This window comes from Pseudolactococcus yaeyamensis, assembly GCF_054658615.1.
Window position 1 is genome coordinate 1 of record NZ_BAAGGP010000015.1, and the last position, 43,250, is coordinate 43,250.

Genomic DNA, 43,250 nt, shown 5'->3' on the forward strand with positions numbered 1-43,250 from the left:
CGCAAGAAATGAGTTATTATATCTCAAGTCTTGAGGCGACACCTGAAAAATTATTAATGATTGTCCGTGAGCACTGGAAAATTGAGAGTTTACATTGGGTGCTGGATGTTGTATTTTCTGAGGATGAATGCCAAGTTGAGTCAGAAAATGCTCAAAAAACTTTAAATGTTTTTAGAAAACTCGCTATTTTGGCTCATCGTACTTATTTGAAACAAGTAAATAAAAGGGTTAGTGTCAAGCAGAATCTATTGAAATGCTTGGTGAATGAGAAGATATTGACTGACGTAATAAAAAGTTTATGAAACGACCGTGGGCTTGTGTATCAGAGACAAGGGCAATATCTGTGCCTAATACTTCTGCTTTGCCGACACCGATTAGCAACACGTTTGCGGCTTTAATCGCTGCGATACCAGAATAAGCATCTTCTATTCCAATGGCTTGGCTCACATCGACATCGACGCCGTCAGCTGCTGCGATAAAAATATCCGGTGCTGGTTTGCTTGCGGCTACTTTTGCTGGATCGGCAATTGCATCAAAATAATCTGTTAATTGCATCTGATTCAGTAAGAAAGGCCCATTTTTTGACGCAGATGCTAGGGCAATTTTAATGCCAGTTGCTCGCAAATCTTGGAGTAATTGGAGAATACCCGGATAGACATCTTTTGGCGATACCGCTTGTATCATCTCGACATAGTTGTCATTTTTACGTTTGGCCATGTCTGCAAATGCTTCTGCTGTATAGTCATTTTCCTTGCCACCATGTGCTAAAATACGACGTAAGGATTCCTCACGTGACACGCCTTTTAGATTTTCGTTGAACTCACGGTCAATCTTAATCCCGATTTCCTTGGCCAATTTTTCCCAGGCTAGAAAATGATATTCTGCAGTATCTGTAATCACACCGTCAAGGTCAAATAAAACTGCTTGAAACATCTTAACCACCTACTTTCACTGTATAGTTAGCCGTCAAGTCGACTGATTGACCGTAAACTTCTAGGTTCAAATCTTCTCCTGATAACCTTACCATTGACAACTATGTTTCCCTCATCAAAAATGCAAATGGTGTCTTCCCATTTGTCAACTGGTTGATTAATACCTTAATCGTCTCTGTCCTCTCAATGGTCATCTCAACGCTCATTATCATCATGATGAGTTACGTCCTCTCACGTTTGAAATTTGCCTTCCGCAAACCTTTCCTACAAATCGCCTTAGTCTTGGGGATGTTTCCCGGCTTCATGTCAATGATTGCCTTGTACTACATCTTGAAATCATTTGATATGCTCAGTCTTGGCGGTCTGGTGATGGTTTATGCAGGTGGTGCAGGCCTTGGCTTCTACATTGCTAAAGGATTCTTTGATACCATTCCAGCATCAATCGACGAGGCAGCAAAAATCGACGGCGCCAACAAATGGCAAGTCTTTACCAATATTACCTTGCCACTTTCAAATCCAATTATCGTCTATACAGCGCTGATGGCTTTCATCGCCCCGTGGACAGACTTCATCTTCTCAGGCATTATCTTAGGTAACAATGATTCAAAATCATTTACCATTGCCTACGGTCTTTACAGCATGGTCTTTAACTCAAAAGGCTCGGCGGCCACTTACTTCACACAGTTTATCGCAGGTTGTGTGATTATCGCCATTCCGATTACCTTGCTCTTCATCTTCATGCAAAAATTCTATGTCAATGGGATTACTGCTGGTGCTGATAAAGGCTAATTTTTCAAAGCTTGTCATATTAGTGACAGGCTTTTTGATTTGTGTGATAATCAAAAAAGCCTTGCTAATCAGCTAGACTTTTGATTTATTATTATGTTTAACCCAGCAAAGTTTTCAACTTAGCTTGGTATTTATCAAAATCAATCAGTAAACCAGAACCACCGTATTGATCGAGGGCATCAGTCCAGTCACCATTTTCAGGAACAGTATAGCTTTCAATCCCCTTGGCAGCGTCTAGCGCCAGACTCGGTGCATGGGTTAGCATAAAGAAATCACTGACATTAGTTGACGTTACGCCTTTGATTGTACCTAAGGCTGAACTGCCTGTAAAGAGGGTCATTGGGTTTTTAACGCCTGACATGATTGCCTGCATGACTTGTTGCTGGCGCTTGGTTCGACCGAAGTCGCCCTCATCATCCTTACGGAAACGCGCATAATTCAGCAAGGTTCGACCATCCATCCGCTGTGGCCCGACTTTAATCGTTTGAATCGGGTCTTGATGTTCAGGTGTCCAATTCAGGTCATCTGGCACTTCGACTGACTTGACAGTTTCCCCACCAATCGTGGCAAACTTGGCATCAATCTTGACCCCCATCGGAAAGAGAGAATCAATGACTGTCGCAAAACTATTGAAATTAACCAAGGCATAGTACTGAATATCAATATCAAAGTTCTTCTTTAGAACTTCACGCATATACTCAGCACCTTGATAGTCATTTTGTTCCCCAATGTTATAGGCGACGTTGATTTTAGTGTCAGCGCCATATTGGCTAACACCCGGCTGATAAACCAAGGTATCCCGCATAAAGCTCACAAGCTTGACTTTCTTATCTTTAGCCCCTATCTGCATGACCATGATTGAGTCACTTCGCGCATCACCAGTCGTTTGAAAATCACGCTGGTCAGTCCCTAATATCAAGATATTAGTCGCACCAGATGGTGCTTTTTGACCAGAAAATTTCTCAGTTTTCAAGCCTTCTGGCGCTCGACTTTTACCACGCTGATAGCCGTAGATAAAGAACCCAATCATCAAAATCAGGATAAGCAAAAGAAAACGTCGTAATTTCTTCCAGAAACTCACTTTTTTGCGTTTTTTCTTATTTTTATTTTTAGGCTTTTTGACTGGTCGCTGATGATGTTTATTAAAACCATCCGAGCTAGGCTGCGGTTCAAACCTTGGGGCTTGCTGATAAGCCTGCGAAGACTGATTCACTTGATAGGTTTGTTGCGCCTGATAAGGATCTTGCGCCTGCTGATGTGTTTGTTGTTGTTGGTGGTGCTGGTGCGTCAAATGCTGACCAGTCAATCGATTATATTCTGCTAACTCAGTATCGTTAAGATATCTGAGATTAGCACGTAAATATTCTATTCTTAATTTTATTCGTTGATCCATGCCCTTATTTTATCAAATTACTAGCTAAATGTATACTCACTCGAAAATAAAAGCAACACAAATTTCGACTAGTTTCAGACTTTTTTGTCAACCACACTTGGCTTTTAAATTTGTCAGAAAATATCGTTTTTGTGCTGTTTTATTCTTGAGCAAGCCTAAAAGCTGAAATCAATCAGATTTTTTCAACAAGACTTTCAATTTTAGAAACTACTGCTGCAATGCCCATTCCTGTCGTATCAATTAAAATCGCATCATCTGCTTGTTTGAGCGGGCTGACCTCACGCGTGGAATCTTTCCGGTCACGCTCAGCGATTTCAAACTTCAATTGCTCGTAATCCGTTTCAATCCCTTTTGCCAAATTCTCCTTATAACGGCGTTCTGCACGTTCTTCGACGGAGGCGACCAAAAAGATTTTTAGCTCAGCATCAGGCAAGACGACTGTTCCAATGTCGCGACCGTCCATAACGATACCACCATGACTTGCAATGTCACGCTGTGCCTCAACGAGATACTCACGAATTTCAGGAATGGCTGAGATTTTAGAGACAGCATTGGTCACATCATTTTGGCGAATAGCATGGGTTACATCCACTTCGCCGACATAGACCAACTGACCTTCTGAAGATGTCCCAAAAGAAATTGGATTTTCTTTTAAGATGGTAATAATTTTTTCAAAATCGTCATCTAAATCGTTAGATAGGGCAACGTAAGTAGCTGCACGGTACATAGCACCAGTGTCTAGATAGATAATATCAAAATCTTTAGCAATAATCTTAGCTACTGTTGATTTTCCACTAGAAGCTGGGCCGTCAATGGCAATTCTAATCTCTTTTAAATTCATTTTAACTTGATAACATCTCCTGGGTTTGCATACCAATTTTCAACGGTCATTCCGTTAGCCTTGGCAATCGTTTGCGCATCGCCACCAGTTCGGGCAGCTATTTGATACAGACCTTCACCTGCTTCAACAGTCGTCGTCTCGCCAGTCACAGCTGAACTTGACTCAGACGTTTCAGACACCGAAGATTGCTCCTCTGACACATCGCTTGACTGACTAACTGATGCTAGTGTTGAAGTGGATAGACTAGACTTACTGGTATAAAAGCTTGAAGAAATTTTGGTATTATCCACTAACCGATTGTTCCAGACAATAATGACAATAATCCCACCAATAATCATAAATAAAAGCACAACTAAAAAAGTTAAAAAATTAGTAGAGGCTTCCGTTTTTTTAGATGACCGTTTAGGTGGCAATTCACCACGCGATTCTTGCATGGCACCATAAACTTCATTATTCCATGGTTCGTTTTTCTTAGTCATAATGTCCTTTCCTTGTTATAGACTCTATTCGGTAAATAAAGCGACTGAAACTTTTAAACGATTTTTTACCACACCTAAGCGGTTGTCTAGCGACTAAAATTTTTTTCAAAAATCAAGTCTACCATAACATAACACTTCGTATGCTAAAGTGCTAAATGACAATGCCAAACGGGAAGTAAAGAGAAATCGTCTCATGTATTTGCTTTAGTTGCCGAAATGAGTATACTAGTAGTATGACCATTCAAATAATTCCTGAGCAATGTATTGCTTGTGGCCTCTGCCACACTTATAATCCGATTTTCAACTATAATGTTGATGGCCTAGTTCACTTTGATACGAGCGATACTGAACTTGTTCTCACACCCGATGCAAGTCTTGTCCAAGCCGCCAAAGAATGTCCAACTAGCGCCATCATCATCAAAACATACTGATGTCATAGCACAAGCTAATCTGTCTTAAATCTGACTGAGTTTACTTTTTTTGTCACTGGAGTAGCTATCAAAATAATGGTCAATGTGACCAATTAACTCAACTTCTCCTTGAAAATAAGGGTTTGTTGTCAAGGTATCTACAAAATATTTTTTTGGCCATTTTCTCATATAGAAAATCTTACCCTTGCCATTATGATTGGTATAAATAATCATGGCACGTTTGCTGATTGCTATTTTAGAAATACTTGAGATGACTGTCTTGCCAGCATAACCGGGTACTAGCCCACGTGATAGCAATAAATCTTTATCATCCGAAATTTCAAAATAGCGTTGGAAACCAATCCAGACTAAAACAATAAAGAGAATGAAAAGAATAAATGAGGATTTTGAAATCTTGGTATTTTCATATAATAGCGCCAAGCTAATGAAAATAGGTGCGATTGACAAACACCAATAAGTTATCGTGATAGACAACTCGGGTTGCCAATGATAACGTAATTTACCAAATATTTTAATCATACATCTAACGCCCTTTCTACAACTTTTACTTCGTAAAATCTTGAAACCTGACCCTCGCTTGTGCGCCATTTAAGCGGGGTATTTGCGAACTACATTCGCCAAAAATCTTTCTCTATCAAAATCCTTACATTAAGTTTATCATATTTTCTAGAATAAAACATAAAAAATAGCGTAGGAATAGGACGTTTTCTTTTTATAGGCGATTGTATTTTTAAATATTACTTATTTTTAATTTTTTCAATTCGCTTATCTGGCACGACCCAGAGAAGAAAAGAGAGAACATTGATTATCAACCCGCCGATTGGGATAAAGAAAGCCACCACTAAAGCTAAAACATTTAACAGCAAGGTTCGGTAAGACTTACGATAATCTCCCAAAATTTTCGTCACACACGCATTATGGGCATTGACTTTGACTAAATTTTTAATCATGCACAACCAAGTCAAATTGGCCAATAAAAATAAGGTAGCATAAAGAATTTCTGGATCATGCGCCCAGATATTATCGCCTAGCCAACTGGTCGTAAAGGGCAAAAGAGTGATTAAAAAGATAAAAGCATTATTCCACCAAAGCGTTTGCCCACTCACTTTGTCAATCATTTGAAAAATATGGTGATGATTACTCCAATAAATCACCAAAAAGATAAAACTGATGACATAAGCTGGAAAAATATCTTTCAACACAATCAAATCCGCAAAGGTAGAACCGTGAATATGTGGAAATTCCAAAACTAATATCGTCATCACAATGGCAATGACGGCGTCTGTAAAGGCTTCTGTTCTACTTTTTTTCATTATAATATTATTCCTACTTTCCTTGTTAATTTTTATTTCTAAAATATAAGATTGCTACTTTCTTGACAACATCCGATTATAGCGGTCTATCTCAGTTGCAATCATTTTTTCAATTTCAGGTGTTTGATAGGTCTCCGACTCAAACCAAATCTTATTGATTTGCAAAGTAACCTTTCGCGTTTTGCTCCGATCTGGTTCAAATCTGCCAATCAATCGGTCCCCTAAAAGAATAGGGATGACATAATAACCATATTGCCGTAAATTTTCAGGTTTATAAACTTCCCAAACATACTCGAAATCAAAAATTGCCTTGACAAATTTTCGATCCCAAATAAAGTTGTCCAGAGGTGCAATAAATCTAATCTGATTTGCCTTAATCGACAGATTTTTGACTGCCAATAACTGTTGATAATTGTCTTGCGTTAGATACAAAGGTTCTTTCATATCCATCACTTGAATTTTGATGACTTTTTCCTGTGCTATGAAACGCGCAATAACAGCTTTGCGTTCCTTCATATAACGCCCTAGCCACCCTGCACCAGATTTTAACCAATAAACGCCTAGACCAGATAATCTTCGATAAACATACCAGTCTAAAAAGTCTGTTTCCAACTCAAATGTTGGCAAATTTGCCAATCCCTTAAGTTACATGTAGTGCTTATAAAGTTTACGCCGTTCTTTTCGCTCGGCAATTACTGCTATACCTTGACACCAAAGATGATAGAGAACAGAGTTAGCGACATTTGAACTTCCCCAGCTACTATCAGCAAACTTGCCAAGTTTCAAATCTTGAGGAGAAATCGGAACAGGACTATTCTTTAAAATATCTGTTACCTCGTTCAAGTAGTCCAGTGCCGTCTCCTGATTTTGATAACTTAAAGTCTTGAGACTGCCTTCTCCCCTTTTTTCACGAACAAAAGAAAACTTTCCCCACTCACTTCTTAAAAAAAGACAGGCCTCCTTATCAAAACCCTCTATTAATAATTCGTCCTGATAGAGCAATTCAGCCAACATCTCAGACGAATAATCTGAAAAACGGATCGCTAAAATAATATCAAGGTTTGTGCCGATGATATTGATCGGGTCTTGCTGCAAGCTTGTGACTTGCCTGATATAAGATAAAATACCTGATTTTCCTTGACCATAAGCATCTAGCTGATTCAGCCCAAAATGATAAATCAAATAGCGCCTAATATCCTGTTTTGAAAAAGTCGTCTCAGGCATTTTCTCGTCTCCCTAACTTATTATACCTTAGCTTTAAGTTCCTTCAAAAAGCGTTGACCGAGTTCTGATAACAGACCTTTTTTGTGGCAAATATAGCCAATCTCAATCTTCTCATCTACCTGCAGCGGTACGCTGACAATGTCGTCGCCATTCAAATCGCTGTTTAAAATCCCCGTGGAAATGGTGTAGCCGTCAAGACCGATGAGTAAATTGAATAAAGTCGCACGGTCGGAGACAACGATAGATTTGTCATGTCTAGCTGTCGACAAAATCTCCTCAGAAAAGTAAAAGGAATTGCGCTCACCCTGCTCATAGCTCAGATACGGAAACTCAGCCATTTCGTCTAGTGTGACTGATGTTTTATTGGCGAGTGGATGGTGCTTAGAGATGAAAACATGCGGTACTGCCTGAAATAGCGGTGTGAACTCAAGATTGTTATCCAAGAAAAGTTTGCTCAAGACATCACGATTAAAATCATTGAGATATAAAACTCCGATTTCTGAGCGGAAATCACGTACATCATCAATCACTTCATGTGTCCGCGTCTCACGCAAAATCAACTCATAATTACGCATATCGTTTTCACGCAAAATGCTGGCAAAACTTTCAACAACAAAAGCATAATGTTGCGCAGAAACAGCAAATAATTCTTTTTTCTCTTGATTATATTTATAGCGTTCCTCCAGAAGTTCTGTCTGCTCTACAATTTGTCTGGCATAAGATAAAAACTCCATCCCATCAGAAGTCAAGGTAATCCCTCGTGTCGACCGAGTGAAAATTTTAATTTCCATCTCCTCTTCTAACTCTCTCACTGCATTTGAAAGCGAGGGCTGTGTCACGAATAAATGTTTTGATGCCTCATTCATTGAGCCTGTTTCAACGATTTTGATGATGTATTTTAGTTGCTGGATACGCATGGTGATTTCCTATTTTCCGATTCTAGTTTTATTTATAGTTATAGTTTATAACATTTTTATCAATATACCTAGAGAAAACAGTTTAATTTTTAGCATAATAATTTTTTAAATTAATCAAACCGTCTGTAAAAGTACAATTTAATGACAAGGAAAACGTTTGCACTTTTTAACTTGACAAACTGTTCATATGTAGCGCATAATAGAAGTGTAATAATTTTTTTATTTACAATTTCTTATAAGGAGGAACTCAAATTTGAGTATCGGAATCGTAATTGCGAGCCACGGCGAATTCGCCGAAGGTATCCATCAATCAGGCTCAATGATTTTCGGTGAGCAAGAAAAAGTCCAAACGGTCACTTTCATGCCTAGCGAAGGTCCTGATGACTTACGTGCTAAAATCGACACGGCCATCGCGACATTTGATGCTGATGATGAGATTTTGGTCCTTGCGGATTTATGGAGTGGTTCTCCATTTAACCAAGCAAGTGCTGTTCTGGCTGAAAATCCAGATCGCAACATCGCTATTATCACAGGTTTGAATTTACCTATGTTGATTCAAGCCTATACTGAACGGATGATGGATGCTGAAGCTGGCTTAGAAAAAGTCGTTGCTAACATCCTCAAGGAAGCAAAAGACGGGATTAGAATCTTACCTGAAACGCTTCAACCTGAAGAAACAGCATCTGCTGCACCAGCTGAAACAGCATCTGCAACTGCTATCCCTGAAGGTACTGTCATCGGTGATGGTAAGATTAAAATTAATCTTGTCCGCATCGATACACGTTTACTACATGGTCAGGTTGCAACTGCTTGGACACCAGATTCTAAAGCAGACCGTATCATTGTTGTTTCTGACGCTGTTGCCAAAGATGACTTGCGTAAACAATTGATTGGTCAAGCTGCGCCAAATGGCGTGAAAGCCAATGTTATCCCAATCGCAAAAATGATTGAAATTGCCAAAGACCCACGTTTTGGTAATACACATGCTTTCTTACTATTTGAAAATCCACAAGATGTTTTAGCTGCTGTTGAAGGTGGCGTGCCAATTGATTCAATCAATGTTGGCTCAATGGCGCATTCAACCGGTAAAACAATGGTCAACAAAGTGTTATCAATGGACAAAAAAGACGTTGAAACCTTTGAAAAATTACGTGATTTGGGAGTCAAATTTGATGTCCGTAAAGTACCAAATGACTCTAGAGCTGACTTGTTCGATTTGATCAAAAAAGCTAACGTACAGTAAAACGAAAGGAACTAAACATGTCTATTATCTCTATTATTTTAGTTCTCATCATTGCTTTCTTCGCTGGTCTTGAAGGCATCCTTGATGAGTTCCAATTTCATCAACCTATTATTTCATGTACATTGATTGGTCTTGTGACTGGTCATTTGACAGCTGGTATTATCCTTGGTGGTACAATTCAAATGATGGCACTTGGTTGGGCTAATATCGGTGCTGCAGTTGCACCCGATGCAGCCCTTGCCGGTGTTGCTGCTGCCATTATCATGGTACAATCTGGTAACTTCTCTGTTGATAAGGGTATCCCAGTTGCCTTCGCAACAGCTATCCCACTTTCAGTTGCTGGTCTTTTCTTGACAATGATCGTTCGGACGATTTCTGTCGGTTTGGTTCATGGTGCTGATGCCGAAGCTAAAAAAGGTAACTTTGCGGGTCTTGAACGTTTCCATTTCGTCGCACTTTTATTACAAGGTATTCGTATTGTTGTCCCTGCTTTGGCTCTTATCTTAGTCCCAACTCAAGCCGTACAAGAGGCACTTGAAGCAATGCCAGCTTGGTTGACTGACGGTATGGCGATCGGTGGTGGGATGGTTGTTGCCGTAGGTTATGCCTTGGTTATCAACATGATGGCGTCACGTGAAGTTTGGCCTTTCTTTGCCATTGGTTTTGCGCTTGCTGCAGTTAGTGATTTAACACTTATCGCCCTTGGTGCGATTGGTGTCGCCCTAGCTCTCATCTATATCAACCTTTCTAAAATGGGTGGTAATGGTAACAGCGCTGGTGGCGGTTCTGGTAGTACAGATCCTATCGGCGACATCTTGAATGACTATTAGAAAGGACGACAAGATTATTATGAGTGAAAAAATTAAACTTTCAAAAAATGACCGTTTAGCCGTTGCTTGGCGTTCTACTTTCCTTCAAGGTTCTTGGAACTACGAACGGATGCAAAACTTAGGTTGGGCTTTCTCTTTAATCCCAGCGATTAAAAAGCTCTACATGACTAAAGAAGACCGTGCTGCTGCTTTGACACGTCACATGGAATTCTTCAATACGCACCCTTACGTGGCTAGCCCAATTATCGGTGTAACGCTTGCCCTCGAAGAAGAACGTGCCAATGGTGCACCTATTGATGATGTTGCCATCCAAGGGGTTAAAGTTGGTATGATGGGGCCTCTTGCCGGTATCGGTGACCCTGTCTTCTGGTTTACTGTTCGTCCTATCTTGGGTGCGATTGGTGCCTCACTTGCTTTGAGCGGTAACATCCTTGGACCAATTTTGTTCTTTGTCCTTTGGAACGTCATTCGTTGGGCATTTATCTGGTACACACAAGAGTTCGGTTATAAAGCGGGTTCTTCAATTACCTCTGACTTGTCTGGTGGTTTGTTGCAAGACATCACCAAAGGTGCCTCAATCTTGGGTATGTTTATCCTTGCCGTTCTCGTAGAACGTTGGGTATCTATCAAATTTGCTCTTCAAGTTTCTAAAGTTAAACTCTCTGAGGGAGCGTTCATCGAATGGGATAAACTCCCTAAAGGTAACAAAGGTATCCAAGAAGCCTTCCAAAAAGTTGGCGAAGGTCTTTCTCAAACACCTAATAAAGTCACAACTTTACAAGAAAACTTGGATGGTTTGATTCCAGGTCTTGCTGGTTTACTCTTGACTTTCCTATGTATGTGGTTACTTAAGAAAAAAGTTTCTCCAATTGCAATCATCATCGGTCTATTTATCTTTGGTGTTGTGATGCACGTCCTACACGTGATGTAAAAACTTTTGAAAAGCTTGTCAACTCTGGCAGGCTTTTTTATTAAAAAATTGGTATACTATAACTATGATACAATCACTAAATACAAAAACTTCCTCTCCTTTTCAAGCTATTGCTTATGTTGGCTTAGGTAGCGTTTATGGTAAGCTACTTATTGGCGATAAAGCATTTGAATTCTTTAACGATGCCAATATTGCTGATGCGATTCAAATTCCTTGGGATACAATTGACCATGTCGAAGGTGTCGTGACCCGTCAGCATAAAATCAGACGCCAATTCGTCATTGTTTTGAAAAAACAAGGCAATAGCAAGCGACAAAACCATTTGCGTTTTTCTTCAAAAGATGCAGGTAAAGTCCTGAAACTGATTCGTGAACATATTGGTAATGACAAGGTAGTTAAAGCACCGACATTAGTTAGCAAACTCAAAAAATTATTGACTAAAAGAAAAAGTTGATTATTATAGACTATCTTGCTATAATAAATTTAGCGAATAAGTAAGACGAATCATTGGTTTAGAAAGGTTGCGGTTGTTGCAAGCAACTCCTTGATTGGTCTGAAATTCTACCGCCCTTAAACAGCTTAAAATAAAAAACGAGATGCTTTCAAAGCAAGACAGGTGGAACCGTGTTGAAAAACGCCCTGTTCATTTTGAAGGCATCTTTTTCATTTCTTGGAGGATAACTATGTTAGACATTAAACAAATTCGTAACCAATTTGACGAGGTAGAAGCCAAACTCAAAACACGCGGTGTGACATCCGAAAAACTCTATGAATTACATGATCTTGATGCTAAAAGACGTGAGTTAATCATCAAAACGGAAGACCTCAAAAAACAACGTAACGAGGCGTCTGAAGCCATTGGCCTTGCCAAACGCAACAAGGAAGATGCGAGTGCTGCCATCACACAAATGCAGGAAGTGTCAAGCAAGATTAAAGCTCTTGACTCAGAGCTTGCTTGCTTCGATGAAAAAGTCGCAAGTATTTTAGACGTCCTGCCTAATCTTCCAGCTAACGACGTTCCTGTCGGCGCTGACGAGGATGATAATGTCGAAGTCAAACGTGTCGGCGATGTGCCTAACTTTGACTTTGAACCACAAGCTCACTGGGATTTAGGGGAAAAACTAGGCATTTTGGACTGGGAACGTGGCGCAAAAGTCACTGGCTCACGCTTCTTGTTCTACAAAGGCTTGGGCGCACGTCTGGAGCGTGCCCTCTACAACTTTATGCTGGATGAACATGCCAAAGAAGGCTATACTGAAATGATTACGCCTTACATGGTCAATCACGACTCAATGTATGGTACTGGTCAATATCCAAAATTTAAAGAAGATACTTTTGAATTAGCAGATAGTGATTTCGTTTTGATTCCGACTGCGGAAGTCCCTTTAACTAACTACTATCGTAATGAAATCATTGATGGTAACGAATTGCCAATTTATTTCACTGCCATGAGTCCATCATTTCGATCTGAGGCTGGTTCTGCTGGCCGTGACACACGTGGTCTCATTCGTTTGCATCAATTCCACAAAGTTGAGATGGTTAAGTTTTCTAAGCCAGAAACCTCGTATCAAGAGCTCGAAAAAATGGTCGAAAATGCCGGTAATATCCTTGAAAAATTAGGTTTAGCTTATCGTGTTGTCGCTTTATCTACTGGCGACATGGGATTCTCTGCAGCTAAAACTTATGACTTGGAAGTTTGGATTCCGTCACAACATACTTACCGTGAAATTTCTTCTTGTTCGAATACGGAAGATTTCCAAGCACGTCGTGCCCAAATCCGTTACCGTGATGAAGCAGGGAAAACGCAACTCCTTCACACGCTAAACGGTTCTGGTTTAGCGGTTGGTCGTACTGTTGCAGCTCTTCTTGAAAACTACCAAAATGCTGATGGGTCTGTTACTATTCCTGAAGCTCTCCGCCCTTATCTTGGCGGACTTGATGTGATTAAATGATGACAGCAAATTTTGAAGACAGTCGTTTATTACTCGATTTTCCAAATGATTTAGGTCAGCTTGAAATCTTAAATTTAACTGCTTTCGTTGCTGATAAATCTAAAGCTACTTTCTACTTTAAGGGGCCAAATCTAGTGTCTCAAAAATCGCAAGCCGACCGTGCACTTGTCTTTAGTTTACCTTTGGACATTGAGCCTATTTATTTCCAAAAGTATCTCACAGCTCAAAAAGTCCCGAGTCATCAAACACAAATATTAAAAAATTATCTGGAGCAACTTTTGCCTTATCTAGATAAACTTGGTTATCAATTCAAAATGACTCAAGACACATCGGCTACTTCTCCCACAAAAAGCGTAGCTAAAGTGCAACACCGCTTTTCAAAAGCAATTGCTGACATCCCTTTTTATGTTGATTATGAAGGCGCTAAAGCTGAGGTTTATTGGCTAAAAAGAACTGATTTATGCATCCAAAAAGTCGCTGTCCTCAAACAAGACATGCCCCTTAATCAAGATGGGGCAGTCGGCTTTTCACAAAAATTTGCCATGACACTACGTCAAGAACACGCTGATGCCATCGGTGCAGATTTTGTGACAACAGCAGATATCCATCTGAAATCGGTTAATGAAGTTGGCCACTTACTTTACTTCGCAGGGACAAACTCTTGGCTGGTGCTCAAAGATCAAGCAGGTCAAAGCCTTTCCAGTCATACGATTGTTAAGTAAAGAAAAAAACTGTCAATTTCGGCAGTTTTTTCATATGCTATTCAGATAATTTCTTTGTCATCCAGTAATCATTGAGGACAAAGTCGCCTAAAGGGGTATCAGCTGTTTTAACGACTTTAAAACCATAATGTTGATAGACGGCAACAGCACGCGCATTGTAACGATTGACGTGCAAATGTAGCTGATGTTTGCCAAATTGCTTGGCGATGCTTTCAAACCGTGCAAAGATTTGATGCGACAGCCCCAGACCGCGGCAGCTTGATAGTAGATAGACTTTACTAATAAAGAGCTGACTATCTTTTAAGTCATAAGCTAAATAGCCGACTGGTTGTTCATCTAAGATAATGATTTCATACTGGATACCGTCTTTGACTTCTCTTTTGATTTGCTCGACTGACTGGTAGCTTGCTAACATATAGGCAACTTGCGCTGCCCCAATCATCGGCATAAAGACTTCTGGCCAGATGATTTGGATCAAGTCTGATAGTGTTGTCAGTGTTTCCGTCGTCTCTACTTTTTGATAGCTTAACATCTTGCTAAATCTCCTGCATCATTTCCCACAAAAATAAAAATCATCTTTCCCAGATGATTTTTTAGGCTTAATCTCTGCTACCACCAATTCCGAAAATTCTCAAGATTGAGATGAACAGGTTGATGAAGTCGAGATAGAGGCTTAGAGCCATGCTCACTGCCCAGCCGTCGGTCACATTACCGTTTGCTTGGTTATAGAGCGCTTCGATTCTTTGGTTATCCCAAGCAATCAAGCCTGAAAAGACGATAACGGAAAGGATTGAAATCATAAAGTCCATACCTGATGAACCGACAAATAGATTCACAACGCTTGCAATAATAATACCAACCAGAGCTGCAAACATGGCTTTCCCCATACCAGATAAATCACGCTTGGTCGTTTTACCAAAGATTGAGAGTGCAAAGAACATGCCTGCTGTTATGGCAAAGGCTATGGCAATGCTACTTAAATCGAAGTAAGCCAAGGTAAATGTCAAAGTGAAACCATTTAAGGCTGAAAAAGCAATGAAAGCTGGTAAAGCCATCGGTGAATTTTTTCTAGCCATTGGCGAAAGTGCGACGACTAACACCATTTCTAAAATCCATAAGACGAATAAAAGCCAAGTATTGCCTGTCAAAATCGCTGAAATATTCTCAGCAAACATGGTCAATGTGATAAAGGCCACCACAGCGCTGACAGCAATCCCCATACCAACTAACGCATAGATACGTGCGAAGAAATCGGCGAGTGAAAATTTACCTGTATTTTGATTTGTTTCGAAAATTTGATTGTTCATAAAGTCCTCCTTCTGAATCCTTTTTTAATATCCATGAACTTAGTTCAGAATCACTCATGCTAAGATTTAATTACTCTGATTCAGTCAGTTCTTCTAAAGGTGGCTGCACCAAGACAATGGCGTCCGCTACCCGTTCCTCATCTCTCATAATCTCAATATTAATCGTTACCAAATCCTTATTGGTATCAATTTTGATAATTTCAAAATTAAAACTTAACAAGTCATTGCGAAATATTTTTTCAATGAGGTTGAGATTGACATTGACCACATGACTACCAGGACCCGGTAAATGTTTGTTAATGGTTGAACTGATAATGCCAAAAATCAGAGCAGTTGGCACCACTGGTTTGGTCAAACCAAGTTCCTTAATATAATCATACTGCGAATAGAGCGGATTGTCATCGTTCGTAAGACCGAGATAGAGTAAAATTTCTCGATTTTTAATCGTTTCAGATAGACTAAAAGTCTCACCCTCTACTAATTCATCAATCGTTTTACCGATTTTGATGTCTTGATTTTGCAATTTCATTAACTTAATTTTTCTTTCTTGAACAGTTTATGATGCTTCCATTTCATCTTCATCAACTGTACCCATTCTTTAATAGCTACATAATCATCAACAAAAGTCACGACAAAACTTTCCTTATAACGTGGTGGTGCAATGGTTGCGCCCCACATATGTTTGATAATGATGTCTTTTTCTAATTTTGAAATCGTCGTCAATTTTTGTGCATTTTGGTAAGCGATTCTGGGATGGACATAGGCATGACTGCCTTCGGCAAACTTCGTTTCCCGCCAGTCATAGTAAAAGAGGTCATGTAAAAGTCCTGCACGAGCCGTTGCTTTTTTGTTCCAACCAAATTTTTTAGAAATTTTGTAAGATGTATAGCTGACATTCAAAGAATGGAGCAAGCGCGTTGAAATGTAATGATGTGTAAATTCATGCAATTTTTGAACTTCTGGTGTCTCTAAAAGCCCACCGACATAGGACATGTACTCAGAATCGTACAACCATGGAAAATCTTTTTTAGTCATAAACTCATTATACCACTATTTCTGAAAAGCAACTAAATTATTTCTTAATTCTTGGAAGATATCATCATTTTCTTGTGCCGAATAGCTATTAGCACCACTGGCAAGCGGATGACCACCGCCAGCGTGTTGTTTAGCAATCTCATTAATCGGTGCGACTTTCGAACGCATTCTGACACGAAAATGACCATCTGCCTGCTCAACAAAAATTGCCCAAGTTTGAATTTCTTTAATTTTCCCTGGTGCTGAAACAATCGCAGACGTTTCTGAATCTGAGATACCATGAGCTTTCATCAACTCTTGCGTGATAAAAATACGCGCTACACCTTCTGGTGAAATCTCGAGATTTTCATAGACATAGCCTTGAAGTCTCGCAATTTTCATGTCAAAACTGTCCATTTCTCGCATGAGACCTGCTCGGTCAAAGGCATGTTCGGCTAATTTTGCGGCGGTATAAAGCGTTTTGGGTGTTGTCGCTGGATAAAGAAAACGTCCCGTATCGCCAACAATCCCAGCATACAAGACTCTGGCAGCCTCATCAGACAGTTTCAAGTCATGGTCAAGGGCAAAATTCGCTATGATTTCTGATGCTGAACTTGCTGTCGTATCAACTACTAATAAATCACCATAGGCATCATCATTAGGATGATGGTCGATTTTAATCAAGCAATTCCCCGTCTGATAGCGCACATCATCAATCCGAGGTGTATTCGCCGTATCCGTCACGATGACCAGTTTACCTGTGAAAGTTTCATCAGGTAACTGATCCATCTTACCAATAAAAGCTAAACTCGGCTCATCAAAACCGACTGCTGAAACCGTCTTATTCGGAAAATTTGTCCGCAAGATATCCCGTAAGCCTAATTGACTGCCTAACGCATCTGGATCGGGATTTTTATGTCGATGAATGACAATCTCATCATAGGCTTTAATCTTATCTAATATATCGTTCATGTGTATCCTTTTCTAGTTAATTTGTAGCGTGACTAAAATCTTGCTGATAATCTGATAATCCAGATAGACCTCAAAATCAATGGTCGCACCAAGTCTCGTCTCGCTGATAATCTTGGGATAAACTTCCAACTCATCGTCAATGGCGACAGCACCCATGAAATAAATATTCATCGATTCGATGATAATATTTTTATTTTTCGTTTTGGTCATGACACGATCGGTGATATTGCTGATAATCTCAGCCATCATCCCATTGGCAATGTTACCAACATTATTCATCATGAATGGTTCTACTGTAAAGGTGTAATAAGATTGCACTTCTTTTACAGCGCGTGCCACATCGTCGGTCATGGTGTGAGAAAATTGACTTTGCTCAGAAGACTCCTGCATACTACGTAGCATATCAGACTTACTAATAATCCCTGCATAAGTACTATCACTGTTGACTACTGGCATCATGTCATAACCGTCAAAAATCATTTTTTGACTCGTTGAGGCAACGGTCATATCAAACTTAGCCAATTTAGGATTTCGGGTCATGACTTTATCAATAGTTGTACTGTTCTTCTTACCTGTGACATCTCGCATACTCACCACGCCAACAACCAACTTGTGTTGATTGATGACGGCAAACCTAGAGCCATTCGTTTTTTTGACTAAATCTAGGTAGTCTTTAACAGTCGAAATTTCATAAAGGGTTGGTGCCTGACTCTGATAAACATCTGCTACTGTTGCGATTTCTTTTTTGATTAATTCATTAGACAGTGCGCGGTTAATACGGCTAGCAACAGTAAAGGTATCAAAATCAGTTCGAAGGACTGGTATGGCGTGAGCGTTCGCATAATCTAGCACCTGTGGCTCAATCTCAACGCCCCCTGTAATCAACACGGCATTGCCCTCATGCAGGGCAAGAATTTGAATATCCGTGCGGTCGCCGACAATAACCAGACCACCACGCGTTAAATATTTGAGAATATTTTCCTTGGTCATGGCAGCAATGGCGAACTTGCTAAAAGCCTGAGTTAGACCTGCTTCCCCCGCCATCACTTCAGCGCTGGCAATTTTGGCAATCTCGCCAAAGGTCAGGGTCTCAATCACGCGCTGTTCCTGTGTCGCAATCCGTGTTGTGCCTGACCGGTCATTGATGGAAACAAGACCGCGTGCCTGAGCCTCCTTAATCGCCCGATAGGCTGTCCCGTCAGAAACCTTGAGCCGTGTTGCCAAACCACGAACGCTGACCTTCTTGCCAATTTCCAAATCATCGATATAGTCTAGTAATTCTTGATGTTTACTCATGTTTGACCTGATGAACCTTTCTATAATACGCATTTAAGCAAATATTTTGGGCTATTTTCTATCACTTCTTCGTTTGACAAGTTTTGACGTGCACCTGTACGCCTAGAATTGATGGAAAAATATCTCAAAAATTTTGTTCACTTTTTTGACTTAAACGCGTATAGCGTTTGAAATTTTTCACAATTTTGATGTAGGAATCAAGTGCTTTGTAGCTTTCTTTTAAAACAAAACCTGATTTTTCTGCGACCCTGCCTGAGCCAATATTGTCAACATCAACGACAATATCCAAATAACGCAAGCCAAACTCAGTCAAACCGATTTCAGCTAGGGTTCTAACTGCCTCTGTCATCAGCCCCTGTCCCCAATATCTTTGGTTAAGTGCATAACCAATCTCTGCAGTTCTTGCTTTTTCATCTAATTTGCCAAAGGTAACCGTTCCAATCATAACAGCCTCTGACTTGAGTTCTATCGCCCATTTTCCCAAGGGTTCTTTCATAAACAAAGTCGCAATTATCAATCGAGTTTCGGCTAAATCATGATGCGCTGGAAAAACGTAAACCACATTTTCTGGTTTACTGGCATAGTTAAACATATCTTTCGCATCCATCATTGACAGAGGACGCAAGATTAGCCTTGAGGTTTCAATGATGTTGAAAGTTGCCAATTTCTCGTAGATATTCATGACTGTATTATAGCATATTGGCGCATAAGTCGCATAACAAAAAACATTTTCTAATGAAACCGATTTATTTATGGTAAAATGATAGTATGACGAATTTAGAAAATAGGCTTGATCGCGCCTCAAGCGGTGAATATCGACTAAATCCCGATGAACAAAAATTATATCTGAACACTTTTCGTGAGCGCATTTTTCTGGCGATTACTTTTACTGACGCTAAGTCTACACAAGTAAAAGACAACTTTGATTACATTTTAAGCCATTTTGACACGACTGAAGCGCCAATTTTTGTTAAAATTTGTGGCGATTTGCCTGATGACTTGACTGGCTACTACCTCAAATTAGCGACCGACCATCATTTTGAGGGGCAGATTTTAACTGAACCTGCTTCTGATCAGTATGGTCTCGTCATTCATACCGACCATGCGGTTAATCTTGACAAGATTGGCTTATCTGATGTTTTTCCTGATTTGGTGGCGAAGGATACACCCGCACCTCCACCTCAGAAAAAAGGATTTTTCGCTAAACTTTTTAGGTAAATTTTTTTAAAAGCTAATCATCCTTATAACCTAAAATAGGCTGGGACAAAAGTCTCAGAAATACGAAAACCGCGTGAAATTCGTTTCTAGAAACGTTGATTTCATGCGGTTTTTCAGTTTCAAAATTTGTCAAAAATAAGCAATTTCTGACTTTTGTCCCAACCTCTTTTTAGATCAATCGTATTAATTTCTACTAGTACCATGTTTCGGCACGTATAAACTTGTCATATCGACTGCTTCTAAGGTTAGTAATTTGACTTTATTCGTGATACCACCAGCATAGTCGGTCAAATTACCATTACTGCCGACGACACGATGACAGGGAATAATGATTGAAATTGGATTATGACCGACCGCGCCACCAACCGCTTGGCTAGACATAGTTGCTCTCCCCTGCTCTCCCGCAATCTTCTCAGCAATTTCGCCATAGGTCATGACTTGACCATAGGGAATTTCTTGTAACAATCGCCAAACAGCCTGTCTGAACGCACTTCCAATAGGTGCTAAAGGAATAGCTACTAACGATGGTTGTTTACCTGAAAAATAACGGTCTAACCATTTTGTAGTGACCTCAAATACTGGCAAGCAATCATTTGCCTCCCACTCCTCAGGAAAATTGTCAGCAAAATATTTTTGATTTTCTAACCATAGACCAATGAGACTTTCGCCATCACTAGCTAAAGTCAAGAGACCTACTGGTGAATCATATGTTGTTTGATAAAACATCAGTTATCCTTCTTTATTTTCATGCCAAATTAATCTAAAAAAATAAGGCACATAGCAACGCTACTTAGGGCTGCTTGCTTCCGCACCTGACCCACTTCATAGCATTACTATTGCCTCACTTATAAGTATATCATAAAATTTATTTTTTGCGGCGATTTTTGAAAAAATTTTGCATCATTTGCGCACATTCTGCTTCCAAAATGCCTGATTCAACATGGAGGCGATGATTAAGCCGCGGATCTTCTAAGATTTGGTAAAGGGAGACAGCCCCACCAAACTTAGGGTTGGTAGCGCCGAAATAAACCTGTGGCAAACGGGCAAGAGAAATCGCTCCCGAACACATGACACACGGTTCAATCGTCACAAATAAGGCACAGTCAAGCAGACGCCAGTTACCCACAACCTCATTTGCCCTATCAATGGCACAAATTTCAGCGTGGTGTGTTGCTTTTTGGTGCAACTCACGCGCATTGTAAGACCGCGCAATAATCTCGCCATCCTTGACAATCACAGCACCAATCGGGACTTCCTCATAATCTGCTGCTTTTTGCGCTTCTATCAAGGCTTGACCCATAAAATATGCTTTTTCTTCTGGTGTAAAGGCTATCAAAATGTATTAAAATCCCATGTCTTGTGTGGCGTGGCAAGCTCTGTTGGCACACCTTGTGCTTCGTCCGCTGCTTCTTGTCGTAGCTGTTCTAAATCGCCAAACTGTGGCAAATGCGTCAGAACTAATTTTTTAACCTTTGCCTCACGCGCGATACGTCCAGCTTCTAGGCTTGACAAATGGTTGGGCATATTTGCTTTGTCTGAGAAAAAGTACACATCCGCCAACAACATATCAGCAGCCTTTGAAAAGTCAACTAGACCATCAAACCAGCCCGTATCGCCCGTGAAAATAAGTGTCTGACCTGTTTTACGCTCTGTAATCCGCATGGCATAGCAGATAATCGGATGCACCGTTTTTGTAAAGGTAATATCAAATGGCCCAATTTTTTGTACGCCAGTCACATCATAAGCAATCCCTTCAGAGACGCCATCAAGTGTCAGATTTTGGAACTCGTGAGTATCTTCGTTATGCCCATAGATTTTGAGTATCGCACTGTCCCACTCTGGGTCTGTTTTCGGCCAAAGTTGACGATACTGGCGCAAGACACCCAAATCTGCGATATGGTCTTGATGATAGTGGCTGACAATCACCGCATCGATACAGAGTGGCGAGACTTCATGCTCTAACTCTGTCACGGCGCGACTGCCCGCGTCAATCATGAGATTAAAACCAGAATTACTGGTCAGGAGATAAGCGGTCGTTCCCGCGTCCTTGTAAGGATAACCTCCCCAAACACCCAAAGCTGTTAATTTCATATGATTTCCTTTCTGATAATTTTTACTTCGTAACACCCTAGCGAGGTCATCCGCGAAATTCCGCCGCTCAAAGGCTTTTATCTTACTTTTCATTTTAACATAAATCAGTTAAGTTTACTTTAAGGAGGATAGCTTATACTAATATCATTCCTAAAAATTTTTTCATAAAAACTCCTGAAAACCACCGCCTACTGGATATAGACGGTGGTTTTCTATACTATAGAAATGATAATTTATTCTTCATTTTCAAAGTCGCTATAATCAACCTGAACGCTTTCAGAAAGTAATTTTCCTAGCTCATCGCCACTTTTAATCAGATTATCTTTAGTTGGTATTTTAACTGTTACTTTTTCATCAGAGTATTTCACTTGATATGAAATTTTACCATCAAGACCAACATTATCAAGTTTTTTGCCAGTAAAATTAATAACAACGTTTGATGTTTTCTTTTTGCTATCAGTGGTAATTGTCATTGATTTGATTATTTTGGGAACCTCTTTTTCAAGATCATTATCTCCTGCTTTATCTTCCAATGATTCTACCATGTCTTTTGTCAAAGAACCAACACTAGCAATATAAACTTTTAACATTTTTCCTATTTTGGCACCAGATAAATTCAAAGTGATAGCTGAACCTTTTTGATTAAAATCGGTTTTGTCCACTGAATCAAGCACTTTAGCCATAGCTTCTTGAAAGTCTTCAACACTTACTGAAGATTCCCCCCACTTTTTAGAAATAGCATGGGTATCTAGATATTTTCCTTTTATAGAAGTCATATCTATATCTCCGAAATGTTTGCTAGCCGCAGAATATTGAACATATAATTCAGCTAGTGGTTTCAGAGTATCTAGTCTAAGATAAGCGTTATTTCCTTGCATCACAACTTCTAACGGAATAGTTTGGCCCGCAACCGAAACGTCCACATTAACCTGTGCATTTTTACCATCAGCCATTGATTTCCCTGATAGTTTAAACTCGCTTAAATAAGCATTGATGATTGGAACATAAGCTTGAGCAGTGCCATCTGCTTCCACTTTCAAGTCACTTGTGTTAAAATCTATTTTTGCCGTTGATAACTTAGCCAATTCAGCATTATCTTTGATAAATTGTGCCTTATTATCAGTTCCACAAGCTGTCAATGCAACTGCGCTGACAACTAAGGCAGCAACCAGTCCTAATTTCTTAAATTTCATCTTAATTCCTCCAAATATCCTTCTCTCGAAACTATTATATCATAAAACGCTTCCACTATTTAAAACAATACAAGAAAAAACATCTCTGGCAGACTCTCAGAGATACTTATCCTTACTGTTTAAAAAAATGTCTGTGCAATCTCAACACTCGCCATGGCATCTTTCGCATAATAGTCAGCACCGACAAACTCACGATATTCTTCATTGAGCACTGCCCCACCGACCATAAAAACGGTTTCTGGTGCGACAGCTTTGACGGCGGTAATCGTTTTTTTCATATTTTGAACCGTTGTGGTCATCAAGGCTGATAAACCAACCAGCTTAATATTTTGTGTAACAACTGTCTCCACTACTGTCTCAATCGGTACATCTTTGCCAAGGTCAACGACATCATAGCCATAGTTTTCCAGAATCATCTTCACGATATTTTTGCCAATATCATGAATATCCCCTTCAACCGTGGCAAGTAAAAGTTTGCCTAGAGATGCTGATTTTTGACCTGATTTAGCGAGTGCTACTTTCAAGACTTCTTGTGCTTGTTGCGTCGCCTCAGCAGATTGCATCAGCTGTGGTAAAAATAACTCGCCTTTTTCAAACTGAGCACCGACAACATCCAAGGCAGGAATAAAATAGGTGTTGACAATCTCAAGCGGCGTCAGCGTTTCAAGCATTTTCTGCGTTTCAGCAGCTGTCAACTCCTTTCGGCCTTTGATAATCATCTCTTTCAAATCTAAGGCGTCTTCAGTCAGTGCTTGATTGCCACTCCCATTGGTCACCGTCACGACGGTCGTCGTATTTTGCGCGTTAGCGATATAAGCTTCCGAGTTGGTGTCCTGTCCAGTGAAAACCTTGAGCGAGCGCACCACGCGCATCATAGCCTCTGACAAAGGATTCATAATCGGTGCATCAAGTCCAGCGCCAAAGGCTTGCGCCAGAAAGGTGCCGTTGAGCAAGTCACGATTAGGCAAACCAAAGGAGATATTGGACAAGCCGACGACCGTTTTACAGCCTAAACGTTCTTTGATTAGGCGAATGGTATCCAATGTGACTGGCACTTGTTCTTGCTGGGCAGAGGCTGTCAAGACCAGCGGATCAATCATCACACGATCTGGTGTAATCCCATATTTACCGGCCTCATGGACGATTTTTTCAGCGATTTGATAACGTTTTTCAGCCGTTTCAGGAATACCTTCATCATCCAGACATAGGCCTAGAATGACCCCGCCATATTTAGCCACGATTGGCAAAATCTTAGCTAGACTTGCAGGTTTACCATTGACCGAATTAATCAAGGGAACGCCATTATAATGACGCGCACCGGCTTCAAGCGCTGCCACTTCTGACGAATCAATTTGTAAAGGTAAATCGAGCAAAGACTGTAACTCGACAATCGTTTTAACCATCATTTTGGCTTCATCAATTTCAGGTAGACCAACATTGACATCTAAAATATCAGCGCCAGCATCACGCTGTGCAACCGCCTCCTGAATGATATAACTAATATTGTTCTCGCGCAGCGCCTCTTTCAAACGGGGCTTCCCCGTCGGATTTATCCGCTCACCAATCAAACTTAGTCCCCGACCAATTTCTAGCGTTTTAAGTCCTGAGGTGATAAAAGTACCTGATTTTGGCTCTGGATAGACTTTTTCCGTTTGATCAATGAGCAAGCGCAACTGCCGAATAAATTCTGGTGTTGTCCCACAACAACCACCCACCACAGCCACACCTTGTGCCAATAATTTTTGCGTGTAAGCGACATAAGTTTCTGGTGTAATTTTGTAAACCGTCTCGCCATTTTCCATTTGTGGTAAACCGGCATTGGCCTGAACCATGACTGGTATCTGCGCATAATCTAAAATCGTCGCAACAATCGGCGCAAGTTCCTTTGGTCCAAGTGAACAATTAACCCCCAGAACATCCACACCCAAATTTTGTAGCGTCAAGGTCGCAGTTTGGGGGTCAACCCCGACAAAAGTTCGGCCATCTTCCTGATAAGTCATGGTTACAAACACGGGCAACTTGGTATTTTCTTTCACAGCTAAAACTGCGATTTTTGCTTCTAATAAATCTGCTACCGTCTCAATAATAACCAAATCAGCACCAGCTTGCTCTGCGATAATGGCTTGGCTTGCAAACATCTCATAGGCGGCTTCAAAAGACAAGGTACCCATGGGGTGCAGGAGTTGGCCTGTCGGTCCCATGTCATAGGCGACATATTTTGGCTCAGCTTGTTTAGCCAGAGCAACCGCTGCAAAAATCGTCTCTGCCACCTCATTCGCAGACATTTTCGTCGTATTAGCCTGAAACGTATTGGTCGTGATGATATCCGCCCCTGCCGCCACATAATCCCGATGAATCGCTGCAACGACCTCCGGATGCGTCAGATTAAAATGTTCAGGAATCCCCCCAATCGGCAAACCTCTCTCTTGAAGCTGTGTCCCCATTGCCCCATCAAAAAGCAAAATTTGCGTTTTTAAAGCCGTTAAAATCGTCATGTCATGTCTTCCTTTATTTGAACTTCAAACTAACTGCTTATAGAAAATAGATGATTAGTGAACCTGCGCAAGCGCATGACCATTAATCTCTAATTTTCTGCAGAAGTTTTCGATTGCGTTGCATCGCTTTCAGTATCATGTTTTTAAAATATTTTTGAAAATGGTTGCTAATATTGGGAAAAAGAGCGCCGTTGACACGGCATGTGCCAAGTCAAACGTCAAGCCACTGATCCAAAAAGGCCAGAATTGACTACCGAATAGCTGAGCTGAAAATATAGAGATAATAAAACCATAAAACATCGTCAGTAGAAAAACGACAAGTGTTCTTAAAATCATCGGTTTGAGCCATTTAAAAATAAACGCTCCAAGACTCAAAATCAAAACATAGCTTATCATCTGACCCAAAATAATCACCGAGAATCCCATCAAAAAGCCTGTCACCATCATAGTTAAACTACTGACGATAATGGCATCAGCTAAATCATAAGCCAAGATTAAAACAAAAAACAGGGCTGTAATCGATTTGACATTTGGAAAAGCACCAAAAGTGAGGCGCAGGACGCAAGCAAGTGCGGTTAAGATTGCAAGTCGTGTTAGTCTTGTCGTCATCATGACATGACACCCGTCACATTAAAGTTACCATTTCTGACCATATCCATCGTCAGATTTTGAGGTGGCTTGCGCCTAGGACGAGCCAATTTATCATCTTCAAACAAGCCAAGAATAGCCGTGACAGATTTTCTAGGCACCATTAAGTTGGTGTCTGTCAAGGTTAGCCCCAGTTGTCGATCAGCATTCAAAGTTTTTAAAAATTGAGGTTGGACTTCTAGAGACAAGTCGCCATAACCTGGAGAAAATCTGCGATTCAGTACACTATCCGTAAACTGAGAATCGATGTCAACTTCTGCTAAATCACAGATTTTCTCGATGTAATCAACACAGGCAGCATCTAGCACAAAGGCTTTTGTCATCTCAGATAGCTCGTAGCGTCTGATCTGCCGTTCGACTTCAATGCCTAGCGTGGCGGCAAGTAAAACGACTTGTTTGGCATGTTTCAGGTGGTTATAGAGCTGTTTCGATTGGAGAACTAAATCGGTATTAGTGAGATGAATGACGTGGTTAATCTCATCTAGCGTGAAATCATAGGCCTGATAAAGGTAACGCGCATTTGATACGTTCTGAACTTCCAAAATCATCTCATCTACTAGCGCTGAGATATTCGATGTCAGTTCTTGTTTGCGTCTATAGCCTAGATAGCGTAAAACTTCTGATTTTTCCAAGGGTAGATACTGCATAGCGCCTCCTTTTCTCATAAACTAATAATAGCATAGATTTCAGTGCTCGCCTTATACTTAAACCTTTAGTAAGGCTATAAGCTCTATTTATACCCAAACTAACAAAAAACTTCTCAGACCAAGAAGTTTTTTGTTAGTTTATAATGATCCCAGCAGGATTCGAACCTGCGACCGTTCGCTTAGAAGGCGAATGCTCTATCCAGCTGAGCTATGAGACCAAACACAACTACTAAATTTTACCAAAATTCAGCAGTTTAGTCAAATCGTTAATAAATTGGGTTTGTGTCCCTCGTCTAGTGAATAGACAATTATTCAATAATTTAAAGATATCAGACAATAGAAAAAGTTGGATTTTGCACATTTGCTCATTCCAACTTGATTTTCAATCATCATTCTGATAGAATATCTGTAATGGAATAAACAGAGTACCAATCTGTATTATTCTCAAGGCGATAGTTCGTATGACTGATCGTCTTTTTTTATTTGTTCTTCTTTGTTACCCCTATCTTAACATAAGCAAAAATAATTTGCAAGAACCAAATGTACGACAAATAAACCTTTTCATTATGAAAAAGTCATTAGAATATTCGGTTTTAGATCACTCTTTGGTTAGCTAAAATGCTTACTCACGGTTTTTGAGCGTATTGTGCCTTTATTAACTGTTGATGCAATATGACTTTTTTTGAGGTAAGCCGCTGCCGATGTTGGTAGGGCTTTCATTTTTGCATATTCCTGTCGCCAGTCGCCAAAAAATAAATCTCGTAAAGTTCCAGCTGATTTTTCTATAATCATCTTAGCCATTGTTTCAGCGCCATCCAGTGACCAATACATACCACGATGTTTCATCCTATCTGTGATTTTTACGTGCTGTGCTTCCATAATACCTATCCCTTCACGAGATAATCCCCTTAACTCCGCTGGTTTAGTATACTTAAAATTCCTAATGAGCTTATTGGCAAACTTACTAAAAATTTCTAAATCGTCATCGTTAAAAATACATCCCTCTGCTGTTTCCAATATCAACTCTGTATCTGATAAATCATGATTTTGTATCGCCGTAAATAATCTATTTTTTTTACAGTAGGAGGTATCCTTATCTTGAATTTTTTTGAAGGCCTCTTTAATTTTTATATTGAGATGATAGGCATCCCAGAAGTGTTCATGACGACACTTAAACATCGCTGCGATTTCCTCAAATGACTCTGCTGAGTAGCCCCTACCCATGTCAGAATTAGTAATAAGCAAAGTATCTGGTGTTAAGTCATAATGATTATGAATATAATCTATTGCCTCATCCCTTGCCTCTTCATGGCTTCTTGATATCGTTTCGTATTTGGCTACTGCCTTATTTCGTTTTTTTCCATATTCTTTTTCTACACCCTCATGAATAAGATAATGTGCCAAATCAGTATTAACAACTTCTTCACCATTTATCGTTTTAATCATCACACCATCACCCTCTAGGTACAACTTTTTAACTTTAACTTTTTTTATTAGGTCATCATCTTTATAATAACTAAGCTCTTTCTTTTCTTTGTGCAATTTTCGGATATATTTTTTCACCCGACAAACGACATTTTTATTAACAAAAACATTCTTTAAATTTTCAATCGTTTTTGATCCTTTACGACAAGATAAATCAGTCGAAAGTTCTGATATTTGATAAATCATCTCTTGGGAATAACGGATATTAGGTGTTAAGCCTAGATACTCATCTACTGGATAACACCACTCTTTGCCTTTACGCCAAACTTTTCGCTCAAAAGTGACGACTCCAAATGTGAAAGTGACACTTCTTTCAGCAGTTTTAATCCATTGCCACCCCGCTGCTCGTAATTCAACTGCTCTTTTTTCATCCTCCAACCTGATTCTTTCTAACATATTATCAATTTGCATCTGCTGGTATTCTTGCATTAACTCTTGTTCGTTTAGCACTCTCTATTCCCTACCCCATTTAATTTTCAATTATTTTACCATATATCACAAAAATCATCTTCATAATTATTAAATTAAAAGCCAATTTCTTCAAAAAAATGCGAACAGAATTCGCAATTTTTTTATTTTATCACTACCATAATTATAGCATTTTACGGGGTTTACCTCAATAAGTAAACATATTTTATTTACTTATTCGCTTGTAATTACTGATATATTCTATACTTTTTCACTTACAGTTCCAAATTAAAATGAGAAATGTATATGCTGAATGTTTTATAATTTTTGAAATTAGTAATTTTATATTTGTGTGTTTTTTTATCTTCATTCCGAATCTCTATAAAATATAATTCGGAGGTAGATATGAGTCCTAATATTACTGTCATGCTTGAATTTTCAAAGCCTCGTGCTGATTATATCAACTATACCAATCGAGATGAAGCGGTAGAACTTGACAACAAACGAATTCAAGATGAATTAAAAGAAGAGTTTGAATATAGTAACAAAAATTATGTCGGTTACTTAAATTATACCGATCGTGCTACTGCAACTTTAAAATCAAAAAATGCTACTGTAACGCCACTTTTCACCCAAACAGATTATCATGCAACTACTGACGATCTTACTGAGATAAAAGGAAAGCTACAACAAGCTCAACTCAATAAAAATATCATGTGGAAAATGGTTGTTAGTTTTGATAATGATTTTCTGACCAAGAATGGTATATTGAATAAAGATACAGGTGAACTTAATCAATACATCTTAAAAGATGCCATTCAAAAAACAATGCCAACAGTCATGAAACGTGAAAGCTTATCTGATGATGCTTTCTGGTGGGGGAATATTCACTTAAATACTGATAACATTCATATTCATTTGGGCATTAGCGAGATAAACTCTACTCGTCCATTTAAGGAGTTTGAAAATTATAAAGAACGCAAAGGAATGTTCTCGCAGATTACACTTCGGACAGTGAAAAGTAAAGTTGTTAATTTCCTAAAAAATCCTGAAGTCAATGCTCAAAGAGTTGTTAAAGAGCAGGTTATCGCAAGTGTGAAAAAAGAAATGCTTGGTGATATTGTTGGTTCGTCTAATCTTGCACAATATCAACAACTTTTCTATTTGCAACAGGCTTATAAAAACTTACCCCAAAATGGTAAATTAAGGTTTAAATCTAACGCCAAAGAATTTCAAACGGCTAAATCGTTCCTAAATCAATATATTGACAATTTTCTTGAGAATGACGGTAGAGAATTACATGAAAAGTTTTTGAAATCAAGCAGAGACTTCCTAGAAGAATTTCGTGATGACTATACTGAAAATTATAATCTGGAAAAATTCTTGGTTCAACGTGAAAATGTGTTTAGAGAAGAACTTGGCAATAAAGTTCTGAAATACTTGAAAAACACCCCACCTAGCACAAGTGATAAACTTTCATTTATGGATTTAAAAGATATGTCTTCAAGTGAATTATCTGGTATTGTCGAAAGTTTAACCAAAACTACAATATCCGAAAGAAAATTAGACCAAAATTTCGAACTCGGTATTGCAAAATATATGCTGAAGCAAGCGGTTTTGAAAGAAAAATCACGTGAACGGGTTGCTGAATTTCTCAAGTTAGATAAAGTTATACCAATTGAAACAGATATAGGATTTGTTGAACTGAAAAAGGATGATATTAGGTCAGAACTACAACTTCTTGAATTACGTCGCCGTCCTAAACGGAGATTAACAACAAACGATGTAAAAACTAGAAATCAACTAGTTGACGAAATTATTGATGTTGAACAAATCCCTATGGAAAAAATTAGAGATAAGCATATTCAAAAATTACAAACTGAACTGACTCTTGCAGATAAGGTTAAGGACGAAAGTTTGTTTAATATTTTTGGTAAGACAAAAAACGACTATTTAACTGCTTTGACAACAGATATTCAAATTTTACAGGTTAAACAAAAAATTGCGACAAATAATTCAGCGATACAAAAAAATAATAAAACAGAATTAAGAGGTGAAAATGCTAAATTATTTCGTGAATTAAAGTCTCTTAGAGATTTTAAGCATACTGGAAATTTGAGCCAAAACGACCCACTTTCAACTTTTACAATACGAAAGAATAGTTCAAACAGCGAAAAATTTGATAATTATCCAGATTTAGAAATGTACTCTGATGTATCCGCAAAGTCTACATTCGTTTCTCATAGTGGTACTCAATTCGTCAATGGGTTATCAAAATTTTTAAATAATAGTAATGCTGCTGAACGTCGTGCCATGATGCTAAAAGCTCGCTCTAATAGTAAAAAAAGGCGTCATGAAGACGAGGAAGATGAGCATAGTCGATAAAATATTAATTTTGATCACGAGTAATCGTGATTTTTTTGTTCCTTTTTTTATACTTCTTTTGATTATTGGGAAAATAGGGTATCAAAAACAGAAATTGAGGTAAAAAATGAACAAGGTAATAAAGAAAAAATTAACCATCAGGGGAAAGGATTAATCAATAGAATGCTATCAAAAACTTACAATGCTTGCTTTCTGATTTCTGAATTCCTGAAGCGACATCGAAAATTAATCATCCTCACTGCTACTTTACTTATTTTTACAACAATAATTGTTCCTACTGCTCTTGCTGCAGTTGATCCAAACACCAAATGGGCATCTTTTAATGATATGTTCACTGCTTATCAAACGCAACAAAGTGGTGATACTGACTTTAGTGGTAAAGTGCATGACAAACAAGGCATCTTGGCTTCATTTTACAACCAGTGGTCTAGCTATTTAACGCCAACTAATGCAATATGGGCAAAAGTGACTGGAATTGCAGCGGGCGGATTGATGAAGCTATTTTATAATATTACCGCAGGTCTTGAAACTATCTACGATAATATGTTTCGACTATTTGGTTTCTTTGACTACTTCGGTAATGACAATACCATAATAGGCTCTTTCTACAAAGGTTTTCAAAAAGTCGGAATCGCAATGTTTATCATGTTACTTGTAGCCTATGCTATCTATAACACAATCACCGCAAAACCAAAGTATAAAACGGTCTTGGCCAACTTTATTATGGTAACCTTCGTTGTGGCTGTTCTTCCAGCATCAATCACAAAAGTTGCTGGAACGGTACGTGATATTACCTATGGTGTAAAGTCTTATTCAGCTGGGGGAGCTGCTTCTCTGGATAATATGGCTATTATGCCAATTCATGATAATGTGGTTGATGTTAAAAAACTCATAGACTCAAATTTTGACAACAATAAATATCCTACGACCACTGATGGTTTATTGACAGCTGCGGTACCATCGACAGATATGAATACTATCTCTACCAACAATGTCAATAAGACTAACTTTGGTGCAAGTTTTGGTGTTACAGACATAGATTTACTTGATGACTTTGAGGATGAGACAAAAGGTTATAAAGGCTTATTCCTCCATCAACTTAATGCAAATGGAACAGGTATTTCAACCATTACAACACACAAAGTAGCTGGCGGCTTAAACAATATTGAGGAAATATATCCTAGATATAAATACAATCTCTTACCAATTATTGTTCAATACTGTGTGCTGATATTTGTCTTGTTCTCAATGATGTACAAACTAGTATTATCACACCTGTGAGAGGATATATGAGTGTTGCCTCAACAAAAGGTATTAAAGAAATTTTGTCAGGATTCGCAAGTGGTTTTGGTGGTATCATATTTGAAGTTGTCATCTTACGGATTTCATTGGAAATTATGCGAGATCTCCCAAGATTAGCTGGTAAAACTCTCGCCTCGGGTGAAGCAGTTGGCTTCTTCTCTGGAATGAATGGTCTTCAAAGTGCTATTGCAGCAATTATAGTTTATCTTGCTGTACTTAAAGTGACAATGCAAGGCTTAACAAAACTTGATGCATGGCTAGGTGTTTCGACTGGCCACCAAGATTCTACACAAAATCTCATGGGCAATTTGTTGGGTGCTGCTGCTATTACAAGTGGTGCTAGAGGGATGATAAATAGTGGTAAAAACCTCCCTCATACTCTTGCAAATGGGGCTAGAAGTGTAATGAACGCACCACATGATATTAGTCAAGGTATTAAGAAAGCAAAAAGTGCTGCTGCAAATGGAGCTAAAACTGCTCAAAGAGGGGTTGGAGGTATTGCTGGTAAAACTGCAGGTATTGCTTCCAACGTCAAAGATGCTGTCTCAGAAAGCGGTATGACTGGTGCTGTTGCTAACGCAGCAATTAATTCAGGAATGGGACAAACTGTTGCTAAAGGAGTTGATGTCGCTAAAGACATAGCTGAAGAGTCAATGGATCAAAATCGTCCACTTGCTAATGTCATTGGTGCAAAAGCTGCTAAAGGGGTTGCTAATGCCGCTATTGGCCAAGAAGGTAAAAATGCTTTCTCAGCAGCAAAAGACTCTACTAAGCAAAAATTGGCTGAACAACCTAAACCTGTTCAAGCTTATAAAGGAGCCCATGAGCAAGATGGGAAAGGTAAACACGAGGCACCTAAACCTATCCAACGTCCTAGTGTCTTTAACTCGAGTTCTCCTAATAGCAAACCTACTGGTGGAATAAATCGTTCTAGTAGTCCTGCTTTATCCCCTGAGCCATCAATAGCTGATTCTGACATTGATTCAACAGATTCTCCAATTTCTAGTAGTACACCTGTTTCCGAAAGTTCAGAAGGTGGTGGCATTACGCCTAGCACACCTTCTAAAAATAGTACTGGCGGTATCTCACCTAAAGAAGCAAGAGTTATTACTAGAAAAGAAAGGACTAAAGCTAGTCGGGCAAAAATAGCTGAAAATACTGCTAGAAATCAATCACACTTTATGAGAGGCAATCAAAATCTACAACAAAGTTTAGCTAAAATCACATCATCAAGATCACATATTCAAGGTAAAGAATTCAAGGATGACGAGTAAAATTGAAAAAAGACAGAGTTCACAAATCTGTCTTTTTTAACGCCCTAAAAGTAAATATTTTTTGTGGACTTCTCCTTCTATTTCTGATATACTTAACTTACTAATAAGACTGAAAGGAGTATGAGAATGGCTATAAGAAGAGGAGTTGATACTGTTGAGGTTGGAAACAGAATTCGAAAACTCAGAAAATCCAAAAATCTCACCTTAGAAAAATTTGGTAGTTTACTTTCTGAACCAGCTCCAAAAGGGAACGTTTTTAATTGGGAAAAAGGGTTAAGCCTACCAAATAAGAAGAGACTTGAAGATATTGCAAAAATCACTGGAACAACTGTTGATTATATACTAACTGGTATCATTAAAGCTGACGAAATTATTAGTAATGAAAAAGACTCTCCGACTATTCAAATTCCTGCACGAATTATTAAGATTGATTTTGTTCAGATGGAAATTCTTTATGAAGCAGATACTCCTGATTTTGGTGAAGGTTTTGTTATCTCTTCTGAATTTGATGAACCAGTTGCTTTTTATGAAGAATTATTATCACTAAAAAGTTCTGATGCTAATAAAGTATTCGATGATAAAAAGATAGATTATACAGAAGGTAGCATCGACTTTTAATTTTAAGGAGTTCAAATGGAAAAAATAGGAAGTATATTAACAGGTATTGTCGTATTTGGTGCTATCATTTTCTTAATAATTGTAGCCATTGGTGGTAGTTTGATAGGATTAGCTAAATCAATTGCAGCAATACTTTTCTTTGTGATCATCATACTTCTTATTCTCTACTTCTTTTGGACCTACATAATCGGATGTGGGAGTATCTTATTAATTATTTGGATTTTATATCTACTTTATCAATTCGTACACTAACCTACCTAACATAGCAATCAAGTCACGAATAATCGTGATTTTTTTGTTCCTTTTTTTCTACTACAGTTCTTTTTTGGGAAAATAAAATCAAGAAAAAAATGAGGTAACTAGTTTGAACAAAAATTATGGTATTCATCGTGGAATAGGTGAGAAAATTAAATTTTGGGGTGTTAGCATTTTTGACGGCCTTATTGTATTGGGTGCATTTTTATTAGCTGTACAAATGATTAGTTTTTTCCCGCCAACGCAATTTATTCAGATGATAATCTGGCTCATATTAACCATCCTTTTAGCAATTTTTGCGGTTCTTCCAATCAATGGAGATTCAAAAATGTGGAAGATATTCTGGATTACACTAACTCGAAAAACAGCAATGTATTTTTCGATTGAACAAGATAAAATTATTGGATAGGATAGAACATGGCAATAAATAAAAAGGCAAGAAAAACGGTTAAGAAAACCAAGCAAAAGAAAACAGCTGCAAGTCCTGAAATAAAAAAAATCTCAAAAAGATCAAAAAAATTCAAGAAATCTTCCGTAAATTTTATGCCTATCAAACGGCCCTTGTAGAATTTGGTGTTTTTGAATTGGCTCATGAATACGGCTATATCAATATACTTAGGATAAATGGTCAAGATGTTGATTCACTTGCAGAAAAAGAACTTGAATCACTCATTCAACACTACCAAAAGTGGCTGTCGCAATTTCGATATGATTTTTGCTCCTACACCACAAAACTTCCAACGGATACGAGAGAACAAATCGCCTATAAGAAGTATCTGTTAAATATTATTAATCATAAGTTAGCTCAAAAAATCAGTGACAAGGAGCGCATGACACTTCTAAAACAAAAACAGATTAATGAAGAGCAAATTGAGATTCAGGAAGCCGTCGCAAATGAAATTTACAACACTGAGTTTTTCATGTTTGTTTATGGTAAAGATACTGAAGAGGTTTTAGATGTCACAAAGAAAGCAATTCGTTACAGCAATAAATATTTTGATGTCTCTGAAATTTCAATGGATCTAAAAGAAAAAATAATCGATGATTATAATAATATTGGAGATAATAAATGATACTAGGACTCAATGAAGAAAAGAAATTTACAAAGCAAGGCTATGATCTTGATTTTATTGAAAGAGTGCAGCCACATGGCAATATCAACTTTAAAATAAGTGACTCATTTTTTCAAACAGGAAAAGGCTATCATTCTATATTGAATGTCTACCAATATCCCTCAAGAGATTTATCAGAATTATGGCTTCAAGAATTGATGTTAATCAACGGTACACGTTCTTTGATGCCAGTTAAAACAGAAGATTCTAGGGAAACTCGTAAGCAGCTCAATCATGATATCGGTGAAAAACAAACTCGAATCACTAATAATGCTAAATTACTTGATAATCAGAGAGAAATTGAAGAAATCAGTGATTTACAAACCCTAGCTTCAGAGTTGGATTCAGGTAATACACAAATGGCTGGCTTTTACACCAAGATCATTGTCTCAGCCAAGACTGAAAAAGAATTAACGGAAAGAATTTCCGAAATTATTGATACAACAAACAAATTCAAGTTCGCTATTCATCTTGGTGAACTTGATTATGAATATTCAACTCCTTTTGTGCCACCTTCACTTCATAAATTGATGCCAAACGGTCGAAAAGCTACAAAAGTCAAGTTGGATACCTTAGCTGCTGGTTATTTTTACAATCATACCTCTCTCTCTGATCCTCATGGTGACTATTATGGCTTTACTAACACCAATGGGGCAATCAACTTTGATTTGTTTCATGGGGATAAAAAAAGGACAATTCCATTTTTAATCTCAGTTGGTAAACCTAAAATGGGACAAGAAATTGTTATCAATGCACTCATTGAAAATAATTTTGCCCGTGGTAATTTTATCAGAGAAATTGACATGGACGGTACTTCTATTGAACGAACCAAAAACTTAGGTGGCATTGTACTTAGTTTATCAGGGGAAGAAAATAGAATCAACCCGTTCCAAGTCTTTCCAAATGCGACGAATAGCACTGGTGAAGTTGCTGATGAACGTCGTTCTTTTGCTATGCACGTAACTAAAATGAAAAATCTTTTACAAGCAATCAATGATTCGGTTACTGGTGATGACTTGACAGTATTTAGCACCATTCTAACAGATTTTTATATCTCAAAAGGTTTGTGGTATCGTAATCCTAACCTTCATTTGGATGAGTTACGAATTACTAAGGTAAATTCCGAAGAATGTCCTGTACTATCAGACTTTATCAATTATATCTATACCTACGAACGTAAAGCAACTTCAACTAAAAATACCAATCATCTTGTCTTGGTAAGTATTCAACGGTTCAAAACTTCATTTGAAGGTTTGGCCCAGTCTCACCCTGAAATTTTTGATGGTGTAACATTATTCCAAGATATTTCAAAGGAAAAGGTTGTATCATTTGATTTTTCAGGATTAAGCAGCGAACCTGATATCTTCAATGCGCAACTTTACTCAGTATTGAGTCTTATCGGTGCTGACATTATCAATAATAGTAAACGAAACAAACAGCTTGCAAAAGAAATAAAGCATTTTATTCCCGAACAATATCTTTTAAATATTGGAGCTGGACAAAATATTCTTGATCCACACTGCCCAATCGGTGCTCAGTACTTGGGAACTCTTTTGGAAAATATGTCAAGCAATGATGCTGGACTTATTTTATCCGTAAGAAGCTTACAAGGAATTCTTTTCAATTCAGGCGCTGATACAGGTAAAGACCCCTATGTGGTTGCAGTCAAAAAAATCTTCGGGTTAATGCAGTATCGATTATTTAATCAAGTTCCTGAAACAGATATTCCCTTACTTACTTCTGCTCTATCTGGTTCAATGACTGAAGGCGAATTAAGTTTATTGACTGGACTTGAAGAGGGCCAATTTTTCATGTCTATCGCAAATGTTCGCAACCTGTTGTTTACGATGAATCTTTGATATAAGAAAACAGCTCAGTATCATATTGTGCTGTTTTTTTATTTTGATTTTTTTGTATAAAAATTCTCTATCATTAAACTACCTGTACGTTTGTCATTTCAAGCATTCGTTGAATGCCTTCCACAAATCCTTGGACTCGTTCAAGCTCTGCGATGGTATTAACCTGGTAAATCTCACTAATGAGCTTAATAGATAAATCAATCGCCATATTTGCAAGTGGATTGGTTTGGTCTTTATAATCAATGTTCTGCTCTTTCAAGTAGCGTAAGAGATCTGCTAATACGGCTACACCCACTTCTTTAACAACTTCAATTTTTAATGCCATTTCATGGTTTTCAAACGAACTTTTCATCTTTTCTTTTCCAATAATCTTTGAGTAAGGTTCGTTAAATTTCTTTGAAATAGCAACAACTACTTTTAATGGTCCCTCAGATGACCCATTCTCATATCTAATAAGACTATTTCGAGAAACACCGATTATATCCGCAAATTCTGGTAAAGTTAAATCGTGTGTCTGTCTGATACTTCTGATGTTTTTTGAAATCATGTTTGTCTCCTTACTTTATATTATACCTAAAAAAGCATCCAGAATGGATACTTTTTATCTCTTTCCAATCAGGATAGATTTCACCATCTAAAAGGTAGTCTGCTTCTTCTGCATCATCTAAGATAACTCCTACATCCTAAATTAATTAAAAATGTTATGATTCCAAATCATCCACATCTAATAAATGAATATATCAAAAAACAGACAGATTTTTTATTTCTGTCTGCTTAATTTTTATTCCTCTACTTAATACTTGATACACTCTATTTAAAATTTTCATCAGTTTTAAAATATTGAATAATTTTAATTTTCATAATCTCATTCCAATATCTTTGTCAACATTTCAAAAACTTTACCTAAAATAGAGCTCATAATCATGGGCCATTTGTCCATAGAAATCTCTATTTTTTTTATTTTCAAATATTATCGGAAGACTTAAATCATAGCCAGACTTAAGAATTAATGGAAATTTTGAAAAATATATACTATTCCACAAAATTTCTCTAAGAAATCCTTTTAAAAATAATTTTAGGATATTTAAATCTTCAATAGCGTATACCGAATTTTCGGCACTATTTACAATATTTATTTGACTAAGTAGAATAAATGTGTCAATTTTATCTAATTGGCTACTTTTCTTCATCATAAATTCTAGTAGCTTTTGCTTATTAGTTATATTACCAAAGTCCACATAAGCTTTTCTGTCATTAGCTTCAAAAACCTTTTCAATAAATTTTAAATATTTATCTTCTTGGCTTAATCTAAAATACTCATTTGACAATAAATCTAATCTAGCATCATCAGATTCCATAGTTTCTTTAAAAACATCTAAAGTAAATACTTGATACTTTTCACGTGCTATATCTAACATTTCATCATAGTCAGATGTGTTAGCATACAAACTATATAATTCATCACCAAAGTCTAAAGATTGAAAATCTACCTTGATTAATTCTGGAATTATTCCATCAGAAAGTTTAATCTCTAAGTCTTTTTCTATTTTCATCATATGTCCCCTCTCTTTTATCATTTTCAAAATCTCTTTTATTTTTATACTTTTTCCATTTACTACCACCATGTGCTGAGCCTTCATCTTCCGACCAAATGTTTCCGTTTTCGTCTTCATAATTGACCGTCAAGACGATAGATAAAGGTTTCCGTTTTGCCATTGGCTGTGAAAAGGTCATGGAAAGTATATTTATACTGTCCATGACCTTTTCTTCATTATTGATATAATAAAAATTTATATGCTAAAACATTTTTTGTTTCCTTATATCTTGCTAGAATAGAAATCTAGTCAATTGAACAGATAACCGATTATCAAAATAAAATACTCTCCCTTTACTCGAAAATTCAATACTTTGATTTTCCATTTTTTCAAAAGATATTTTTTCTTGCATCACTATTGTTTCTATACCATGTGCCTCTTCTTTCTCTATTGCAAAAACATAATTATGTTCTAGTAAAAAATCTACAACCTGTTTCGTGAATTTCTCACCATTCTGATTTATTGACTGTATCAGGTCAAAATCTCCAACAGAAATATCAAATAGAATTTGGCTCACAGCATCGCTTATTCTGTTTCTAAAATAAACTTCTTTTGACATAATTGAAATGTAAAAATCATTATTCGATTTCTCACAATACACTAGAATCAGTCCTTCTCTTAAAAAAGATGTTGTCAGTATTTTTTCATTCTGTCGTTCGTGCCAGACAATATATTTACTAATTTTTAAATACGGATTATCCCAGTCTTGTTCAACACTAACTGTATCAAGTGATAAAACACTTTTATCGTTTGATAAATTACCTAAAATTATATCGCACTTAAGAAACATTTTATGTTTTAATTCTAGTGAGACAATATTCATGACTTCAATAACATCTTTCAAAAAAATAACTTTTCTATTTAAGAGCTCAGTTATTTTTTCATCATGAATACCATTCCTATCTAGTTCAAGTTCAAACTGAGTATGTTCTTCATCCGATTTCAATATCACACCTCCTTAACAATCACTAAATAGCGAAAGTATCGCTCTTCTTCTTGATCATAATCAAAAGAAATATAGTTTTTAACTTTTTTTTGTTTTTCTTTCCAATTATTTAAAAGTAAATATCCAGAAACATCAACTTTTTGACCTAAAAATAGCTCAGGTGGCGTCAAGGAATAATCAACAAGTTGCCAAAAACTATTCTCCCAATTTTGAACTCGTTTTGAACTGCCACAATTAATTTTTAAAACAATTTGAATATCTCTAATCCCTTTGCTATTCAACATTTCACAAACAACATTTAAAAATTTTAAACACTCTTCATAAGTGAAAAGTTTTTGATTAGCAAAATAATCAATATGTTCATGATAAATTTTATCTTTTTCTAAAATCCAGTCATCTAAAAATTGGTTAATGATACTATGCTGTAGATTTAAAATGCTTTCTCTCATCACTCAGGAACCCCCCAACCGATTTCTTTTAGCCATTTTTTTATAGCATTAGTCAATTTTGGAGGAGTACCACTACCATTATGTCCCCATGAACCATCTCGATTTAAAGTCCATCTTGAATCATCAAAATGCAAATGGTCTTGAGCATCTTCAACATCTTCAACATCTTCAACATCTCCAAAACCTTTGTCTGCCCGCTCTACACCATTAGGGGTTTTACCTTTCTTAATTTGCTCATTTATACCATTAGTCGAAAGGTTTGAATTGTTACTTCCAGAGTCTCCACTTCCCTTAGCCGCCGCAATACCAATCGTACCTGCTAAAACAGCGTCTAGTGAAACATTGATAGTCGTCGCACCAACAACACCAAAACTTGCTGTGCCTCCTCCTGTTATCGTCCAACCTAATGTTGGTATAGTTACAGGTAAAGAAGTACCTCCTGTAAGGAATGCCAGACCTGCTACTCCTAAAAGAGTTAAAAGAATTTTATCAGTAGTCGTAAATTCTCTATTTGTGGCATTGCGAGCCTCTTCCAAACTCATCCAAGTCTCATGACCAGCTCCATCGCTGATACGATAACGACCATTCTTATCAGGCTTGCCAAAGGCTCTCTCTAAGTTTGCTCTTTCACGTTCAGTTTCTGATTTAAGTTTATCTGCTTCATCACACTGTTTCTGGATACGTATTTCGCCTTTTTTACGTGTCTCTTGTGCGGTCACATTTGCCATGTATTGAGCAAACTGAAGAGGGTTATTTAAATCAAATACCTGACCATTGATTACCGCATTCTGTGAGGTTTGTCCGTATAAGGAATTGTTGCCTAGAGGATTAGGTTGTGGTGTCCAACCACCGAAAGGTTGCCCACCTCCGCCTCTTCCACCAGATGAAGAAGATGAACCGCCTCCAGTAAAGAAGTTGACAACTGGCTGAACAATATTCTTATTAACCCAATTTGCCCCTGATTGTACAGCTTTGACAACGGGTTTAACAATATATCTATCAACCGCTTTTGCAACTGCTTTTACTGCCTTCTTAACACCATTAACAATGTCATTCCAACCAAAACGTCCCGCATCATCACGATACATGAATGGATTGTTATTACCATAGATGTATTTATTCTGCGTGGTTGGATTGTTAAGGCTACCTAAAACAGTATCTTGTTGTAAGAATCGCCCAGTATTGGTGTTGTATTCTCTGGCTCTCAGATGAATATCTGCGCTATTATCATGGTACTGACTTCTGTAACCTGCTTGGTCGTTGATTCGGCGCTCACTTGAACCAAATTCCTTGTAAAGGTTACTTGAATATAGTCTACCATTTTCTTTAGAAATTTGCGTGATATTGCTCTTCAAACCATCTTGATGATAAGTGTCAAGGTCATTACCTATCGCCATGCCCTTGTTGTCGTCTTGACTTTCTTATCATAGTTGGTGTACTGCTCTTGCAGTGGGCTGACATAGGTTTGCGTATAGTCATTCAGATACTCAATCGTGTCAATCATCACAGTCGTATCCACTGCTTTTTTCAGTTTTTCTTCTGTGACTTTTCGACGATTCACATCATGATCAATACGCCATGTGCGGTCTTTGATAGGTAAGCACCGCGCTAGAAACTCTGGCATCTTGACGAGTTTCGTCAAAATATCCGAAAGTGTGATATCACTTTCTTCAAGACGGAGTTGGGCTTCTCTGTCTGTTGCTTTCATCCACGACATCATGTCTGTTTTGAGTTTACGGTCGTACTCATTTGCCGTGCCTTTAGAAATGCGATTGCCCAAGGCATCATAGGTGTAGTAGGTTTGTTTGCCCCAAGTTGAACTTTCTTGGATTAAACGACCTTCGACATCATACTGATAAATCGTGACTTCGCCTAAACTGCTACGTTTTTGACTGACATGACCGTTGGCGTCATACTCGTAAGTTGCGCCCTTATCACTTGTGATTTCTAAGAGTTGGTTGTCCGCATTGTTTTGCCACTCTTGAATGGCTAGGATCAGGTTTAAAGTAAGTTCTTATATTACCATCGAGGGAAACGACGGAAAATTCATTTGTTGATTTATTATAAGGCACTTTATCTCCATATTATAAAGCATTACGTAAACCTTGCAATATTTACTCGACAATTTTCAAGTCTTTACTGTTCTAAATTTAGACATATTTTATTTCCAACTTTTTCTAAATGTGAGAATATATTTTTTCCAAAACTTTCCAATAATCCTATCTCTGTTTCTATATACAATGAAGTTGTATTATAATACTGTCCTTCAACTTGAACCATTGATATATTAATAAAGATATGTCCTTGTTTATTCATTGGTAAAATACTAAATTCACACTCAGTATTACCGTTTTCCAAAGATATTCCCCACTTTATTTTCTTTTCCTCTGCTGAATTGGAAACAAAATCTGAAGTAAAATTGGAAAATTCTATTAAAGAATCTTGTTGAAGATAGCAAGTTTTTTTTGCTGAAATATATTCATTTTTAACTAAGATTTCTATTTCAAACATTTCTTCATCTTCCCAAATTTTTTCAAAAGATATGTTACTCATAAATCCTCCTCGTATAATATATTCTAGTAGTGATTAACCACTACGATTTTTACCTAATTGATATTAATTTTCACTTGACTACTGAGCCGTTTCTCAGAGATAATAGTTCTGGAATGGACTCACGGATTTTG

48 protein-coding genes, 1 tRNA gene, 1 other RNA gene and 2 pseudogenes are annotated in these 43,250 nt (G+C 37.9%); 19 read left to right on the top strand and 33 right to left on the bottom strand.

Going from position 1 to position 43,250, the window contains the following annotated elements:
- Positions 1 to 302 (top strand): ISAs1 family transposase (locus ACYQ21_RS04540; RefSeq protein ID WP_460055716.1); only part of this gene is annotated, 302 nt, incomplete at its 5' end.
- Here the strand turns inward: ACYQ21_RS04540 and pgmB are convergent.
- Positions 235 to 933, bottom strand: coding sequence for a beta-phosphoglucomutase (gene pgmB, locus ACYQ21_RS04545; RefSeq protein WP_460055718.1), 699 nt, complete (start codon positions 931 to 933; stop codon positions 235 to 237). The two genes, ACYQ21_RS04540 and pgmB, sit on opposite strands and share 68 nt — an antisense overlap.
- Before the next feature lie 134 nt (positions 934 to 1,067).
- Between pgmB and ACYQ21_RS04550 the strand changes: the two are divergent.
- Positions 1,068 to 1,721: pseudogene (locus ACYQ21_RS04550) on the top strand (sugar ABC transporter permease); the annotation flags it as partial.
- Positions 1,722 to 1,818: 97 nt separating this feature from the next.
- On the opposite strand, the gene ACYQ21_RS04555 reads toward ACYQ21_RS04550, so the two are convergent.
- The 3 genes from ACYQ21_RS04555 to ACYQ21_RS04565 all read right to left on the bottom strand — a co-directional run bounded on the left by ACYQ21_RS04555 (position 1,819) and on the right by ACYQ21_RS04565 (position 4,434).
- Positions 1,819 to 3,114 carry an LCP family protein gene (locus ACYQ21_RS04555; protein WP_460055721.1) on the bottom strand — a complete coding sequence of 432 codons (1,296 nt, stop codon included), beginning with the start codon at positions 3,112 to 3,114 and terminating at the stop codon, positions 1,819 to 1,821.
- 172 nt (positions 3,115 to 3,286) lie between these two features.
- Entirely contained in the window at positions 3,287 to 3,955 is a 669-nt protein-coding gene (gene cmk, locus ACYQ21_RS04560; RefSeq protein ID WP_460055723.1) for a (d)CMP kinase, read from the bottom strand.
- Positions 3,952 to 4,434, bottom strand: a complete 483-nt coding sequence (locus ACYQ21_RS04565; protein WP_460055725.1) for an SAG1386/EF1546 family surface-associated protein — start codon at positions 4,432 to 4,434, stop codon at positions 3,952 to 3,954. Before ACYQ21_RS04565 ends, cmk begins: the two co-directional genes overlap by 4 nt.
- Positions 4,435 to 4,667: 233 nt before the next feature.
- Between ACYQ21_RS04565 and ACYQ21_RS04570 the strand changes: the two genes are divergently transcribed.
- Positions 4,668 to 4,865, top strand: coding sequence for a ferredoxin (locus ACYQ21_RS04570; RefSeq protein ID WP_460055728.1), 198 nt, complete (start codon positions 4,668 to 4,670; stop codon positions 4,863 to 4,865).
- Positions 4,866 to 4,889: 24 nt separating this feature from the next.
- Here ACYQ21_RS04570 and ACYQ21_RS04575 read toward each other — a convergent pair whose 3' ends face one another.
- From ACYQ21_RS04575 to ACYQ21_RS04590, 4 genes and pseudogenes are all read right to left on the bottom strand, one after another.
- On the bottom strand, positions 4,890 to 5,384 hold the full coding sequence (locus tag ACYQ21_RS04575; protein ID WP_460055730.1) for an EbsA family protein: 495 nt from the start codon (positions 5,382 to 5,384) through the stop codon (positions 4,890 to 4,892).
- A gap of 218 nt (positions 5,385 to 5,602) precedes the next feature.
- Positions 5,603 to 6,178 (bottom strand): TMEM175 family protein, encoded by a 576-nt coding sequence (locus ACYQ21_RS04580; RefSeq protein WP_460055732.1) that lies wholly within the window; start codon positions 6,176 to 6,178, stop codon positions 5,603 to 5,605.
- Positions 6,179 to 6,232: 54 nt separating this feature from the next.
- Positions 6,233 to 7,402, bottom strand: a pseudogene (locus ACYQ21_RS04585) (DNA glycosylase AlkZ-like family protein).
- Between the two features lie 20 nt (positions 7,403 to 7,422).
- A complete protein-coding gene (locus ACYQ21_RS04590) occupies positions 7,423 to 8,319 on the bottom strand; it encodes a LysR family transcriptional regulator (protein ID WP_460055734.1) in 897 nt (298 codons plus the stop codon).
- A 253-nt stretch (positions 8,320 to 8,572) separates the two neighbouring features.
- Here ACYQ21_RS04590 and ACYQ21_RS04595 point away from each other — a divergent pair, with 253 nt between their 5' ends.
- The 6 genes from ACYQ21_RS04595 (at position 8,573) to ACYQ21_RS04620 (ending at position 13,997) form a co-directional block, all read left to right on the top strand.
- Positions 8,573 to 9,562, top strand: a complete 990-nt coding sequence (locus ACYQ21_RS04595) for a PTS sugar transporter subunit IIB (protein WP_460055736.1) — start codon at positions 8,573 to 8,575, stop codon at positions 9,560 to 9,562.
- Between the two features lie 17 nt (positions 9,563 to 9,579).
- The gene (locus tag ACYQ21_RS04600; protein ID WP_460055739.1) at positions 9,580 to 10,392 is read left to right on the top strand and encodes a PTS mannose/fructose/sorbose transporter subunit IIC; all 813 of its coding nucleotides are present in this window, start codon (positions 9,580 to 9,582) and stop codon (positions 10,390 to 10,392) included.
- 19 nt (positions 10,393 to 10,411) lie between these two features.
- Positions 10,412 to 11,323, top strand: a complete 912-nt coding sequence (locus ACYQ21_RS04605; RefSeq protein WP_460055741.1) for a PTS system mannose/fructose/sorbose family transporter subunit IID — start codon at positions 10,412 to 10,414, stop codon at positions 11,321 to 11,323.
- A gap of 64 nt (positions 11,324 to 11,387) precedes the next feature.
- Positions 11,388 to 11,777 (top strand): DUF956 family protein, encoded by a 390-nt coding sequence (locus ACYQ21_RS04610; RefSeq protein ID WP_460055744.1) that lies wholly within the window; start codon positions 11,388 to 11,390, stop codon positions 11,775 to 11,777.
- Positions 11,778 to 12,006: 229 nt separating this feature from the next.
- Entirely contained in the window at positions 12,007 to 13,275 is a 1,269-nt protein-coding gene (gene serS / locus ACYQ21_RS04615) for a serine--tRNA ligase (RefSeq protein ID WP_460055746.1), read from the top strand.
- Positions 13,272 to 13,997: a hypothetical protein gene (locus tag ACYQ21_RS04620; protein ID WP_460055749.1), complete on the top strand. Its 726-nt coding sequence runs from the start codon at positions 13,272 to 13,274 to the stop codon at positions 13,995 to 13,997. Before serS ends, ACYQ21_RS04620 begins: the two co-directional genes overlap by 4 nt.
- Positions 13,998 to 14,034: 37 nt before the next feature.
- Here ACYQ21_RS04620 and ACYQ21_RS04625 read toward each other — a convergent pair whose 3' ends face one another.
- From ACYQ21_RS04625 to ACYQ21_RS04655, 7 genes are all read right to left on the bottom strand, one after another.
- Entirely contained in the window at positions 14,035 to 14,529 is a 495-nt protein-coding gene (locus tag ACYQ21_RS04625) for a GNAT family N-acetyltransferase (RefSeq protein ID WP_460055751.1), read from the bottom strand.
- 67 nt (positions 14,530 to 14,596) lie between these two features.
- Positions 14,597 to 15,304 carry a Bax inhibitor-1/YccA family protein gene (locus tag ACYQ21_RS04630; protein WP_460055753.1) on the bottom strand — a complete coding sequence of 236 codons (708 nt, stop codon included), beginning with the start codon at positions 15,302 to 15,304 and terminating at the stop codon, positions 14,597 to 14,599.
- A gap of 70 nt (positions 15,305 to 15,374) precedes the next feature.
- Positions 15,375 to 15,833: a hotdog family protein gene (locus ACYQ21_RS04635; protein ID WP_460055756.1), complete on the bottom strand. Its 459-nt coding sequence runs from the start codon at positions 15,831 to 15,833 to the stop codon at positions 15,375 to 15,377.
- Positions 15,833 to 16,339, bottom strand: a complete 507-nt coding sequence (locus tag ACYQ21_RS04640) for an HD domain-containing protein (RefSeq protein WP_460055759.1) — start codon at positions 16,337 to 16,339, stop codon at positions 15,833 to 15,835. The genes ACYQ21_RS04635 and ACYQ21_RS04640 overlap by 1 nt, the downstream gene beginning before the upstream one ends.
- Before the next feature lie 15 nt (positions 16,340 to 16,354).
- The gene (locus ACYQ21_RS04645) at positions 16,355 to 17,290 is read right to left on the bottom strand and encodes a DHH family phosphoesterase (protein WP_460055761.1); all 936 of its coding nucleotides are present in this window, start codon (positions 17,288 to 17,290) and stop codon (positions 16,355 to 16,357) included.
- Between the two features lie 12 nt (positions 17,291 to 17,302).
- Positions 17,303 to 18,586 (bottom strand): DRTGG domain-containing protein, encoded by a 1,284-nt coding sequence (locus ACYQ21_RS04650; protein ID WP_460055763.1) that lies wholly within the window; start codon positions 18,584 to 18,586, stop codon positions 17,303 to 17,305.
- A 124-nt stretch (positions 18,587 to 18,710) separates the two neighbouring features.
- A complete protein-coding gene (locus tag ACYQ21_RS04655) occupies positions 18,711 to 19,268 on the bottom strand; it encodes a GNAT family N-acetyltransferase (protein WP_460055766.1) in 558 nt (185 codons plus the stop codon).
- An 86-nt stretch (positions 19,269 to 19,354) separates the two neighbouring features.
- Here ACYQ21_RS04655 and ACYQ21_RS04660 point away from each other — a divergent pair, with 86 nt between their 5' ends.
- Positions 19,355 to 19,804, top strand: coding sequence for a DUF1694 domain-containing protein (locus ACYQ21_RS04660; protein WP_460055768.1), 450 nt, complete (start codon positions 19,355 to 19,357; stop codon positions 19,802 to 19,804).
- 183 nt (positions 19,805 to 19,987) lie between these two features.
- On the opposite strand, the gene ACYQ21_RS04665 is transcribed toward ACYQ21_RS04660, so the two are convergent.
- The 10 genes from ACYQ21_RS04665 to ACYQ21_RS04710 form a co-directional block, all read right to left on the bottom strand.
- A complete protein-coding gene (locus ACYQ21_RS04665; protein WP_460055770.1) occupies positions 19,988 to 20,530 on the bottom strand; it encodes a methylated-DNA--[protein]-cysteine S-methyltransferase in 543 nt (180 codons plus the stop codon).
- 29 nt (positions 20,531 to 20,559) lie between these two features.
- Positions 20,560 to 20,657: signal recognition particle sRNA small type (gene ffs / locus ACYQ21_RS04670), an RNA gene on the bottom strand.
- 12 nt (positions 20,658 to 20,669) lie between these two features.
- Positions 20,670 to 21,137 carry a tRNA adenosine(34) deaminase TadA gene (gene tadA, locus ACYQ21_RS04675; RefSeq protein WP_460055822.1) on the bottom strand — a complete coding sequence of 156 codons (468 nt, stop codon included), beginning with the start codon at positions 21,135 to 21,137 and terminating at the stop codon, positions 20,670 to 20,672.
- On the bottom strand, positions 21,137 to 21,895 hold the full coding sequence (locus tag ACYQ21_RS04680; RefSeq protein ID WP_460055772.1) for an MBL fold metallo-hydrolase: 759 nt from the start codon (positions 21,893 to 21,895) through the stop codon (positions 21,137 to 21,139). The genes tadA and ACYQ21_RS04680 overlap by 1 nt, the downstream gene beginning before the upstream one ends.
- Positions 21,896 to 22,128: 233 nt before the next feature.
- A complete protein-coding gene (locus tag ACYQ21_RS04685) occupies positions 22,129 to 23,088 on the bottom strand; it encodes a hypothetical protein (RefSeq protein ID WP_460055774.1) in 960 nt (319 codons plus the stop codon).
- Between the two features lie 119 nt (positions 23,089 to 23,207).
- Positions 23,208 to 25,583 (bottom strand): homocysteine S-methyltransferase family protein, encoded by a 2,376-nt coding sequence (locus ACYQ21_RS04690; protein ID WP_460055776.1) that lies wholly within the window; start codon positions 25,581 to 25,583, stop codon positions 23,208 to 23,210.
- A gap of 135 nt (positions 25,584 to 25,718) precedes the next feature.
- Positions 25,719 to 26,195: an ECF transporter S component gene (locus ACYQ21_RS04695; protein ID WP_460055779.1), complete on the bottom strand. Its 477-nt coding sequence runs from the start codon at positions 26,193 to 26,195 to the stop codon at positions 25,719 to 25,721.
- The gene (locus ACYQ21_RS04700; RefSeq protein ID WP_460055781.1) at positions 26,192 to 26,878 is read right to left on the bottom strand and encodes a methionine synthase; all 687 of its coding nucleotides are present in this window, start codon (positions 26,876 to 26,878) and stop codon (positions 26,192 to 26,194) included. The genes ACYQ21_RS04695 and ACYQ21_RS04700 overlap by 4 nt, the downstream gene beginning before the upstream one ends.
- Before the next feature lie 144 nt (positions 26,879 to 27,022).
- Positions 27,023 to 27,096, bottom strand: a tRNA-Arg gene (locus ACYQ21_RS04705).
- 391 nt (positions 27,097 to 27,487) lie between these two features.
- On the bottom strand, positions 27,488 to 28,813 hold the full coding sequence (locus tag ACYQ21_RS04710; RefSeq protein ID WP_460055784.1) for an ISLre2 family transposase: 1,326 nt from the start codon (positions 28,811 to 28,813) through the stop codon (positions 27,488 to 27,490).
- A gap of 363 nt (positions 28,814 to 29,176) precedes the next feature.
- Between ACYQ21_RS04710 and mobL the strand changes: the two genes are divergently transcribed.
- The 9 genes from mobL to ACYQ21_RS04755 all read left to right on the top strand — a co-directional run bounded on the left by mobL (position 29,177) and on the right by ACYQ21_RS04755 (position 37,576).
- Positions 29,177 to 31,156, top strand: coding sequence for a relaxase MobL (mobL, locus tag ACYQ21_RS04715; RefSeq protein ID WP_460055786.1), 1,980 nt, complete (start codon positions 29,177 to 29,179; stop codon positions 31,154 to 31,156).
- Positions 31,157 to 31,318: 162 nt separating this feature from the next.
- Positions 31,319 to 32,437: a pLS20_p028 family conjugation system transmembrane protein gene (locus ACYQ21_RS04720; RefSeq protein WP_460055788.1), complete on the top strand. Its 1,119-nt coding sequence runs from the start codon at positions 31,319 to 31,321 to the stop codon at positions 32,435 to 32,437.
- An 8-nt stretch (positions 32,438 to 32,445) separates the two neighbouring features.
- A complete protein-coding gene (locus ACYQ21_RS04725) occupies positions 32,446 to 33,732 on the top strand; it encodes a hypothetical protein (protein WP_460055790.1) in 1,287 nt (428 codons plus the stop codon).
- A 126-nt stretch (positions 33,733 to 33,858) separates the two neighbouring features.
- Entirely contained in the window at positions 33,859 to 34,350 is a 492-nt protein-coding gene (locus ACYQ21_RS04730) for a helix-turn-helix domain-containing protein (protein WP_460055792.1), read from the top strand.
- Between the two features lie 15 nt (positions 34,351 to 34,365).
- Positions 34,366 to 34,602 (top strand): hypothetical protein, encoded by a 237-nt coding sequence (locus ACYQ21_RS04735; protein ID WP_460055795.1) that lies wholly within the window; start codon positions 34,366 to 34,368, stop codon positions 34,600 to 34,602.
- 112 nt (positions 34,603 to 34,714) lie between these two features.
- Positions 34,715 to 35,014 carry a hypothetical protein gene (locus tag ACYQ21_RS04740; protein ID WP_460055797.1) on the top strand — a complete coding sequence of 100 codons (300 nt, stop codon included), beginning with the start codon at positions 34,715 to 34,717 and terminating at the stop codon, positions 35,012 to 35,014.
- 8 nt (positions 35,015 to 35,022) lie between these two features.
- Complete coding sequence (locus ACYQ21_RS04745; RefSeq protein ID WP_460055799.1) at positions 35,023 to 35,172, top strand: hypothetical protein; 150 nt, start codon at positions 35,023 to 35,025, stop codon at positions 35,170 to 35,172.
- Positions 35,173 to 35,189: 17 nt separating this feature from the next.
- Positions 35,190 to 35,678: a hypothetical protein gene (locus tag ACYQ21_RS04750; protein WP_460055802.1), complete on the top strand. Its 489-nt coding sequence runs from the start codon at positions 35,190 to 35,192 to the stop codon at positions 35,676 to 35,678.
- Positions 35,675 to 37,576: a virulence factor gene (locus tag ACYQ21_RS04755; RefSeq protein ID WP_460055804.1), complete on the top strand. Its 1,902-nt coding sequence runs from the start codon at positions 35,675 to 35,677 to the stop codon at positions 37,574 to 37,576. The genes ACYQ21_RS04750 and ACYQ21_RS04755 overlap by 4 nt, the downstream gene beginning before the upstream one ends.
- 73 nt (positions 37,577 to 37,649) lie before the next feature.
- Here the strand turns inward: ACYQ21_RS04755 and ACYQ21_RS04760 are convergent, their stop codons facing one another.
- From ACYQ21_RS04760 to ACYQ21_RS04795, 8 genes are all read right to left on the bottom strand, one after another.
- Positions 37,650 to 38,123 (bottom strand): helix-turn-helix transcriptional regulator, encoded by a 474-nt coding sequence (locus tag ACYQ21_RS04760; protein ID WP_460055806.1) that lies wholly within the window; start codon positions 38,121 to 38,123, stop codon positions 37,650 to 37,652.
- A 352-nt stretch (positions 38,124 to 38,475) separates the two neighbouring features.
- Positions 38,476 to 39,129 carry a hypothetical protein gene (locus ACYQ21_RS04765; protein WP_460055808.1) on the bottom strand — a complete coding sequence of 218 codons (654 nt, stop codon included), beginning with the start codon at positions 39,127 to 39,129 and terminating at the stop codon, positions 38,476 to 38,478.
- The gene (locus tag ACYQ21_RS04770; protein ID WP_460055809.1) at positions 39,101 to 39,334 is read right to left on the bottom strand and encodes a hypothetical protein; all 234 of its coding nucleotides are present in this window, start codon (positions 39,332 to 39,334) and stop codon (positions 39,101 to 39,103) included. The genes ACYQ21_RS04765 and ACYQ21_RS04770 overlap by 29 nt, the downstream gene beginning before the upstream one ends.
- Positions 39,335 to 39,403: 69 nt before the next feature.
- The gene (locus ACYQ21_RS04775; protein ID WP_460055811.1) at positions 39,404 to 40,117 is read right to left on the bottom strand and encodes a hypothetical protein; all 714 of its coding nucleotides are present in this window, start codon (positions 40,115 to 40,117) and stop codon (positions 39,404 to 39,406) included.
- A 2-nt stretch (positions 40,118 to 40,119) separates the two neighbouring features.
- Positions 40,120 to 40,566 (bottom strand): hypothetical protein, encoded by a 447-nt coding sequence (locus tag ACYQ21_RS04780; RefSeq protein WP_460055814.1) that lies wholly within the window; start codon positions 40,564 to 40,566, stop codon positions 40,120 to 40,122.
- The gene (locus ACYQ21_RS04785; protein ID WP_460055817.1) at positions 40,566 to 41,963 is read right to left on the bottom strand and encodes an RHS repeat-associated core domain-containing protein; all 1,398 of its coding nucleotides are present in this window, start codon (positions 41,961 to 41,963) and stop codon (positions 40,566 to 40,568) included. The genes ACYQ21_RS04780 and ACYQ21_RS04785 overlap by 1 nt, the downstream gene beginning before the upstream one ends.
- Positions 41,954 to 42,346: a hypothetical protein gene (locus tag ACYQ21_RS04790; RefSeq protein ID WP_460055819.1), complete on the bottom strand. Its 393-nt coding sequence runs from the start codon at positions 42,344 to 42,346 to the stop codon at positions 41,954 to 41,956. The genes ACYQ21_RS04785 and ACYQ21_RS04790 overlap by 10 nt, the downstream gene beginning before the upstream one ends.
- Positions 42,347 to 42,702: 356 nt before the next feature.
- On the bottom strand, positions 42,703 to 43,119 hold the full coding sequence (locus tag ACYQ21_RS04795) for a hypothetical protein (RefSeq protein ID WP_460055820.1): 417 nt from the start codon (positions 43,117 to 43,119) through the stop codon (positions 42,703 to 42,705).
- Positions 43,120 to 43,250: the final 131 nt, after the last annotated feature.

Bases quoted from the DNA above. Each gene is read 5' to 3' on its own strand.
- pgmB (WP_460055718.1), bottom strand. From the start codon at position 933: ATGTTTCAAGCAGTTTTATTTGACCTTGACGGTGTGATTACAGATACT.
- ACYQ21_RS04555 (WP_460055721.1), bottom strand. From the start codon at position 3,114: ATGGATCAACGAATAAAATTAAGAATAGAATATTTACGTGCTAATCTC.
- cmk (WP_460055723.1), bottom strand. From the start codon at position 3,955: ATGAATTTAAAAGAGATTAGAATTGCCATTGACGGCCCAGCTTCTAGT.
- ACYQ21_RS04565 (WP_460055725.1), bottom strand. From the start codon at position 4,434: ATGACTAAGAAAAACGAACCATGGAATAATGAAGTTTATGGTGCCATG.
- ACYQ21_RS04570 (WP_460055728.1), top strand. From the start codon at position 4,668: ATGACCATTCAAATAATTCCTGAGCAATGTATTGCTTGTGGCCTCTGC.
- ACYQ21_RS04575 (WP_460055730.1), bottom strand. From the start codon at position 5,384: ATGATTAAAATATTTGGTAAATTACGTTATCATTGGCAACCCGAGTTG.
- ACYQ21_RS04580 (WP_460055732.1), bottom strand. From the start codon at position 6,178: ATGAAAAAAAGTAGAACAGAAGCCTTTACAGACGCCGTCATTGCCATT.
- ACYQ21_RS04590 (WP_460055734.1), bottom strand. From the start codon at position 8,319: ATGCGTATCCAGCAACTAAAATACATCATCAAAATCGTTGAAACAGGC.
- ACYQ21_RS04600 (WP_460055739.1), top strand. From the start codon at position 9,580: ATGTCTATTATCTCTATTATTTTAGTTCTCATCATTGCTTTCTTCGCT.
- ACYQ21_RS04605 (WP_460055741.1), top strand. From the start codon at position 10,412: ATGAGTGAAAAAATTAAACTTTCAAAAAATGACCGTTTAGCCGTTGCT.
- ACYQ21_RS04610 (WP_460055744.1), top strand. From the start codon at position 11,388: ATGATACAATCACTAAATACAAAAACTTCCTCTCCTTTTCAAGCTATT.
- serS (WP_460055746.1), top strand. From the start codon at position 12,007: ATGTTAGACATTAAACAAATTCGTAACCAATTTGACGAGGTAGAAGCC.
- ACYQ21_RS04620 (WP_460055749.1), top strand. From the start codon at position 13,272: ATGATGACAGCAAATTTTGAAGACAGTCGTTTATTACTCGATTTTCCA.
- ACYQ21_RS04625 (WP_460055751.1), bottom strand. From the start codon at position 14,529: ATGTTAAGCTATCAAAAAGTAGAGACGACGGAAACACTGACAACACTA.
- ACYQ21_RS04630 (WP_460055753.1), bottom strand. From the start codon at position 15,304: ATGAACAATCAAATTTTCGAAACAAATCAAAATACAGGTAAATTTTCA.
- ACYQ21_RS04635 (WP_460055756.1), bottom strand. From the start codon at position 15,833: ATGAAATTGCAAAATCAAGACATCAAAATCGGTAAAACGATTGATGAA.
- ACYQ21_RS04640 (WP_460055759.1), bottom strand. From the start codon at position 16,339: ATGACTAAAAAAGATTTTCCATGGTTGTACGATTCTGAGTACATGTCC.
- ACYQ21_RS04645 (WP_460055761.1), bottom strand. From the start codon at position 17,290: ATGAACGATATATTAGATAAGATTAAAGCCTATGATGAGATTGTCATT.
- ACYQ21_RS04650 (WP_460055763.1), bottom strand. From the start codon at position 18,586: ATGAGTAAACATCAAGAATTACTAGACTATATCGATGATTTGGAAATT.
- ACYQ21_RS04655 (WP_460055766.1), bottom strand. From the start codon at position 19,268: ATGAATATCTACGAGAAATTGGCAACTTTCAACATCATTGAAACCTCA.
- ACYQ21_RS04660 (WP_460055768.1), top strand. From the start codon at position 19,355: ATGACGAATTTAGAAAATAGGCTTGATCGCGCCTCAAGCGGTGAATAT.
- ACYQ21_RS04665 (WP_460055770.1), bottom strand. From the start codon at position 20,530: ATGTTTTATCAAACAACATATGATTCACCAGTAGGTCTCTTGACTTTA.
- ACYQ21_RS04680 (WP_460055772.1), bottom strand. From the start codon at position 21,895: ATGAAATTAACAGCTTTGGGTGTTTGGGGAGGTTATCCTTACAAGGAC.
- ACYQ21_RS04685 (WP_460055774.1), bottom strand. From the start codon at position 23,088: ATGAAATTTAAGAAATTAGGACTGGTTGCTGCCTTAGTTGTCAGCGCA.
- ACYQ21_RS04690 (WP_460055776.1), bottom strand. From the start codon at position 25,583: ATGACGATTTTAACGGCTTTAAAAACGCAAATTTTGCTTTTTGATGGG.
- ACYQ21_RS04695 (WP_460055779.1), bottom strand. From the start codon at position 26,195: ATGATGACGACAAGACTAACACGACTTGCAATCTTAACCGCACTTGCT.
- ACYQ21_RS04700 (WP_460055781.1), bottom strand. From the start codon at position 26,878: ATGCAGTATCTACCCTTGGAAAAATCAGAAGTTTTACGCTATCTAGGC.
- mobL (WP_460055786.1), top strand. From the start codon at position 29,177: ATGAGTCCTAATATTACTGTCATGCTTGAATTTTCAAAGCCTCGTGCT.
- ACYQ21_RS04720 (WP_460055788.1), top strand. From the start codon at position 31,319: ATGCTATCAAAAACTTACAATGCTTGCTTTCTGATTTCTGAATTCCTG.
- ACYQ21_RS04725 (WP_460055790.1), top strand. From the start codon at position 32,446: ATGAGTGTTGCCTCAACAAAAGGTATTAAAGAAATTTTGTCAGGATTC.
- ACYQ21_RS04730 (WP_460055792.1), top strand. From the start codon at position 33,859: ATGGCTATAAGAAGAGGAGTTGATACTGTTGAGGTTGGAAACAGAATT.
- ACYQ21_RS04735 (WP_460055795.1), top strand. From the start codon at position 34,366: ATGGAAAAAATAGGAAGTATATTAACAGGTATTGTCGTATTTGGTGCT.
- ACYQ21_RS04745 (WP_460055799.1), top strand. From the start codon at position 35,023: ATGGCAATAAATAAAAAGGCAAGAAAAACGGTTAAGAAAACCAAGCAA.
- ACYQ21_RS04755 (WP_460055804.1), top strand. From the start codon at position 35,675: ATGATACTAGGACTCAATGAAGAAAAGAAATTTACAAAGCAAGGCTAT.
- ACYQ21_RS04760 (WP_460055806.1), bottom strand. From the start codon at position 38,123: ATGATTTCAAAAAACATCAGAAGTATCAGACAGACACACGATTTAACT.
- ACYQ21_RS04765 (WP_460055808.1), bottom strand. From the start codon at position 39,129: ATGAAAATAGAAAAAGACTTAGAGATTAAACTTTCTGATGGAATAATT.
- ACYQ21_RS04770 (WP_460055809.1), bottom strand. From the start codon at position 39,334: ATGGACAGTATAAATATACTTTCCATGACCTTTTCACAGCCAATGGCA.
- ACYQ21_RS04780 (WP_460055814.1), bottom strand. From the start codon at position 40,566: ATGAGAGAAAGCATTTTAAATCTACAGCATAGTATCATTAACCAATTT.
- ACYQ21_RS04785 (WP_460055817.1), bottom strand. From the start codon at position 41,963: ATGGCGATAGGTAATGACCTTGACACTTATCATCAAGATGGTTTGAAG.
- ACYQ21_RS04795 (WP_460055820.1), bottom strand. From the start codon at position 43,119: ATGAGTAACATATCTTTTGAAAAAATTTGGGAAGATGAAGAAATGTTT.